Source organism: Candidatus Aeolococcus gillhamiae, from assembly GCF_016464765.1.
GTDB classification, from domain to species: domain Bacteria; phylum Chloroflexota; class Dormibacteria; order Aeolococcales; family Aeolococcaceae; genus Aeolococcus; species Aeolococcus gillhamiae.
The window spans coordinates 1-57,671 of record NZ_JAEKNS010000075.1; the positions used below are offsets into that span (position 1 = coordinate 1).

Annotated in this window: 49 protein-coding genes, 2 tRNA genes and 2 pseudogenes (1 of these 53 running past the window's edge); 20 read left to right on the forward strand and 33 right to left on the reverse strand. The window is 69.1% G+C overall.

Annotated features, from left to right (window positions below; genetic code table 11):
- Nucleotides 1-345: 345 nt before the first annotated feature.
- The 8 genes from JF886_RS07115 to JF886_RS07145 all read right to left on the reverse strand — a co-directional run bounded on the left by JF886_RS07115 (nt 346) and on the right by JF886_RS07145 (nt 6,830).
- Complete coding sequence (locus tag JF886_RS07115; protein ID WP_502711407.1) at nt 346-1,401, reverse strand: glucose-6-phosphate dehydrogenase; 1,056 nt, start codon at nt 1,399-1,401, stop codon at nt 346-348.
- Nucleotides 1,326-1,814, reverse strand: coding sequence for a hypothetical protein (locus JF886_RS16920; protein WP_502711408.1), 489 nt, complete (start codon nt 1,812-1,814; stop codon nt 1,326-1,328). The genes JF886_RS07115 and JF886_RS16920 overlap by 76 nt, the downstream gene beginning before the upstream one ends.
- A 1-nt stretch (nt 1,815) precedes the next feature.
- Complete coding sequence (gene gnd / locus JF886_RS07120) at nt 1,816-2,829, reverse strand: phosphogluconate dehydrogenase (NAD(+)-dependent, decarboxylating) (protein WP_337310973.1); 1,014 nt, start codon at nt 2,827-2,829, stop codon at nt 1,816-1,818.
- 66 nt (nt 2,830-2,895) lie between these two features.
- Nucleotides 2,896-3,747 (reverse strand): ROK family protein, encoded by an 852-nt coding sequence (locus tag JF886_RS07125; protein ID WP_337310975.1) that lies wholly within the window; start codon nt 3,745-3,747, stop codon nt 2,896-2,898.
- A gap of 2 nt (nt 3,748-3,749) precedes the next feature.
- Entirely contained in the window at nt 3,750-3,950 is a 201-nt protein-coding gene (locus JF886_RS07130) for a hypothetical protein (RefSeq protein ID WP_337310977.1), read from the reverse strand.
- Between the two features lie 289 nt (nt 3,951-4,239).
- Entirely contained in the window at nt 4,240-4,593 is a 354-nt protein-coding gene (locus JF886_RS07135) for a metal-sensitive transcriptional regulator (RefSeq protein ID WP_337310979.1), read from the reverse strand.
- Nucleotides 4,574-6,067: a permease gene (locus tag JF886_RS07140; RefSeq protein ID WP_337310981.1), complete on the reverse strand. Its 1,494-nt coding sequence runs from the start codon at nt 6,065-6,067 to the stop codon at nt 4,574-4,576. Before JF886_RS07140 ends, JF886_RS07135 begins: the two co-directional genes overlap by 20 nt.
- A gap of 145 nt (nt 6,068-6,212) precedes the next feature.
- The gene (locus JF886_RS07145; RefSeq protein ID WP_337310983.1) at nt 6,213-6,830 is read right to left on the reverse strand and encodes a GGDEF domain-containing protein; all 618 of its coding nucleotides are present in this window, start codon (nt 6,828-6,830) and stop codon (nt 6,213-6,215) included.
- A gap of 81 nt (nt 6,831-6,911) precedes the next feature.
- Between JF886_RS07145 and JF886_RS07150 the strand changes: the two genes are divergently transcribed.
- Nucleotides 6,912-7,832, forward strand: coding sequence for a sialidase family protein (locus JF886_RS07150; RefSeq protein ID WP_337310985.1), 921 nt, complete (start codon nt 6,912-6,914; stop codon nt 7,830-7,832).
- Nucleotides 7,833-7,909: 77 nt separating this feature from the next.
- Here the strand turns inward: JF886_RS07150 and JF886_RS07155 are convergent, their stop codons facing one another.
- A complete protein-coding gene (locus JF886_RS07155) occupies nt 7,910-8,374 on the reverse strand; it encodes a GreA/GreB family elongation factor (RefSeq protein WP_337310987.1) in 465 nt (154 codons plus the stop codon).
- A 55-nt stretch (nt 8,375-8,429) separates the two neighbouring features.
- Nucleotides 8,430-10,727, reverse strand: coding sequence for a putative bifunctional diguanylate cyclase/phosphodiesterase (locus JF886_RS07160; RefSeq protein WP_337310989.1), 2,298 nt, complete (start codon nt 10,725-10,727; stop codon nt 8,430-8,432).
- A gap of 275 nt (nt 10,728-11,002) precedes the next feature.
- On the opposite strand from JF886_RS07160, the gene JF886_RS07165 reads away from it, so the two are divergent.
- A complete protein-coding gene (locus tag JF886_RS07165) occupies nt 11,003-11,539 on the forward strand; it encodes a DinB family protein (protein ID WP_337310991.1) in 537 nt (178 codons plus the stop codon).
- A gap of 7 nt (nt 11,540-11,546) precedes the next feature.
- Here the strand turns inward: JF886_RS07165 and JF886_RS07170 are convergent, their stop codons facing one another.
- Nucleotides 11,547-12,035 carry a GNAT family N-acetyltransferase gene (locus JF886_RS07170; RefSeq protein ID WP_337310993.1) on the reverse strand — a complete coding sequence of 163 codons (489 nt, stop codon included), beginning with the start codon at nt 12,033-12,035 and terminating at the stop codon, nt 11,547-11,549.
- Nucleotides 12,036-12,099: 64 nt separating this feature from the next.
- On the opposite strand from JF886_RS07170, the gene JF886_RS07175 reads away from it, so the two are divergent.
- Nucleotides 12,100-12,711 (forward strand): class I SAM-dependent methyltransferase, encoded by a 612-nt coding sequence (locus tag JF886_RS07175; protein ID WP_337310995.1) that lies wholly within the window; start codon nt 12,100-12,102, stop codon nt 12,709-12,711.
- An 11-nt stretch (nt 12,712-12,722) separates the two neighbouring features.
- Here JF886_RS07175 and JF886_RS07180 read toward each other — a convergent pair whose 3' ends face one another.
- The 5 genes from JF886_RS07180 to JF886_RS07200 form a co-directional block, all read right to left on the reverse strand.
- Nucleotides 12,723-13,586, reverse strand: a complete 864-nt coding sequence (locus JF886_RS07180; protein ID WP_337310997.1) for a 5'-3' exonuclease — start codon at nt 13,584-13,586, stop codon at nt 12,723-12,725.
- A 156-nt stretch (nt 13,587-13,742) separates the two neighbouring features.
- Nucleotides 13,743-14,180, reverse strand: coding sequence for a tRNA adenosine(34) deaminase TadA (gene tadA, locus JF886_RS07185; protein WP_337310999.1), 438 nt, complete (start codon nt 14,178-14,180; stop codon nt 13,743-13,745).
- Nucleotides 14,181-14,233: 53 nt separating this feature from the next.
- Entirely contained in the window at nt 14,234-16,462 is a 2,229-nt protein-coding gene (locus tag JF886_RS07190) for an FAD-dependent oxidoreductase (protein WP_337311001.1), read from the reverse strand.
- A complete protein-coding gene (locus JF886_RS07195; RefSeq protein WP_337311003.1) occupies nt 16,455-16,946 on the reverse strand; it encodes a CBS domain-containing protein in 492 nt (163 codons plus the stop codon). The genes JF886_RS07190 and JF886_RS07195 overlap by 8 nt, the downstream gene beginning before the upstream one ends.
- A 65-nt stretch (nt 16,947-17,011) precedes the next feature.
- Nucleotides 17,012-17,785, reverse strand: coding sequence for a hypothetical protein (locus tag JF886_RS07200; RefSeq protein WP_337311005.1), 774 nt, complete (start codon nt 17,783-17,785; stop codon nt 17,012-17,014).
- A gap of 107 nt (nt 17,786-17,892) precedes the next feature.
- On the opposite strand from JF886_RS07200, the gene JF886_RS07205 reads away from it, so the two are divergent.
- The 4 genes from JF886_RS07205 to JF886_RS07220 all read left to right on the forward strand — a co-directional run bounded on the left by JF886_RS07205 (nt 17,893) and on the right by JF886_RS07220 (nt 22,750).
- Nucleotides 17,893-20,076: an APC family permease gene (locus JF886_RS07205; RefSeq protein WP_337311006.1), complete on the forward strand. Its 2,184-nt coding sequence runs from the start codon at nt 17,893-17,895 to the stop codon at nt 20,074-20,076.
- Nucleotides 20,076-21,374 (forward strand): class-III pyridoxal-phosphate-dependent aminotransferase, encoded by a 1,299-nt coding sequence (locus tag JF886_RS07210; protein WP_337311008.1) that lies wholly within the window; start codon nt 20,076-20,078, stop codon nt 21,372-21,374. The genes JF886_RS07205 and JF886_RS07210 overlap by 1 nt, the downstream gene beginning before the upstream one ends.
- Nucleotides 21,364-22,371: a Gfo/Idh/MocA family protein gene (locus JF886_RS07215; protein ID WP_337311010.1), complete on the forward strand. Its 1,008-nt coding sequence runs from the start codon at nt 21,364-21,366 to the stop codon at nt 22,369-22,371. The genes JF886_RS07210 and JF886_RS07215 overlap by 11 nt, the downstream gene beginning before the upstream one ends.
- 67 nt (nt 22,372-22,438) lie before the next feature.
- Entirely contained in the window at nt 22,439-22,750 is a 312-nt protein-coding gene (locus tag JF886_RS07220) for a hypothetical protein (RefSeq protein WP_337311012.1), read from the forward strand.
- A 14-nt stretch (nt 22,751-22,764) separates the two neighbouring features.
- Here JF886_RS07220 and JF886_RS07225 read toward each other — a convergent pair whose 3' ends face one another.
- Nucleotides 22,765-24,321 carry a WS/DGAT/MGAT family O-acyltransferase gene (locus tag JF886_RS07225; RefSeq protein WP_337311015.1) on the reverse strand — a complete coding sequence of 519 codons (1,557 nt, stop codon included), beginning with the start codon at nt 24,319-24,321 and terminating at the stop codon, nt 22,765-22,767.
- 90 nt (nt 24,322-24,411) lie between these two features.
- Here JF886_RS07225 and JF886_RS07230 point away from each other — a divergent pair, with 90 nt between their 5' ends.
- The gene (locus JF886_RS07230; protein ID WP_337311017.1) at nt 24,412-24,897 is read left to right on the forward strand and encodes a hypothetical protein; all 486 of its coding nucleotides are present in this window, start codon (nt 24,412-24,414) and stop codon (nt 24,895-24,897) included.
- Here the strand turns inward: JF886_RS07230 and nth are convergent.
- A complete protein-coding gene (gene nth, locus JF886_RS07235) occupies nt 24,849-25,580 on the reverse strand; it encodes an endonuclease III (protein WP_337311019.1) in 732 nt (243 codons plus the stop codon). The genes JF886_RS07230 and nth overlap by 49 nt on opposite strands.
- Nucleotides 25,580-26,029 carry a putative ABC transporter permease gene (locus JF886_RS07240; protein WP_337311021.1) on the reverse strand — a complete coding sequence of 150 codons (450 nt, stop codon included), beginning with the start codon at nt 26,027-26,029 and terminating at the stop codon, nt 25,580-25,582. Before JF886_RS07240 ends, nth begins: the two co-directional genes overlap by 1 nt.
- A gap of 22 nt (nt 26,030-26,051) precedes the next feature.
- Here JF886_RS07240 and mdh point away from each other — a divergent pair, with 22 nt between their 5' ends.
- Nucleotides 26,052-27,035, forward strand: a complete 984-nt coding sequence (mdh, locus tag JF886_RS07245; protein WP_337311023.1) for a malate dehydrogenase — start codon at nt 26,052-26,054, stop codon at nt 27,033-27,035.
- Nucleotides 27,036-27,054: 19 nt separating this feature from the next.
- The gene (locus JF886_RS07250) at nt 27,055-28,293 is read left to right on the forward strand and encodes a glycosyltransferase 87 family protein (protein WP_337311025.1); all 1,239 of its coding nucleotides are present in this window, start codon (nt 27,055-27,057) and stop codon (nt 28,291-28,293) included.
- Here JF886_RS07250 and JF886_RS07255 read toward each other — a convergent pair.
- From JF886_RS07255 to sdhC, 4 genes are read right to left on the reverse strand one after another with little or no spacing between them, the layout of a single operon-like run.
- The gene (locus JF886_RS07255; protein WP_337311027.1) at nt 28,252-28,446 is read right to left on the reverse strand and encodes a hypothetical protein; all 195 of its coding nucleotides are present in this window, start codon (nt 28,444-28,446) and stop codon (nt 28,252-28,254) included. The genes JF886_RS07250 and JF886_RS07255 overlap by 42 nt on opposite strands.
- Complete coding sequence (locus JF886_RS07260) at nt 28,443-29,282, reverse strand: succinate dehydrogenase/fumarate reductase iron-sulfur subunit (protein WP_337311029.1); 840 nt, start codon at nt 29,280-29,282, stop codon at nt 28,443-28,445. Before JF886_RS07260 ends, JF886_RS07255 begins: the two co-directional genes overlap by 4 nt.
- A complete protein-coding gene (locus tag JF886_RS07265) occupies nt 29,279-31,102 on the reverse strand; it encodes an FAD-binding protein (protein ID WP_337311031.1) in 1,824 nt (607 codons plus the stop codon). Before JF886_RS07265 ends, JF886_RS07260 begins: the two co-directional genes overlap by 4 nt.
- Before the next feature lie 2 nt (nt 31,103-31,104).
- On the reverse strand, nt 31,105-31,899 hold the full coding sequence (gene sdhC, locus JF886_RS07270; protein WP_337311033.1) for a succinate dehydrogenase subunit SdhC: 795 nt from the start codon (nt 31,897-31,899) through the stop codon (nt 31,105-31,107).
- Nucleotides 31,900-32,071: 172 nt separating this feature from the next.
- On the opposite strand from sdhC, the gene gltB reads away from it, so the two are divergent.
- The 4 genes from gltB to JF886_RS07290 are packed head-to-tail and all read left to right on the forward strand — an operon-like array spanning nt 32,072 to nt 40,603.
- Nucleotides 32,072-36,547, forward strand: coding sequence for a glutamate synthase large subunit (gene gltB / locus JF886_RS07275; RefSeq protein ID WP_337311034.1), 4,476 nt, complete (start codon nt 32,072-32,074; stop codon nt 36,545-36,547).
- On the forward strand, nt 36,544-37,977 hold the full coding sequence (locus JF886_RS07280; protein WP_337311036.1) for a glutamate synthase subunit beta: 1,434 nt from the start codon (nt 36,544-36,546) through the stop codon (nt 37,975-37,977). Before gltB ends, JF886_RS07280 begins: the two co-directional genes overlap by 4 nt.
- A gap of 1 nt (nt 37,978) precedes the next feature.
- Nucleotides 37,979-38,791: a glycerophosphodiester phosphodiesterase family protein gene (locus tag JF886_RS07285; protein ID WP_337311038.1), complete on the forward strand. Its 813-nt coding sequence runs from the start codon at nt 37,979-37,981 to the stop codon at nt 38,789-38,791.
- 9 nt (nt 38,792-38,800) lie between these two features.
- Complete coding sequence (locus JF886_RS07290; RefSeq protein ID WP_337311040.1) at nt 38,801-40,603, forward strand: acyl-CoA dehydrogenase family protein; 1,803 nt, start codon at nt 38,801-38,803, stop codon at nt 40,601-40,603.
- 33 nt (nt 40,604-40,636) lie between these two features.
- Here the strand turns inward: JF886_RS07290 and JF886_RS07295 are convergent.
- Nucleotides 40,637-40,713 (reverse strand) — tRNA-His (locus JF886_RS07295).
- A gap of 37 nt (nt 40,714-40,750) precedes the next feature.
- Here JF886_RS07295 and JF886_RS07300 point away from each other — a divergent pair.
- Nucleotides 40,751-40,823 (forward strand) — tRNA-Arg (locus JF886_RS07300).
- Between the two features lie 120 nt (nt 40,824-40,943).
- Nucleotides 40,944-41,030: pseudogene (locus JF886_RS07305) on the forward strand (hypothetical protein); the annotation flags it as partial.
- Between the two features lie 104 nt (nt 41,031-41,134).
- On the opposite strand, the gene JF886_RS07310 reads toward JF886_RS07305, so the two are convergent.
- Nucleotides 41,135-42,850: a C39 family peptidase gene (locus tag JF886_RS07310; RefSeq protein ID WP_337311042.1), complete on the reverse strand. Its 1,716-nt coding sequence runs from the start codon at nt 42,848-42,850 to the stop codon at nt 41,135-41,137.
- Nucleotides 42,851-43,334: 484 nt separating this feature from the next.
- On the opposite strand from JF886_RS07310, the gene JF886_RS07315 reads away from it, so the two are divergent.
- On the forward strand, nt 43,335-44,864 hold the full coding sequence (locus JF886_RS07315) for a GGDEF domain-containing protein (RefSeq protein ID WP_337311044.1): 1,530 nt from the start codon (nt 43,335-43,337) through the stop codon (nt 44,862-44,864).
- A gap of 367 nt (nt 44,865-45,231) precedes the next feature.
- A pseudogene (locus JF886_RS07320) lies at nt 45,232-46,649 on the forward strand (FAD-dependent monooxygenase).
- A 68-nt stretch (nt 46,650-46,717) separates the two neighbouring features.
- On the opposite strand, the gene JF886_RS07325 reads toward JF886_RS07320, so the two are convergent.
- The 7 genes from JF886_RS07325 to JF886_RS07355 form a co-directional block, all read right to left on the reverse strand.
- Nucleotides 46,718-48,856 (reverse strand): sensor histidine kinase, encoded by a 2,139-nt coding sequence (locus tag JF886_RS07325; protein WP_337311046.1) that lies wholly within the window; start codon nt 48,854-48,856, stop codon nt 46,718-46,720.
- A gap of 122 nt (nt 48,857-48,978) precedes the next feature.
- On the reverse strand, nt 48,979-49,746 hold the full coding sequence (locus tag JF886_RS07330) for a glucose 1-dehydrogenase (RefSeq protein ID WP_337311048.1): 768 nt from the start codon (nt 49,744-49,746) through the stop codon (nt 48,979-48,981).
- Nucleotides 49,746-51,098, reverse strand: coding sequence for an aldehyde dehydrogenase family protein (locus JF886_RS07335; protein WP_337311050.1), 1,353 nt, complete (start codon nt 51,096-51,098; stop codon nt 49,746-49,748). The genes JF886_RS07330 and JF886_RS07335 overlap by 1 nt, the downstream gene beginning before the upstream one ends.
- Nucleotides 51,095-52,429 (reverse strand): glutamine synthetase family protein, encoded by a 1,335-nt coding sequence (locus JF886_RS07340; protein WP_337311052.1) that lies wholly within the window; start codon nt 52,427-52,429, stop codon nt 51,095-51,097. The genes JF886_RS07335 and JF886_RS07340 overlap by 4 nt, the downstream gene beginning before the upstream one ends.
- A 4-nt stretch (nt 52,430-52,433) precedes the next feature.
- Nucleotides 52,434-53,153 (reverse strand): gamma-glutamyl-gamma-aminobutyrate hydrolase family protein, encoded by a 720-nt coding sequence (locus JF886_RS07345; RefSeq protein ID WP_337311054.1) that lies wholly within the window; start codon nt 53,151-53,153, stop codon nt 52,434-52,436.
- Nucleotides 53,154-54,707, reverse strand: coding sequence for an amino acid permease (locus tag JF886_RS07350; RefSeq protein WP_337311056.1), 1,554 nt, complete (start codon nt 54,705-54,707; stop codon nt 53,154-53,156). It lies immediately after the preceding gene.
- Nucleotides 54,708-54,867: 160 nt separating this feature from the next.
- Nucleotides 54,868-55,635 carry a methyltransferase domain-containing protein gene (locus JF886_RS07355; RefSeq protein WP_337311058.1) on the reverse strand — a complete coding sequence of 256 codons (768 nt, stop codon included), beginning with the start codon at nt 55,633-55,635 and terminating at the stop codon, nt 54,868-54,870.
- Between the two features lie 49 nt (nt 55,636-55,684).
- On the opposite strand from JF886_RS07355, the gene JF886_RS07360 reads away from it, so the two are divergent.
- Nucleotides 55,685-56,347 carry a histidine phosphatase family protein gene (locus tag JF886_RS07360; protein WP_337311060.1) on the forward strand — a complete coding sequence of 221 codons (663 nt, stop codon included), beginning with the start codon at nt 55,685-55,687 and terminating at the stop codon, nt 56,345-56,347.
- A 9-nt stretch (nt 56,348-56,356) separates the two neighbouring features.
- Here JF886_RS07360 and JF886_RS07365 read toward each other — a convergent pair whose 3' ends face one another.
- Nucleotides 56,357-56,977 carry a hypothetical protein gene (locus JF886_RS07365; protein WP_337311061.1) on the reverse strand — a complete coding sequence of 207 codons (621 nt, stop codon included), beginning with the start codon at nt 56,975-56,977 and terminating at the stop codon, nt 56,357-56,359.
- 36 nt (nt 56,978-57,013) lie between these two features.
- On the opposite strand from JF886_RS07365, the gene JF886_RS07370 reads away from it, so the two are divergent.
- A protein-coding gene (locus JF886_RS07370) for a DUF885 domain-containing protein (RefSeq protein WP_337311063.1) crosses the window boundary here: on the forward strand, nt 57,014-57,671 show its beginning. 962 nt of this gene lie beyond the right edge of the window; the window shows 658 of its 1,620 coding nt (coding positions 1-658); the start codon lies at nt 57,014-57,016; its stop codon lies off the right edge, out of view.

A 57,671-nucleotide genomic window follows, 5' to 3' on the forward strand; every position in this document is an offset into this window, starting at 1 on the left:
CTGCGGCAAGGAGACGTCCTCGGGGTCTTCGGCCTCGAGACGGTCCACCAGCGCGTCCAGAATGGCGTCGCTGACGACCCCGGCCTGACGCTCTCTGAGTGCGGTTGCGGCTGCCATGGCACGACCATGCCATAGAAGGCATGCTCATGTCAAGGTGAGCGGGGACCCATGGGCAGTCGCTGTACTCTCGCCCCGTGGCCGACCCCGGCGCAGGGGCGGTACCCCGGGATATGTGACCAGTTATTGCCAACAATGGCTACTACGGTGGCCAGTGTGCTCCTGTCCGTGGCTCGGATGTTGCGCACCTCGAGATCCCTGCGAGACCGATGCCGACGCCGATTCCAATCATCGTCGGTCTTGCGCCGCCGATCTTCGCAGTCCTTCGCGTGGGTGAGCAGCGCCCGCGGGGTTGTGCCATCCTGCACCGTCGGCGACGATCGCGTCGGCTCGCTTTGGGCCCCAGCTCCCGCCCGGGTACAACAGCGCACGGCCGTGCCGCTTCAGCACGGGATCCACGACCGCCCAGGCGGCCTCAACGGCTGCCTCCCCCGTAAACAGCGCCCCATCCCCGGCCATCGCATCGCCGAGCAGACGGTCGTACGGAGACTCAGCGCCGGCCTGCCCCTCCATCAGGCAGAACTCTCGCTGCTCTCCCACCGATTCGTGTCCAGCCCGCCTGACCCGAGCACCGAACGCAATCGCCGGGGCGGGCTCCAGCCGGAACCGCACGAAGTTCGCCCCACTCGCTGTCGCTGGAGTGTCGGCGAAGAGCGTCTGGGGCGGCGCTTTGAGCTGAACGAACACCTCCGTCGCGGTGGTCGGGAGCCGCTTGCCGCCTCGCACGTACCAGGGGACCCCTTCCCAGCGCCAGGAGTCGATGTGGATCCGGGCCGCGCAGAACGTCTCGACATCAGATCCCATTGCGACCCCCGGCTCGCCACGATACCCTCTGTACTGGCCGCGCACCAGGTCGTCGGGCACGAGCGGCCGCATCGCCTGAAACACCCTCACCTTCTCACTGCGCTGGGCGTCGGTGCCCAGGCTCGCCGGTGGATCGATGGCGAGCAGTGCGATGACCTGGAACAGGTGGTTCTCCACGACATCGCGCAGGCAGCCGGTCGCATCGTAGAAGGCACCTCGGTCGCGCACCCCAAACCGCTCCGACATGGTGATCTGCACGCTGGCAACGTGGTCGCGATTCCAGATCGGCTCGAGAAACGAGTTGGCAAATCGGAAGTACTCGATACCTTCAACCGACTCCTTGCCAAGGAAGTGGTCGATGCGGAAGATCGATCCCTCGGGAAACACAGAATGGGCGACGCGATTCAGGCGCCGAGCGGACGTGAGGTCGCTGCCGAAAGGCTTCTCCACGATGACACGCGCACCGTGGGCCAGTCCCACCGCGCCGAGCTGCCGAATGACGTCACCGAAGAGCGACGGTGGGATGGCGAGGTAGTGAGCGGGATGGCGAGGTAGTGAGCGGGATGGCGAGCCGCGCCGAGTTCGGATTTCAGCCTCGTGAAGGTGTCGCGGTCGGCGTAGTCGCCGTCGACATACCGTAGCCTGGACAGCAGGGCATCGAGCGCGCGGCGATCATCGATCCCGCCGGTCACCCGCTTGATGCTGTCCCTCGCCCGCTTGCGGAGGTCGGCCACAGTCCAGTTGGAATGCGCGACCCCGATGACCGGCACGTTCAGCACCCCGCGCTTGGTCATCGCATACAACGCCGGAAAGATCTGCTGGCGTGCCAGATCACCGCTGGCGCCGAAGAACACGAGCGCGTCCGATGCGCCGCCCGTGGTGTTGTCCGGCACGTCAGCCGGGCTTCTCGTGGTGACCGCCAAACTCCTTGCGCATCGCGGAGAGCAGCCTGTCGGCGTAGTCCGCGTCGCCACGCGACTCGAAGCGGGAGAAGAGCGCCGCGCTGATCACCGGCGCCGGCACGCCCTCGTCAACCGCCGCAAGCGTCGTCCACCTGCCCTCGCCTGAGTCCGATACCCGCCCACTGAACTCGGTGAGCTCCGCGTCTCCGCTCAGTGCCGCCGCCGTGAGGTCGAGCAGCCAGGACGCGATCACGCTCCCGCGCCGCCACACCTCCGCAATATCGCCGAGGTCCAGCTGGTATTGATAGGCATCCGGTCCGCGCAGCGGCGCGGTCTCCGCATCGTCCTCCTGCTGGCGCAGCCCGATGTCGGCGTTCTTGAGGATGTTGAGCCCCTCAGCGTAGGCGGCCATCAGGCCGTACTCGATGCCGTTGTGCACCATCTTCACGAAATGACCGGCACCATTGGGACCGCAATGCAGGTACCCGTGCTCTGCGCGGCTTGGTGGGCCCATCCGTCCCGGCGTCCGTGCTGTTTCCCCCACCCCGGGCGCGATCGTCCCGAAGATGGGATCGAGGTGCTCCACCACCGCGTTCTCGCCGCCGATCATGAGGCAGAATCCGCGTTCCAGCCCGAAGACTCCACCGCTGGTGCCGCAGTCGACATAGTGGATACCGTTCTCAGCGAGGGCCTTGGCACGCTGGATGTCATCGCGGTAGTAACTGTTGCCGCCATCGATGATGATGTCGCCAGGCTCCAGATGGGTGGCGAGCTCTTGAACGGTCGCACCGGTCACAGCGGCCGGCACCATCACCCACACGGCGCGTGGCTTATTGAGCTTGGCGGCAAAGTCAGCGATCGATGTCGACGCCTGCGCGTGTTTGCCCGCTACTCTAGCTACGGCAGCCGCGTTGATGTCAAAGACCACGCACTCGTGGCCGCCCCGTGTCAGACGCTCGACCAGGTTGGCGCCCATCCTCCCGAGCCCGATCATGCCAAGTTGCATGTGAGTGTCCCCTTCAGCCGGATATTTCGTACGCGTCGCGCCAGTACGGGTGACGACTAAACCCGCTCACGTCACGTCAGCCGGCATGTCCCACAGCTTGATCCCACCGAGGATGCCAGCGATGTTGCCGACGATGGTGACCGACTGGTCGAGGTGGCCGTTGAGCTCCGACGCGTTTCCGCCACCAACGTACAACCGGTCGTAATTGATCAGCTCGTGGAAGTTGGCAACCGCCTTGTTGACGCGCTTTCGCCACTTCTTGGCGCCGATCCTCTGCAAGGCCTCGTTGCCGAGCTGCTCGTCATACGTCTCCCCTTTGCGGAAGGGATGGTGCGCCAGCTCAAGGTGCGACGCGAGCTTGCCATCGACGAGAAGCGCCGTCCCGACTCCTGTGCCGAGTGTCACGACGAACTCGACCCCGGTGCCACTCACCACTTCGAGCCCCTGGATGTCAGCATCGTTGGCAACGCGAACGGGGTGTCCGAGACGGGTCTCCATCGCATCTGCAAGGGCGAAGCCCGTCCACGCCACGAGCAACTTCTGGTCCACCGGCGATCCAGGCCCCGAACGGGTGACGAAATGCGGCGCCGTGAGCACGACCCCTTTTCGTACGACGCCGGGAAACCCAACCGACACGCGGTCGAAGCCCCGAAGCGGTGCCACCAGACTGGCTAGCGTGTCGGCGAGCTGGTCGGGTGGACACGGGTAGGTGGTCTTGACGCGCACCCGTCTCGCCATCAGCTTGCCAGCGCTATCCAGCACCGACGCCTTGAGACCGGTGCCCCCGATATCGATCGCCAGCGTCGTCGGCGTTTTGGTCCTGGCACTCAGATCGAGACGGCGCGCGTCGTCCCCCATCTCCTCCACGCTCGACTTGGTGCGCGGCCCGGATCCGCGCCCCGGGACGCGGTGGGTCACGCTCACAAGCGCACTCCCCGGTCGTCCTCCTTGTCCATCTCGCAGCCGTCGCTCATCTGCCCTTCGGCACGAGCAAGCTCGGCAAGTACCTGCCCCTCGACACCGGTCCTTCCGACCAGGGTGCTTTCATCCGGGATGGGATTCGTACCGCTGTTGGCATCCGGCTCTTGCCCGGACGCGTCGTTGCCAACCGGCTCAGGCATTCCGCTCTACCCCATGCACATGGTCGCTGCTCCCCATCCGCGCCGACGGGAGTTGGTGGGCATCTACCGGAGTCGCACGGTGCCACAGATCGGAACCCGAGGCCATAGTGAGGAGTCCGGCTTGCGGGGTCTGTCTGCCACCGTACTCACCCTTGGAAACTCACTGAGCGCATCACTGCCATCCACGCCTGCAGCCGGCAGACCTACGGCCGAGGCCCTCTCTCATTTCGATTGGGCGCAACGATCTCTGACTCGTCGGAACGCCAATGGCGCCGCAGCGGTCATCCGATCATCGTCCCGAAAAACGCTGGATGGTGGCGATGAGCTCGTCCATGTAGGCCTCCCCCTCCCCCGCCGCGATCCCGTCGGCAACGCAGTGCTGCACGTGCTCGCGGAGCAGGATGAAGCCGATCTTCTCGAGGCCGGCGATGGCGGCGCTGAGTTGGGTCAGCACCTCCGGGCAATACCGCTCCTCCTCCACCATCTGGGCGATGCCCTTGACCTGACCGGCGAGCCGTCGGAAGCGCTTCAGCAGATCCTGCTTGCTCGCCTGGTACGCGCCACGATCTCGCAGCGGCGCGGTCTGGCGGGGTCGGCTCCGACGTGCTCCCGCCGGAGCGCGTCTAGCTGGCGATGTGGCCATAGGTGCCTCCGGCTGGTTCGCGGTCAAAGTGCTCGGCGCATGCGGCGCTGCAGAAGTAGAAATCGTGACCGTCGCGGATTCTTCGTGCCGCGGCGCCGGCGATGTTGACGGACATGCCGCACACTGGGTCGAGCGCCACCGCCGTCGCACCGCCGACTGCCGCAGGCATACCTTCTGGTCCTCCGGATTGAGGTCCGGCATAGCGCTCCGGCTGCCTGCCGAACCGGTCGTGGCAGCCGTCGGAGCAGAAGTAGTACGCGGTCCCGTCGTGGACGGCGCGGGCGGGAGCGCTGCTGGTCTCCACCTGCATGCCGCACACAGGGTCGATCGCGTAGCCCGTGCCGCCGCCGAACCGGGCACGGTTGCGATGCAGGTAGTACAGCCCGGCGAACGCGATCAGGAAAATCACGTTGAGGACGCTCGTGTAGTCCAGCGCAAATCGCTCTGGCGCAATCTGCGTCGGGCGGGTTGTCGGCACGACGCCCACGGCCTGGAAGAGGAGTTCAACCAGCAGGCCGCCCGCCGACATGACCAGCCAGAAGGACCCGAGGATCCGCAGCATCATCCTGGTTCCGTAGTACTTGCGATAGATGACCAGCAGGGGCAGTGTGATCAGGTCGGCAAAGATGAAGGCCACGACGCCGCCGAAGCTGATGCCGCCCTTCCACAAGGCGGCGGCCAGAGGGACGTTGCCGATCGAGCAGACAAAGCTGATGATTGCGATGAAGGGGCCGACAATTGCGTTCTCCAGCGCCGTCCAGAATCCGTGGCCGGTGATGAAGACGTGACCCCACACAGCGTCGGGGACCAGCACGGCGAGGAACCCGGCCACGCCGAAGCCGATCACCATCTCGCGACGCAGCATGGTGATGTCGGCCATGGTGTAGCTGGCCGCGTCCGACCATCCCGCCAGGGTCCGCACCCGCACCGCAAATGGCACCCGATCCGCCGCGTGATCGTCCGGCGCGCTGACATCTCTGAGGTGCTCGATGTGAGCGCTCCGCGCCGAATCGCCCGACCGCAGTCGCTCTCGCGCTGCCGCAACAAGCGCCGTGGGGAAGAAGAACCGTGAGACCAGTGCGAAGAGGCCGATCATCAGCACGCCGCCGACGAACTCGCTGGCGGTGAACTGCCAGCCGATCAGCAGCGCGAGGATGATTCCGAGCTCGATGACCAGGTTGGTCGAGGCGATCATGAAGACCATGGCCGCAGTGAAGTTGGCGCCCTTCTGGAACAGCGACTTGGCCATCGCCGTTGCCGCATACGAGCAGGACGACGAGACCATGCCCAAGAAGGTGGCCTTGCCGAGAGTGCCAAGGCCCGGCCTTCCCAGAACGCGCTCCATCTGGCCTCGGGAGACAAAGGCCTGCACGACGCCGGACAGACCGAATCCCAGGATGAGGGCCCAGAGCGTCTCCCAGAACATGAAGAAAGCTTCCTCGAGACTGCCACCAATGGCACCCAACACGCTCATGGTCGACGTCGCCGCCTTCCTGCCATTTCTATACCCACTGGGGGTATCGTAGCAGCTGAGATGCCAGCGGCGGGGTCGGCCACGGGGCGAGCGTACAGCGACCGCCGTGGGTCGCCGCGTCGCTCGAGTGAGAGGGAGCCGAGCTTCAGGCGGCCACCCGATTGCGTCCTGCGCTCTTCGCTCGGTACATCGCTGCGTCAGCCCGTGCGACGAGGGTTCCAAGCACGTCGTGGCTGTCGGCGACCGCGAGCCCCACGCTCACCGTCATCGGCAACCGCCTGCCGTCGTCACTTGCGACCGGTGTGGCGGCAACGTGGGAGCGCAGACGCTCGCCGATGAGCTGCGCGACCTCCGCGGCCGTCCCCGGAAGCAGCACCAGGAACGCCTCCCCTCCCCAGCGGCCGAACACGTCGCCGGGGCGAAGCGCGATACGGATGGCAGTGGCCATGCACCGAAGGGCCCGGTCGCCGACCTCATGGCCTTCGATGTCGTTGACCGCCTTGAAGTGGTCGACATCGAGCATCAGAACACTCAATGGCGCCCTGTCGCGCACTGCGGCGTGAAGAAGAATATCGATCTGCTCCTCGATGTGTCGCCGGTTGTACACACCGGTCAGCTTGTCGATACGGGCCAGGAGCGCCAGGTCCTTGTTGGCCTCAGCCAGGTCGGCGTTGGTCACCGCCAGTTCCCGGCGACCATGCTGCAGGCGGATCAACAACCGCCCAAGGACGACGCCGGCGACAGCAAGACAGAGGAATATCACCCAGGGCGCCCATTGTGAGCTACCGCTCAGCGCCGCATAGAGCGTGGGATCAGCAAGCCGGTCACCGACTCGAGCGGCGGCTTGTACGTCCTCATCAACTGCTCCACCTTTCCGAACAACGTCTCGCCAACTGGAGGGCCGCTCGACCAGCTGTACATCGCCATCAGCCGCGACGGTGGAGCGAGCTTCCATACCACCCTGGTCAGTGACATCAGCAACGGCGGCACCAATCCCGGCACCTGGGGCCACGTGTTCAATCAGCTCGCGATCGACGCCGCCGGCAACCTCTACGTCGGCGCCTCGGGCAACCTCAAGGGCACTGACCCCGTGCAGACCTTCCTGATCCGCTCACTCGACAACGGCACCACATGGCAGCCGCCCATCAACCTCAATGCCGACACCCCGGCCTACGCGTCCGTCTTCCCGGCGATTGCAACGGGACAGTCCGGGCAGGTGGCGGTCGGCTACTACCGCGTGGTGAACTGCCGGACGTCGGTCAACGCCAACTGCAAGACGAGCGACTACCGCAACGACGGCGTCACCTTCCAGTACTTCATCTGGCAGACGCCGAACGCTCTCCTGGTCAATCCAGAGTTTGCCGTCACCCAGGTGACCTCCTCCGTTCCTCACTACAACGGCATCTGCACCGATGGCCTGTTCTGCGGTACCCCGCTGAGCTCGGGTGGCAATCGCAACCTCGCCGACTTCGAGTCGATGACCGTGGATCCCACGGGCAACATCGAGCTGATCATCCCGGCAGATCCCCTCAACGTCCTGCCGACCGACTCGCACCCAACGGTCAACTGGTACTTCAAGGAAACCAGCGGGCCGCTGATGCCGCCAGGGGCGACCAACGGCAACGGCACCGGTAACCAGACCTACGTGGCCGCCAGCCTGGCTTTGCCCGAGGTGCGGTGGGCCGCTCTTCTGCTCGTTCCGGGCGGCCTCGCCGCGGCCGTGTTCATCTCCCGGCGGCGGCGCCGCGGGGCACTCCTCGCCTGACGTCTCGCGGTGGCGACACCGCCGTGGCAGTCCACGATTCGATTCTGCAAACCGTATCCGGAGGCAGCGGCTGCAACTCAGCGAACCGCGGCGATGATGGCGCTACGGGTGCCCCCTGGTGAGGCGAAGCTGACCTCGTCGCCAACGGTGCGGCCCATGAGCGCGGCGCCAAGCGGCGACACCATCGAAATGCGTCCACCGGCGACGTCGGCCTCGACCGGACCGACGATCACGTACGTCGACTCGCCGAACTCGTCGCGAATGGTCACGGTGGACCCCAGGCCCACCACCTCACCGACCGTCGTCTCCAGGACCTGCGCGTTGCGCAGTGTTGCCTGGATGGTCTGGACGCGCCCATCAAGCAGGCCCAGCTCCTGGCGGGCGTCGTGGTACGCGAAGTTCTCGCTCAGGTCTCCTTCGGCACGGGCGGTGGCGACGCGCTGCACGATGACCGGGCGCCGGTTTTCCACGAGGTCGCGCAGCTCCTCCTCGAGCCGGTCGCGGCCTTCGGGGGTGAGGTGCACGACGTTGTCGCCCGCCATCGGCGCAGCCTAGCACCGCGCTCGCTCGACGCCGGTGGCACAGCCGGCACAGCCCTCAGCCGGTGGCGGCGACCTCGCGCGACTCGCCGGCGCCGTGCAGCAGCATCACCTGGTCCATCGGCATCGGTCGAGCGTGCAGGTATCCCTGCGCCATGGTGCACCCGAGGCGAACGAGCGCAGCGTGCTGCTCCTCCTCCTCCACGCCCTCGCCCACCGTCTGTAGTCCGAGGCTGTTGCCCAGCCCGATCATCCCCTCGACCAAGGCCGCGCCGGGACCCCCCGCGAGGAGGCCGTCAACGAACGTCTTGTCGATCTTGAGGATGTCGACCCGCAGCCGGCGCAGGTAGGTGAACGACGAGTAGCCGCTGCCGAAGTCGTCGATGGCAACCCGGACACCCATGGCGCGCAGCTGGCGGAGGCGGAGCCCCACCACCTCGCTCTCGCCGATGCTGCCGCTCTCGGTGAGCTCGACGACCAGCGCGCTCGGCGGGAGTCCGGTGGCGGCCAGCCTGTCGGCGACCACAGCCACGAAGCCGGCGTCGAGCATCTGCGAGCTGCTCACGTTGACGCTGACCGAGAGGTTCTGCCGGCTCTCGGCACGCAACCGCATCGTCTGCCTGCAGGCCTCCTCCAGAACCCAGGCGCCGACCGTGACCATGAGCCCCGCCTTCTCGAGGTCGTCGATGAACTCCACGGGGCCGAGGAGGCCGAGGCGCGGATGCTCCCAGCGCATCAGCGCCTCCACCCCCACCATGGTCCGCGTGCTCACGTCGACGACGGGTTGGAAGTACAGGATGAACTCCTGCTCGGCGGCGGCGCGCTCGAGGTCTGCGCGCCGCTCCAGCGGCGCGTACATGGCCACGTGCATGCTGGGCTCGAAGATCCCGAACAGTCCCTTGCCTCGGGCCTTGGCGGCGTACATGGCGATGTCCGCACGGCGCAACAGCTCGCCGGCGTCGTCGCCCGCCTCGGCGATGGCGACGCCGATCGTCCCGCACACCGAGGCGTGCATGTCGGAGCTCTGGAAGGGCTCGTTGAGGGTTTCGATGAGCCGCTCGGCGATGGTCACCATCTGCCCGACGTTGTTCAGCCTGGTGAGGAAGACGGCGAACTCATCGCCGCCGAGGCGCGCCACCAGGTCGTGGTCGCGCATGCACGACTTCAGGCGCTGCCCGACGGCGACGATGGCCTGGTCGCCCATGGCGTGGCCCATGCTGTCGTTGATGTGCTTGAAGTCGTCGAGGTCGACGAACATCACCGCGCACAGGCGGTCGGGTGTCAGGTTGTCGAGGAGCTCGTCGACGGAGCGGATGAAGCTGCTGCGGTTGCTGAGGTTGGTGAGAGGGTCGTGCTCGGCGCGGTGGTGCAGCTCGTGCTCGTTGGCCGCCAGGCGGCGCAGCAGGATCACGTTCTCGCGCACTGAGAGACCCTGCCGGAGCAGGACGAGGACGAAGAGCGCCAGCGCCATGGAGAGGGTGAAAGCGCTGATGTAGCCGTTGGTGAGCCGCTCCTGGATGGCCAACCCGATCGCCACCGGCAGCGGCACGTACGGCAGCACTGCCGTGCGCCATCTCGGAAGGGTGCCGCGCTTGCTATTCATCGGCCGGCCGATCGCTAACAGTGCGCCGAGGCCCACCATCAGGTACCCGGCCACCCAGCCGATGTCGACGACGTTGCCGGAGCCGAAAAGCGCCTGCGCTTGGAGATACGCGAAGGTGCTGTCGGCGACCGCGATCGAACCCAGACCGGCGATGATCAGCATGATTGGCCCGCGCGACTGCGTCGAGGCGCGCGACCACATGATCGCGAGCACCGTCACCACGATCACGTCGCCGACGGGGTAGGCGAGGCTGAGCCCCTGCCCGAGCGCCGTGTCCGCAGGGCTGGCGACGATCGCCGAAAGGATGGTGTACCAGCTGATCAGCAGCAGGCCGCCGGCGATGATCAGTCCGTCGGTGACGGCTCGCAGCTTGGCCACCGTGCCCGACGGCCACACCGGCATCGTGAACAGGCCGGCGAACAGAAGCGGCACCGAGCCGATGTAGCCGACGTCGGCGAGCGACGGGAACGGGTTGTCCTGGTGTACCACCAGCTCGAGCCAGCTCCAAGCCGCCTGGCCACTGCCCCATGTGAGCGCGCTCGCGCCGACCAGGTACCAGCCCACGCGGGAGCGGCCGTGGTGGCGCCGGGCTGCGAGCAGGCATGCGGCGGCGCCGAGCACCGGGGCCACCACCTCGGCGATGTCGTCGACCGGCAGGGTCGCCGACGGAGGGGCAATCAGCATCACGGCCACCAGGACGGCACAGCACACCGCCACAGCGGCTGCCAGGGCACACCACAGCCGATTGCTCACCCGGGGCCTCCACGCAACACTGAATCAACGCCGATCCTCGCCGACCCCGGCGGCGCCCGCGCGCTGCCGGGCGGGCTCGTAACAAGCTGACGACATCGTGTTCACCGCTGTGACGGCGCATGCTCGCCTCCATGCCCCGGGACACCAGCGCCGCCCCGGACAGCCGGCGAGCTCAGCTTCACGTGGGATCCGAACAGCCGCCGCTACGACGCCGGGATCGCGCCCCACCGCTGTGCCGTGTCGGACCTCGCCAGGAGGCTGGCATCATCGCTCGAGTGATCCCCGAGGACAGCTACTCGCCGGTCTGGACGAACGACACGCGCAGCCCGCTGCCTCTGGTGGGAGAGGAGCGCGAGATGCTCACCGCCTTCCTCGAGTGGCACCGCGCCACTTTCGAGCTCAAGTGCTCCGGGGTGCCGGCTGAACGCCTGTCGGAGCAGCCCGTCCCGCCGTCCACGATGAGCCTGCACGGGCTGGTGCGCCATCTCGCCGCGGTGGAACGCTGGTGGTTCCGCATCCAGTTCGCCGGCGAGGACGTGCCTCTCCTCTACTACTCCGACGACGATCCCGACCAGGACTTCGATTCACTCGACGGCGACGTCGCTCAGGCGTTCGAGGTCTGGCGCACCGAATGCGACCGGGCTCGGGAGATCGTCCGCAACGCCGGCCTCGACGACACAGCCATCCAGCGCCGTACCAGCGAGCCGATCTCCCTGCGCCGGATCCTGGTAACGATGATCGCCGAGTACGCGCGCCATGACGGACACGCCGACTTGCTGCGCGAGCGGATCGACGGAGCCACCGGGTACTGACCGCCGGTCACGCGCGCCGTCGCTCCATGAACACGACGTCGCGCCACCGGCGGCGGTGCTGCCCGATCCGCTCCCGGACGCCGACGACGCGAAAGCCACAGGCCTCATGGAGGCGAAGACTGGCCACGTTCTCGGGGAAGACCCCCGTCTGCAGGGTCCAGATGTCCCCGGCGTCGGTGCTCGCGGTGAGAGCGTCCAGCAGGCGGCGACCCACCCCGCTGCCGCGCGCCTGCTCCGCGACGTAGACGCTGCTCTCCGCAACGCCGGCGTAGACGCAACGCTCCGACACTGGGACGACCGCCGCCCAGCCCACCACGGTCCCGCCGCGCCGGGCGACCAGGCGATGCTCCTTGAGATGCTCCACGTCCCACGCCTCCCACTGCGGTGTGGTCTCTTCGAATGTGGCGTTCCCGGTCGCGATGCCGGCCTCATACATCGCGCGGACCGCCGGCCAGTCCGTCGCGGACATCGCCTCGATGGCCAGGTCATCGCTCACAGCAACTCGCTCCTGCATCCTCCCAGTGTCGCAAGGCCTCCGTCCGGCGCGCCAGACTTGGAACATGGCTGACGACGCCGCACCACCGCCCACGTTCGCCAGCTTCGACAGCGCCTACCTGGGCACACCACCGTGGGAGATCGGCAAGCCGCAACCGGCGCTCGCCGCACTGTTCGCGGCGGGCGAGGTGAGCGGGCGAGTCCTCGACGTGGGCTGCGGCACGGGCGAACTGGCGCTGCTGGCCGCCTCGCGCGGCCTTGACGCCACCGGCGTCGACTCCGCTCCACGGGCAATTGACATCGCCCGAGCGCGTGCCGCCGAGCGCGGCCTCACCGGCGTGCGCTTCGAGGTCGGCGACGCTCTCGACCTGAACTTCCTCAACGCCAGATTCGACACCGTGCTCGATAGCGGCGTCTTCCACGGCTTCTCCGACGAGGACCGCGCGCGCTACGTCGAATCCATCCGCCGCGTGCTTGTACCCGGAGGCAAGTACCACCTTGCCGTGTTCAGCGACGCCCAGCCCGGCGACTGGGGACCGCGCCGGGTCAGGCGCGAGGAGCTCAACGCCGCCTTCGCGCACGGCTGGGAGCTGCGCAGGGTCGAACCGGTGACGTTCGAGGTCAACCTCGACGACGGCGTCGTCCAGGCCTGGCGTGCCACCGCCCTCCGGATCTGATTCGGTCGAGGCTACCCCGTGTGCTGGTTCACCCTCAACGCCTCCACCAGGCGATCGGCCGCAGAGGACAGTCCGTGCCTCTCCGCAAGCGAGGCCAAGGCCGCCGGATGGGCCGGGTAGGAGTCCCGCCTCCCCTCCGGCAACACCACCGGCAAACCCTGCACGGGCGGCACCACCTTCATCGCCCGCGCGAGGTACTCGCGCTGCTGCTCGGACACCGCACCGTCGCGGAGCAGCCCGGCGACGCCCCCGTGCCTGCGGATGATGTCTGCGGCGGCGACCGCCCCCACTCCGCGCAGCCCCGGCAGGCCGTCGGACGGGTCGCCCCGCAGGATCGCGTAGTCGGCGTAGCTACGACCGGCGATGCCGTAGCGGCGGGTCACCTCCGCCTCGGTCACCACGGCCATACCTCCCTTCTCGGGATACAGCACGCACACACGAGGGTCCTCGATGAGAGCGAAGAGGTCGCGGTCGCCGCTGACGATCTCCACGGGGTCCGGGGTCGCCGCCGTCCAGGTGGCGATCACGTCCTCGGCCTCGTAGTCGCGCAGCCCGATGAAGTCGATGCCGACGGCGTCGAGCACCTCGTGGATGATCGGCATCTGCGGCGCCAGTTCGGGCGGGATCGGTTCGGCTGTGCGGTGCGCCTTGTAGGCGGGGATGAGCTCGACCCGCCAGGCCGGCCGCCAGTCCTCGTCGCTGGCCACGGCAAGGCGGCGCGGCTGCCGGGTACCGATGAGGCGAGCCAGCGCATCCATGAAACCACGCACAGCATTGACCGGCCGCCCGTCCGGTGAGCGAACGCTGCGCGGCACCCCGTGGAACGACCGGAAAATGAGACTGGAACCGTCGACGAACAGCCACTCCGTGGACATCAACGCCTATTCGAGCAGGTGCTAGGGCGGCTCGGCCATCCAAGGCCCGTCAAAAGAGTGACTGAGGCGCCAGCCCTCCTCGCGCACAAAGCGGTGGTGCCGGCGGCACAGGAGCACCGAGTTGGGCTGGAAGGTCCGAAACCTGCTTCCGGCGGACTAGGCTCGGCGCCGGCGCGCCTGGAAGAACTCGCTGAGCAAGCGGCCGCACTCCTCGCCCAGCACGCCCTCGCGCACGGCAACGCGGTGATTGTTGGCCGCGTGGCGCAGCACGTCGTACACGCTGCCGTCGGCGCCCTTCTTGGGGTCGCGCGCGCCATAGACGCAGCGGTCGATGCGCGCCTGCACCATCGCCCCCGCGCACATCGGGCACGGCTCCAGGGTCACCGCGACGGTCACCCCGCTGAGCCGCCATCCCCCCACCACCACCGCCGCCCGGCGCAGCACCAGCATCTCCGCGTGCGCGGTGGCATCGCCGGCGTGCTCCATGCGGTTCGACGCCGCCGCGATCACCGCCCCGTCAAGCACGGCCACCGCACCGACAGGCACCTCGCCGCGCACCCCGGCCGCGCGAGCCAACCGCAGGGCGCGCCGCATGACCGCCGCATCCCCGTCCGCGCCGACCCCCGCGCCGGCAGGCGTCCGCGCGGTCAGTGCACCGCGACCAGCGGGAGCTCCACGCTGATGCGCGGCTTCTCCACCACCCGCATGGTGTCGTCGATGAAGCGCACCCGCTCGAAGGTGATGCAGTTCACCGGGCAGTGGTCCTCACAGATGCGGCAGTTGGTGCAGCGGTCGTAGTTGATGTAGATCTCGCCCTCGTAGCCCCCCGCGCCGGGATCGCCGCCCGACGTGTGGCACACCATGGTCTCGCCACCAGACGAGCGCTCACGATCCTCGCCGAACACCACCACGTCGATCGCCTTCTCCGGGCACACGTCGTCGCAAGCGCCGCAGAGCACGCAGACGGCGGTGTCGTAGTGATGCACCGAGTCGCACTGGAAGCAGCGGATCGACTGCACGATTGCCTCGCGATCGCTCCAGGGCAGCTCGCATTCGCTCATGTCGTAGCGCTTGGAAGCCTCGAGGATGGGCGGGTCGGTGCGCGCGAATACCTCGGATTGGCGGTGATCGTCGGTCCGCTCCACCGTGGTCTGGTAGATGCGCTCGTCCGACGGCAGGTCATCGCCGAGGTACTCGCGGATGGAACGCGCCACTCGGTGACCCCAGGCGACGGCGTCGACGATGAATGACGGACCCTGCACGCAGTCGCCGCCGCAGAACAGCCTGTCAACGCCGGTGTGCCCGCCGCGGTCGGCGGCGACGAGCCCGCGCTGGGTCAGCGGCACCGTGTCGCCCGGCGCCTCCATGATCTGGCCCGACGCGAAGATGACCAGGTCGGCGGGCACCGTCCAGCGCTCCGCTCCCTCGGCCTCCTTCACCGACGCGAAGATGAGCTTGCCGCTGAGCGGGTCGAACTCCATCGGCTGCAGCGGCGCGAAGCTCACCTCGGTGACGTTGCCGCGCTCGTCCGCGTGGATCTCCTTGACGATGACCCCGCACTTGATGTGCAGACCGATCTCCTTGGCCTCGTGGAGCTCGTTGCCGAACGCCGGCAGCCGGTCCTCGGGCTCGATGGCCACCATCCACACCTCCTTGGCGCCGAGCTTGATCGAGCTCTGGCACGCGTCGGTGGCGATGGCGCCGCCGCCCACCACCACCACGCGGCCGGCCACGGGGAAGTGCGGTGGGATGCGGTCGTACGAGATCTGGCGCAGGAAGGTCATCGCGTCGGTGACCTGGGGAAAGTCGCTGCCGGGGATGGGCAGGATGCGCCCCTTCATCATCCCGATCGACACGAAGACGGCGTCGTATTCGGCGAGCAGGTCGTCGATCTTGACGTCGTTCTCGCCGGTGCCGATGTTGCTGTCGGTATGCACCTCGATGCCGGTGGCCAGGATCATGTCGAGCTCCCACTGGAGCTGGCGATGGTCGAAGCGGAACGGCGGAATCGACGTGCTGAGCAGGCCGCCCACCTTCGATTCGCGCTCGTACACGGCAACGTCGTAGCCCTGGACGCGCAGGTCGAGGGCGCAGGTCAGCCCCGCGGGACCAGCGCCGACCACGGCCACGCGCCGGCCGTTGGGCGGGGCGATCTTGTAGTCGATCCAGAGGTTCTGCGCGAACGCGAAGTCGGTGCTGAAGCGCTTGATCGAGCGGATCGTGACCGGTTCCTCGCCCGGGTCCCAGCCGCGCTTGCAGTCGGTCTCGCAGGGGTGGTTGCAGAGCCTGCCCAGCATGCTCGGGAAGGGGTTGGTCTCGTGGATCACCGTCCAGGAGTCGACGTAGCGCCCCTGGCTCACGTAATCGACGTAGGTGGCGATGTCCTGCTTGATCGGGCAGTTGCGCTGGCAGGGCGACACCGGGACGTTGAAGCCGAGGTCGCGGTGGCCGGACAGGATCTTCATTGGCGCCTTGTCGGTGACGTTCTTGCCGATGGTGGCCAGGACCAGCGCGTCGGTGACCATCCCCACCGGGCGCTGGTCACGCTGGCGCGAGAACAACCCGCCCTGGCTCTCGGTGACGATCACTGTCGCTGCGCCGCCGGCGCGCATCGCGGCGACGCCGTGTTCGGTCGCCTCACCGATGTCCAGCTGCGGCGCCGGGCGCATCACCTCGCCGACGCGGACCGCGGCCAGGTCATGGCCAAAGGCGTCGACGACGACCTCGAGGCCGACGGTCCCCTCGATGACGTCGTCGCGGATCACCACCAGGGGCACGGGGTATTGCGCGCGCAGCGGCGAGAGGATGTCGAGCAGGCTGTCGTCGGGGTCGCACTCCGCGCCCAGCGTGATCGCCAGCCTGTCCAGCTCAGGCACCTGTGATCTCCGGGTGAGCCAGGAGGTGGTCGGCCAGCTCGCGCGGGGTGAGCATCCCCACCGGGGTCTCGTCCTCGTGCATCACCAGCGCCACCTGACGCCCCTGCTGGGCCATCACCGCAGCTACCTCGCGCACCTGCTGCGCCTCGTCGACGAGCAGCAGCGGGGTGCGGAGGATGTCCCGGGCCTGCACCACGGTTGTGGGTGGACGCATGGCCACGTCGCTGCCGGCGATCACCACCTCTCCGGCGACGAGGCGGTCGAGGATGTCGTCCTGGTGGACGTAGCCCACCGGGCGGCGGTCGAGCAGAACGGGGATCTCGGTCAGCTCGTTGTCCGCCATGAGCTTGGCCACGGCGTCCACCCCGGTGCTGGGAAGGCAGAACACCACCTCGTCGCGCATCACGGCGGCCACAGCGGGGTTGCCGGCGTCAGGCGCGAGGCGATCTGGGTCGAGCGACGCGGCGACGGGGGTTGTGGTCACGAACTCCTCGCGCTGGCTGCGAACTCGCAGCGAGTATACCGGCGCCCCAAGTCCCCGCCGCCGGGCTAATCCGCGGCCTGGGTCTCAGCAAAGCGGCGGAGCACGTCCTGCCACGTCTCGGCGGGCTCTGCAGACGCCGCCGTCCGGGGCAGCGTCTTGCGGATCCGGGAACGTGTGCGGTCGATCTCGCGATCGCGGCGTCGCTCCTCGTTGTTGCGCGCCGCGGTCACGGCCTGCCCCACCTCGGTCGCCACCGCATCGATCTCCTCGGCTGTGGTGGCGCTGCGCAGGCTGCGGTTGAGCCGGGCCAGCGCCTCGGCGGCCAGCCGACCGCCGGCCTCGCGCAGGCCGTCGCCAGCCTTCTTGCGACGCTGTTCGAGGGCGCGCTGGGCCTGGAACTGCGCGGCGTTCTCGCGCCGGTGGTTCTCGAAGAGCTCCATGCCGTCGCCGATCACCTTGGGGTACTGCCAGGCCAGGCTGAACTTGCCGGCGCTCATGCCACCGATGAGGGTGTCGACGCTCTTCTGGAAGCGATCCCGGGACTCGCCGGAGAGGTTGCCGAGCAGGTCGGCGAGGATGGGGCGGGCCTGGCCGTGGACGCGTCGCACCCATCCGGGGAGGTGGTGATGGTCAGGGGCGGGGGGCTCGATCGGCGCGGCCGCGTGGGGCAATCCCTGGGGCCGCACGATGCGGGGCATTTGCGACGGCGCCGGGCCGGCGGCGGGCGCGCGGCGGCGCACGGTCTGTGCGACAGCGCGGCCGCCACCGTTGACAGGTGTGCTGCGGCTGTCCGTCTCCTCGCCGGCGGCGGGGGACGATGCCTCGGTTGTGTCGATCACTCGGCCAGGTCGCAATCCATCGGAACGCGCGAATCGTACCCGACACCCCGTGATCCGCGTTCGCCGAACCGCTGACTACACTCTGCGACGGAGTTTGTGACCAAGAAGTGAGTGAACCGACGCCGGACGTGTCCGGCCCCGCCACCGTCGAACTCGCCGACGACGAGGTGGCCGCGCTTCGGGAGGCAGGGCAGGCGTGGTCGCGCGTGCCGCGGGCGCGCTCGCACGTCGACGCGGCCATCGACCCCGACCTCGACCTCCTCGAGAAGCGCGGCCGTCCCGGCCAGCAGTACGTGCGCGTCATGCGCTCGAAGAGCCAGGGCTTCGAGCACAAGGCCCCGGGTTGGCTCGAGGTAACCAAGCGCGCCACCGCGCCCACCGGCGACTTCGCGCGCTTCCGCGGTCGCCTCCGCAACGCCCTCCTGGGCACGCCGCTGGCGACGCAACAGCAAGCCCACGAACGGCTCACCAAGATCAAGGCGCTGGCGGTGCTCTCGTCCGACGCGCTCTCGTCCGTGGCGTACGCCACCGAGCAGATCCTCTTCTACCTAGTCCTCGCCGGCGCCACCGCCTATGGATTCATCCTCCCGATCACCGGGGCCATCGCCCTCCTACTAGCCATCGTCGTGCTCAGCTACAGGCAGACGATCAAGGCGTATCCCAAAGGCGGCGGCTCGTACATCGTGGCCAGCGACAACCTCGGCCACCTCGCCGGGCTGACCGCCGGCTGTGCCCTGATGACCTCCTACACCTTGACCGTCGCGGTGTCGGTCGCGGCGGGGACCGACAACATCATCAGCGCCGCGCCCGCCGCCATCCCCTACCGCGTCCCGTTGTGCCTCGTCTTCATCGCGCTGCTCCTCTTCGGCAATCTGCGCGGAATCCGTGAGTCCGGCTCCATCTTCGCGGCCCCGACCTACCTGTTCATCGCGTCGATGTTCCTCATGGTCATCGTGGCGGGGTTCCAGATCATCACCAACCACGTGCCGCGCACCGTCCCCGTCATCGATCCCCACCGGGTGACCCAGACGCTCGGGATTTTTCTTCTGCTGCGGGCGTTCGCGTCCGGTGCCACCGCCCTCACGGGTGTCGAGGCGATCAGCGACGGCGTGCCGGCGTTCAAACCCAAGGAGTGGGTCAACGCCCGCATCACCATCACCACGCTGGGGATCATCCTCGGCGCCATGTTCGTCGGCATCAGCCTGGTGACGTACTGGTTGGGGCTGGTGCCGGACGACCCAGCGTCGCCGCATTACCAGACGGTCATCTCCAAGGTTGCAACCTACGCCTTCCACAACGGGCCGCTCTACTTCTTCGTGATCGTCTCGACCACGGCGATCCTTGTCCTCGCCGGCAACACCGCCTTCTCCGATTTTCCAAGGCTGCTGTTCTTCATGGCCCGGGACGACTTCGCACCGCACCAGTTCAAGAGGCTCGGTGACCGTCTCTCGTACAGCAACGGAATCATCGTGCTGGCCGTGCTGTCCGCCCTGCTGGTGTGGGGATTCAACGGCAACGTCAACAGCCTCCTGCCGCTGTACGCCGTCGGGGTCTTCACCGCCTTCACGATGTCGCAGGCGGGCATGGTGTCGCGATGGTTACGGCTGCGCGAGAAGGGCTGGAGGCTCGGCCTGGTCATCAATGCCACGGGCACCGTCATCACCGCCCTGGTTCTGCTCATCAACGGCGTGACGCGGTTCAAGGACGGCGCCGGGGTGATCGTCATCATCGTCCCCATCCTGGTCGCGGCCTGCTTCGCGGTGCATCGTCACTACCTCGAGGTGAGCAACACGCTGACCACCGAGATCGCCACCTCCCCCGACGAGCTCAAGCTGGTCGCCCTGGTGCCGATCGCCGACCTCAACAGCCTGGCACTGCAGTCGCTCGCCTTTGCCCGGAGCATGACCGACAACGTCATCGCGGTCCACATCTGCGACGACGAGGAGCACATCGCCAGGATGCGAGCACGCTGGGAAGTCTGGGGCAACCACGTGCCCCTGGAGATCGTCGAGTCGCCGTACCGCACCTTCGTCCGCCCGCTGCTCCGCTACATCGACGCCATCGATAGCCAGCGCAACGACGACACGCTGATCATCGTCCTGCCGGAGCTCGTGGCTACCCGCTGGTGGCACCAGCTGCTCCACAACCAGACAGCCCTGCGCCTCAAGGCGCAGCTACTGTTCCGTCCCGGGACCGTGGTCGTCAACATCCCCTACCACCTGCAGCACGCACCCCACGTCCGCCGCATCCGGCGGCGCGCTGGTGGCGACAACGACATCGAGGCAATCTAGTGAGCACAACTGTCGGAACCTCGCCCACCAGCGCCGTCGCGCAGACGGTGCGCCGTCTCGGCGGCGGAGGTCCGCGCCGCATCGCCGAATCGGCGGGCCTAGTGGTGACCCACGGCGAAGGGCCCTACCTGGTCACCGACGACGGCAGGCGGCTGCTGGACTTCGCCACCGCCATGGGCGTGGCGGCCATCGGTCACGGCAACCCGGTGTGGTCCGAGGCGGTGGCGGCGCAAGCCAAGAAGCTCGCTGCGTGTGTGCTCCACACACCCGAGCACGCCGCCTACCTCGACCGCCTCGCCGGCGTTCTCCCGGTGGGTGTGGACCGGGTGGCGCTCTACTCCGGCGGCGCCGAGGCCGTCGAGGTGGCGGTCCGGCTGGCCCAGTCTGTGAGCGGGCGCCGTGACCTCATCTCCTTCTCGAGCGGCTTCCACGGCAAGACCACCGGGGTGCGCTTCAGCGGCGGTCGCTTCCCCGACGAACAGGTCAGCCTCGGAGTCGACTGGGTGCACTCCCTCCCCTACCCCCGGTGTGAGGAGCACGACGCGCTCACCTACCCGGAGTGCGCCGAGGACGGCGCCGGCGCGCTCGCCGAGCTCGATCGGAGCGCGGCCGAGCTCGAGGGGGTGGCCGCGATCATCGTTGAGCCCGTCCTGGGCACGGCCGGCAACCGGCCGCCCGAGCGCGGCTTCCTCGCCGGCCTGCGCGCGCTCTGCGACCGGCGCGGCTGGCTGCTCATCGTCGACGAGTCGATCACCGGCTTCGGCCGGCTCGGGCGCAACTTCGCGGTGGACTGGTTCGGCGTACGCCCCGACATCCTGGTCCTCGGCAAGGCGATCGGGGGCGGCTACCCACTCAGCGGCGTGGCCGCATCGGGAGAGCTGTGGGACGCCAGCCTGTTTGCCCAGCCGTCGGCAACCTCGAGCAGCTATGGGGCCAACCCGCTGGCCTGCGCGGCGGGCAGCGCCGTGCTCGAGGTGATCGCGGCTCCCGGTTTCCTCGACCACGTCAACGGCACGGCGCTGCGCCTCGCCGAGGGCGTCGTCGCGCTGGACAGGGAGTCGCCGTACGTGGCCCACAACCGCGGCGTCGGGATGATGCTCGGCTTCGACCTCCTCGACCCCGCGACCGGGAGCCTCGCCGGTCCCGAGCTCTGCCTGCGGCTCTTCCGTCGCTGCCTCGACGAGGGCATCCTCATCGTCGGTGACGTGCCCGAGGTCCGCCTCAACCCTCCGCTGGTGCTCACCGAGGACGGCGCGGACGAGGCCATCGCAGCGCTGCGGCGTGCCCTTGCCGGCTGACGACCGCCGCGGCGAGGCCCTGCGCATCGCCCTGGTCGGCATCGGTTCAGCGGCCACCCGCGCTCACCTCCCCGCCCTGCGCGACGCCGAGGCGAGCGGGGCCGTGCAACTCGTGGGCGTCTGCGACCCCGACGGCGCCCGCCGTGAGGCGGTCATCGCCGCCCATCCAAACACCGCCGGCTTCGCTGACAACGACGCCATGCTCGAGGCCACCGCTCCGCACCTGCTGGTCATCGCCACGCCGCCCAGCGCGCATCTCGGCGAGATGGCCGCTGCGGCGGAGCGCGGCGTCCACGTGCTCTGCGAAAAGCCGCTCGGGCTCAGCGACGCCGACGTCGCCGCTCTCCGAGCACTGGCGCGGGAGCACCCCGAGCTGGCGCTGGCCACAGTGCATCAGTACCGCTTCGCCACGCCGTGGCGGTGGATGGCCCGCGCCGCCGCCGGCGCCGTGGACGGCGGCGAGCCGTTCAGCCTGCACGCGGACGTGGAGCGCCCTGGCACCGACCCGTTGAGCGCGGGAGGATGGCGCGCCGATCCCGAGCACGAGGGCGGCATCCTCGGTGACCACGCGGTGCACTACCTGGCCCTGTTCGCGCTTCTCGATCCCGGCTGCGCGGTAGTGGCGTGTCATCGCGAGGGCCCCGGCGGTCGGGAGGTCGCGTCCGTCGAGGTGCGCATCGGCAGCGCCGGCACCGGTCGCATCGAGGTCTCCTACGCGGGTAGCCGCCGCGCCAATGTCATCCGCCTCGAACGCCGCGCGCAGTGTCTGCAGATGGACTGGGCGGACGCGACGCTCACTGTTGTGCACGACGGCATGCCCAGCCGGCCGCGCACGGCCGTCTCGCTGAGCGACCGCGCCGTCGTCAACGCCCTCTATGCACCGATGTACGACGAGCTCATCGCGCATCTGCGCGACAGGTCGTGGCGCATGCAAACGACCGCCCACACACTCGGCGTGGCCGCGCTCCTGGCCGACGCCATCCGGTTGGCGCGGTAGCGTACCGAAAGCGATTCGTCGCCGCTTTCGAGCGTTGTCTTCACTCCGGTTGCGTACCATCCACCTCGTGGACGATCTCCGCGACCTCGCTCGCGCTGTGCTCCTGGCGTTCGCCGACCTCGGCGTCTACCTCCCCAGCAACCGCGAGCGGTTGATTCGCAAGATGCGCTTCCTCGACCCGCTCGACCCCGACCAGCTCGCCCCATTCCTCAACCTCTGCATCGACGCCGGCCTCATCGACAACGCCGAGGCGGGACGTTTGCGGCTCGACCCCGCGGAGGCTCGGCGCCTGGCCGTCTCGATGGACGGGCACAGCCCGGTGCCCGACGACCAGGCGCACGCCTGGGCGCGCCGCCTGAGCGGACCGAGCCCGGCCTGACCTGCGCGCCGCCGTCAGGCGGCGCCGCGATGCCTGGTCGTGGTCTTGCGCGTCGCCGCCGCCTTCCGCGTCGCCGTTCCCTTGCGGGCGCCCTTCGCCGCAGTCGCCCTCTTCGGTGCCGGGCGCGCGCTGCGCGTGCGCGTGGTAGCGAGGCCGTCACTGGTCGCCGCGCCGGCCGCCTCCACCAGCTCGCGCAAGCCCTCCTCGACGCACTCAGCGAAGACGTCGACGTCGGGGATGCCCTGGGCGTCGACGAGGTAGCCGAAGTTGAGCATTCCGTCGTAGCTGAAGATGGCGACGGCCAGCTCCTGGCCGTCATACAGGAAGGCGATCGGGAACACCTCGACCAGCCTGGCGCCCTGGCAGTACAGCGGGAATTGCGGTCCGGGAACGTTGGTGACGATCAGGTTGAAGGCGATCTGGCGCAGTGAGGCGCGCGCCACCATGGCGTGCAGCGTCGCGGGCGCGAAGCCCGCGAGGTTGAGGAGGAAGTCGGCGCCGACCGCCTGCTTGCGCGCCTTCAGGGCGTCGACGGTGGTGCGCACCTTGGCGACGCGGCGCGCCGGGTCCGCCTCGGCGATGGGCAGCTTCACCAGCAGCATGGCCAGGCGGTTGCCCAGCGCGGTGCGCTCACTGGTGTCGCGGATGCTCACCGGGCAGAGCGCCTGCAGCGCCGAGCTCTCGTCGTCGGGATCGATCCCCCGCGCCACCAGGAAGTGACGGAGGCCGCCGGCCACGGCGGCGAGCACGATGTCGTTGATGGTGCCCCCGAATGCCGTCTTGACGTCGCGGAAGTCCCGCAGTGGGAAGCGGCTGTAGGCAAAGGCGCGCGCGGGGCCGGTCTTGCCGTTGATGGGCGACTTGGGCGCGCCCATGTGCTCGGCCATCGACGCCAGGCCGCTGGCCGTGTCGCGCAGCGCGTTGGCTAGCCGCGCGGGCTGACCGGCGACCGCGCGTGCTGCGCTCAAGACCCGGGCGGGACGGGTGAGGCGGTCACGCAGCGAGTTGATGAACAGGCCCATCCCGGTCGGCGACTCGCGCGCCTCCCAGCGGGAAACGCCGAAGGGCTGCTTGGCCGGCTCCGGCTCGACGTCGAGCAGGATGGTGGCCAGCTCCAGGTTGGAGATGCCGTCGACCATGGCGTGGTGTGACTTGGTCAGCAGTGCCCAGCGGCCGTTCCGCAGTCCCTCGACGATGTAGATCTCCCAGAGCGGGCGGCGGCGGTCGAGCTGGCGGGAGAAGACGCGACCGATGAGCTCCCGCAGCTCCTCGTCGCCACCCGGCTTCGGCAGGGCGGCGCGCACCAGGTGGTTGCTCATGTCGAAGTCGGGGTCGTCGACCCACACCGGCGTGTCGAGGCTGAGCGGGACGAACGAGAGCTTCTGCCGATATCGGGGCATGAGGTCCAGCCGCGGCGCGATCGCCTTGGCGAGCCCGTCGTAGAGGGCACGCCCTGTCCCCAGCGGCGACCGCTCGAAGATGGCCACGCCGCCGATGTGCATGTGCGTCCGCGGCGTTTCGAGGTGGAGGAACGAGGCGTCGAGGGGGGTCAACTTCTGGGCGCCCTGCATGGACGCGAACTGTACGACGCGCGGGGGCCGTCGGTCCCGCGTACGACGTCCGCCCCATGTCCGGGCGCAGCTCGTAGCCTGCGTGTCGCGATGGACGTCTCTGCCCCGCTCGCCACCCTCCCGGTCAGCTTCTTCGACGCGAGGACAGGCCTCAGCGCGCTCGCCGTGCAACACCTCCGCGCCGACGGCCGCACCGCTCTCGTGTACCACGACGCCCCGGGCGTCATCGCCGCGCGCACCCTGCTCGGTGGCGTGGCCGAGACGCTGATGGCAGAGCTACCTGCCGGGCACACGCTCAGCGTTGTCGAGACGAGCATCCCCGAGCACGGCGCTGAGCTCTTCGTCTACGCGCAGGTCAGCCTGTCGTTCACGGCCTGGACGGGGCACGTCAGCGCGGATGCGGAACGGGTCATCGCGGCCGCCGCGGTGGCCGGTGCCTGCGGGATCGACGTGCGCGAGCTGGAGCGCACCGAGGTGCTGGTGCTTTCCATCCACCGGCCCCGCGCCTGCGCGTTCCCCGGGTTCCGTCAGCTCAGTCTCGGGGACCGCACCCGTCGCGTCCTCGCGGTGGCCTGACCGGCGCGCTGCGCCGGCCCCACCACCAGGGGCCCGAGCTGAGCCGAGGGGCAGATGTCGTTGAGGACGCACTGCGCACAGCGCGGCGTGCGGGCGACGCACACCCCGCGCCCGTGCAGGATGAGGCGCAGGCTGAGCAGGGTCCACTCCTCCTTCGGCACCATCGACGTGACGTCGGTCTCGATGTCCACCGGGTCAGTGGCGCTGGTGAGGCCGAGCCGCCGCGTGAGCCGGGTGACGTGCGTGTCGACGGGGAAACCGGGCACGCCGAACGCCACGCCCAGCACCACGTTGGCGGTCTTGCGGCCCACGCCGCGGAGCGTGACCAGGTCCTCCATGCGGGGCGGCACCTCGCCACCGAACCGCCCCATCACGTCCTGGCACATCTCGCGAATCGCCCGCGCCTTCATGCGGAAGAAGCCGGTGGAGCGGATCAGCTCCTCGACGTCCTCCTGGCACGCCTGCGCGAGCGCGTGCGCCGTCGGGTAGCGCGCGAAGAGCATCGGGGTAACCATGTTGACCCGCTCGTCGGTGGTCTGGGCGCTGAGGATGGTCGCGACGAGCAGTTGGAGCGGGGATTCGTGCACGAGCGCGGTGGTGGCATGCGGGTACTCAGGCCGCAGGCGCTCCACCGTGGTGAGCGCGCGCGCCCGTGCGCCCGCCGGGAGGCGCCGCCGGGCCATCAGCCCGCCCGGCTCAGCCGCAGCGACCGCAGCGCGTCGTCGACCGGTTCGAGCGCCATCCCCGCCGCCGCCCAGAGCGGCGCGTAGTCGAACCGGGTGGCGCCGTGCAGCTGGAATCGGCTGCGTCCCCTGTAGTCCCAGGGGATCACCCCGGCGGCGCGCTCGATGAGCCGTCCGGTGACGTACTCGACGCCGATGAATCCCGCCGCGTAGACGGCGGCACGCTGCGCAACCGGCACGTCGCGAAGTCGGTCGTGCAGCGGCTCGTACATAACTGCGCACAGCGCGTAGATGGGCGGCATCCAGAGGTACGTGTGCCCCTCGAGCTTTGCGCTCCGCGTCGACCGGTGCAGGCTCTGCTCCACCGCGGTGAACGCCACCTCGGTGACGATTCCCAGGACGCCGTACGCGGCGGCGCGCTCGCGGCGACGGAGGCGGCGAGAGGGCATCACGCCATGCTAGCGTGCCACCGTGCGCTTCAAGATCACCGTCGTCGGCGCCGGCAATGTCGGCGCCACGCTGACGCAGCGCCTCGCTGAGCGCAACTACGCGGACATCGTGCTCGTCGACATCGTGGAGGGCCTTCCCCAGGGCAAGGCGCTCGACATGCTCGAAGCCGGTCCCATCGTCGGCTACGACTCGCTGGTCACCGGCACCAACGGCTACGAGGAGACAGCCGGGTCGGACGTCGTGCTCATCACCAGCGGCGTGGCCCGCAAGCCGGGCATGTCGCGCGACGACCTGGTGATGACCAACGCCACAATCGTGGCCTCGGTGGCGCGCCAGGTGGCCGAGCAGTCGCCCGATTCCGTGATCGTGGTGGTCAGCAACCCGCTCGACGCCATGGCCCAGGTGGCGAAGGCGGTCAGCGGCTTCCCCCGCGAGCGGGTCATCGGCATGGCCGGCGTTCTCGACACCGCCCGCTTCCGCACCTTCATCGCGCGGGAGCTCGACGCCTCGGTTCTCGACGTCGCCGCGTACGTCCTCGGCGGCCACGGCGACACCATGGTGCCGCTCACCTCGCTGACCACCGTCGCCGGCGTGCCCGTGTCCGAGCTGATCCCGGCGGAGCGCCTGGAGAGCATCGTGCAGCGCGCCCGCGATGGTGGCGCGGAGATCGTCGCCCTGCTCAAGACGGGCAGCGCCTACTACGCCCCCTCAGCCGCGGCCGCGCAGATGACCGACGCCATCCTGCTCGACACCCGCCAAGTGCTCCCGTGTGCCGTGCACCTCGACGGCGAGTACGGCATCCGCGGGCTGTACACCGGCGTCCCGGCACGGCTGGGTGCGGGAGGGCTGGTCGACGTGGTCGAGGTGGCCCTGTCCGACGGCGACCGGGCCGCGCTGCACCGCTCGGCCGCGTCGGTCCAGCAGCTCGTCGACCTCATGGACTCGCGGCGCGCCGACATCGACCCGTCCATGCCCGCGCTGGGCGAGGCGGTGGCAGTCGGCTGACGTGCCGGCCAATCCGGGCGTGCGCCGCGATCCCTCCTCGCGCCGTCTGCTCCTGCTTCTCGCCACCGCGGGCCTCCTCGTCGTCGTGTTCGTGGTGCGCTGGATCGCCGAGAAACCCACCGAGATCGCCCAGAGCGATTTCGTGCCGCTCCAAGTCGCCGGGGTGATCCTTCGCGAGGGCCACGCGGCACAGCTCTACGATCCCGTGCTCCAGTCGCGTGTCTACGCGGCGGTTGTACAGGGCAGCCACCCCGGCACCCTCTTCTACATTCACGCGCCCATCGCCGCCGTTCTGATGGTGCCGTTCACCCTGGCCGGGCTGGACGCCGCCTTCCGGCTGTGGGGACTGATGCAGCTCGCCTGCCTGGTGGCGGCGGTGGTGATCGCGGCACAGGCAGCGCACGTGCCTCGGCACCGCGGCCGCGTCGGCGCCCTGGCCGCCGGAGTCGGGCTGGCCCTGCCGGCGACCTTGGCGATGCTGCTCGAGGGCCAGGATGTCGGCATGCCCGCGCTCCTGCTCGCCTGCGCCTACGCGGCCATGAGACGCCGCAGCCCTCTGCTCGCCGGCGCGCTGCTCGGCCTCGCCGCACTCGCCGGCAAGCCCCATCTCTTTCTTGGAGTGGCCGTGTGGATCCTCGTGTGGGGAGATCGCCGGCTGATCGCGGGGGCGATCGCGGGCGTGGCCGGCGCCATGCTGGCCAGCCTCGTCGCCGTCGGACCGGGCGGGATCGCGGGCTTCGTCAGCGCGCTGGAGAGCGGCAGGTCCGACTTTCCCAACGCCCAGGAGAGCGTGGCGGGACTCTTCAGTGCCTGGACCGGTGGGGGCAGGATCTCGACGGGGCTGACCGTCGTGGTGACGTTGGCCGCGCTGGCCGCCGTCGCGCTCGCCGCTCGCCGGGGGGCAGCCGGCCGCATCAGCCTGGAGTCGTCGCTGGCCGTCGCGATCGTCCTGTCGCTGCTCTGCGCACCCCACCTCTACCCGCACGACCTGGCGCTGCTGGCACCGGTCTTCGCATGGATGACCGTGGCCGCGACCGGGCGCGACCGGGATCGCGGCCGCGCGCTTCCCGGGGCGGCACTGTTTGCCCTGCTCGGCGTCTGGGTGGTGCTCGCCGTCTGCCTGTCCGTGGATGGTTCGGGAACGCTGCCGGCGGGGGCCGGATCGCTGGCCCCGTACGCGCTCGTGGCCACCGCGTTGCTGGTGGCGCGCCCTCCGTCAGTCCTCGGGAAGGGGCCGGGCCGAGGTCAGCCCGTCTGAGGAGAGGTCCTCCTCGGTCTCCGTGGCAGGAGTCGTGACTACCGGGATCTCCACTCGGGGCGGGCGGTAGCGCACCCCGAAGAACGGGCCCACCGTCATGAGGATCCCGACGAACGCGTCGCGAAGCGCCGAGTCCCGCGGCTTCTCCGTCATCGCGTGTCGTTGTCGCGACTACCGAACACCTTGCGACCGACCCAGCGCACCGGGTCCCAGTCCTTGTCGGCGACACGCTCCTTGAGCGGGATGATCGCGTTGTCGGTGATGTGGATGTGCTCCGGGCACACCTCGGTGCAGCACTTGGTGATGTTGCAGTAGCCAAGTCCGCCCTCGTCGCGAGTCTGCTCGGTGCGATCGAGCACGTCCTTGGGATGCATCTCCAGGCCGGCGACGCGTACGAAGAAGCGCGGCCCGTAAAACTGATCGGAGAGGCCGTGGGTACGGTTGACATGGCAGACGTCCTGGCACAGGAAGCACTCGATGCACTTACGGAACTCGAAGAGCCTGTCGATGTCCTTCTGCTGGATGCGCCACGGTGTCCCGTCGTCCGGGGCTGCCGTGAACGGAGGGATCTCCTTGTTGATCTCGTAGTTGCGCGAGACGTCGCACACCAGGTCCTTGATGAGCGGGAAGGCCTTCATGGGTCGCACCGTGATCGGTCCTTCCGCAAGGTCATCGACGCGTGTCTTGCACATCAATGTCGGCCGCCCGTTGATCTCCGCGCTGCAGGACCCGCACTTGGCGGCCTTGCAGTTCCAGCGCGCCGCCAGGTCCGTGTCGAGGTTGTGCTGGATGTAGTGGATGGCGTCGAGCACCACCATGCCGGTGATCGCCGGCACGTCGTAGGACACGTCTCCCTGCTCGCCGCCGGGAGTCCCCCGGAAGACGTTGAGCGTGATCGTCTCGCCGGTGAGGCCGGGATCGGGAACGTCGTGCTCGGCCGGCGCGGCATCGACTCCCGGCGCGGGCTGCTTCTGGTACAGCGAGGTCATGACGTGCTCCCCAGCGCGGCCGCCGCGGCCGGCATGTTCTCGGGCTTGATGTGTCCCTTGGGAAGCTTCGCAGGGTCGTAGAAGCGGCTGCGGGGCAGCAGCTTGACCAGCTCCTCGGGCATCGCCTGCAGCGGCGCGGCATCGATGGCCATGCCGTCGCCGGCGCGACGCGACACATAGTTGACCTTGCCCTGCTCAGTGTCCTGCTCGAGGAAGTCGAACCGCCACTGCGAACCACGGCTCTCCTCGCGGCGTATGGCGCTGCGCACGATCGCCTCGCTGATGGTGAGCATGAAGGCGACGTCGCGGCAGGTGTGCCATCCGGGGTTGAGGTCGCGGTGCCCGACCACGCGCATGCGTGAGCTCCGTTCGCGCAGCTCGAGGATTGCCGCCAGGGCCCGTTGCAGCGACTCCGCGGTGCGGCCGATGCCGGCGTCATCCTGCATCGCCGCCTGCAGCTCCTCGTGGAGGTGGTACGGGTTCTCGCGGTCGGTCCAGCCGTGGCGGCTGTCGAGCGGATCGTAGAGGCGATCCTGCTCCTCCGCCACCTCGCCCTCGTCGATGGCACGGTCGACGCCCCTGGTGCGGGCGAACTCCGCCGCGGCGACGCCGGCGCGGCGCCCGAACACGAGGATGTCGCCCAGCGAGTTGCCGCCGAGGCGGTTGGCGCCGTGCAGCCCGCCCGCCGCCTCGCCCGCCGCGAACAGTCCGGGCACGGTGGTCGCCGCCGTCTCGGCCTCGACGCGCACACCGCCCATGGTGTAGTGGATGGTCGGCCCCACCTCCATCGCCTCGCGGGTGATGTCGACCGACGCCAGGGCGTGGAACTGCTCGTACATCGAGGGCAGCTTCTTGAGGATGTAGTCGGCCCCGCGGTGGGTGATGTCGAGGAAGGCGCCACCGTGTGGCGAGCCGCGCCCCGCCTTCACCTCCTTGTAGATGGAGCGGGCCACGACGTCGCGTGAGCTCAACTCCTTCTTCACCGGGTCGTACTCGAGCATGAAGCGCTGGTGCTCGCTGTTGAAGAGCAGGCCGCCCTCGCCGCGCACCGCCTCAGTGACCAGGATGCCGCGCGCCCCGGGCGGCCACACCATGCCCGTCGGGTGAAACTGAACGAACTCCATGTCGATGAGGTCGGCGCCGGCGTCGTAGGCCATCGCCGCGCCGTCGCCGGTTCCCTCCCAGCTGTTGCTGGTGTAGCGGTACATGCGGCCCCAGCCACCACTGGCGAGCACAGTGGCGCCCGCCTTGATGACCACGAACTTGCCGTCGTTGCGCCGGTACCCCATGGCGCCGACGACGCGGTCACCATTCTTGAGCAGCCGTGTCAGCGTGTATTCCATGAAGGTCTCGGTGCGCTCGGTGTGCACCAGCTTGTCCTGGCAGGTGCGGATCAGCTCGAGGCCGGTGCGGTCGCCGACATGGGCGAGGCGCTTCCAGCTGTGCGCTCCGAAGGCGCGCTGCATGATGCGCCCGTCTTCGGTGCGGTCGAAGAGGCCGCCCCACCGCTCCAGCTCGTAGACGCGGTCGATCACCTCGTGCGCGTAGATCTCGACCATCCGCCAGTTGTTGAGCAGCTGGCCGCCGAGCATGGTGTCGGCGAAGTGCACCTCCCAGCCGTCATCGCTGTCCACGTTGCCCAGTCCGGCAGCGATGCCGCCCTCGGCCATCACCGTGTGCGCCTTGCCGAGCAGTGACTTGGTGACCACGATGGTTCTGCAGCCCGCCTCGGCCGCGGCAATCGCCGCGCGCATGCCGGCGCCGCCGGCGCCGATGACGAGCACGTCGCACTCGTGGGTGATGTAGCTCTCGAGCGGCATGGTCAGAAGCCGATGTGGGGGTCGGCGAACCAGCCGGCTTGGAGCATGCGGATGTAGACGTCGGCGAGGAGCACCGAGAAGAGGCTCACCCACGCCCACATCGGGTGCCGTCCGTTGAGCACGGTGAGGCCGCGCCACGCCCGGTTGCGCAGGGTGCCGAGCCGCGCGGTCGAGTAGCAGTCCAACCCGCCCCCGGCGAGGTGGCGGAGAGAGTGGCAGCTGAAGGTGTAGCCACTGAGCAACACCACGTTGACGACCAGGATCGCGCTGCCCAGCCCGAAGCCCCACTTGCCGGTGGCGGGGTTGTTGAAGGCAGTCAGCGCGTCGTACCAGAGGAAGCCGAGGATCACAACGGCGACGTACAGGGTGAAGCGATGGAGGTTGTTGAGCGCCATTGGCAACTTCGATTCGCCGCGGTATTTGCGGTGGCGCAACTCACCGAGCGCGCACGCCGGCGGGTCCCAGAAGAAGGACCGGTAGTACGCCTTGCGGTAGTAGTAGCAGGTGCCCCGGAAGGCGAGCGGGCTGAGCAGGATGAATGCAGCCCCGGGGAAAGGCCCGAAGAGCTTGCCGTTGTCGCCGATCTTCGGAGACCAGAAGGGCGAGAGGTACGGACCGATCTCACCGGGCCGGAAGATGAACACCGACACCAGCGCGTAGAGCCCGAAGCCGCCGAGCACGGCCACGACGCTGATCGGCAGCAGCCACCAGGGCTGGTTGCGGCGGAATCGCTCCAGCAGCGTCGGTCCCGGGTGACCGGCGTCGCGCGCCACCGACCTGGCGGTGATCTCGGCCATCTCTCCCCTGACGGCGCCTGCGGCGGCGCATCCGTGCAGAACAAGCGTGAACTCGCTTTGATCGTAGCGAATGCGACATCGATGAAGGTGGAGCCCGGCCAAATTCGCCACCCCCTACTATTGCGTCTTGATCGGCTGACCAAGTCGTGTCAGGCTCCATGGCATCGAACGGATGAGCGCTCCCATGCCGACCGACCGCGACCTTCGCGATCCTGGCTTCGAGCACGATGGCTGCGGCGTCGCCTTTGTGGCCACCACATCAGGCACCGCCACTCACCACATCGTGGCCGCGGCGATGCGCGCGCTCGTCAACCTCGGCCATCGCGGAGCCACCGGCTCCGACCCCGACACCGGCGACGGGGCCGGCATCCTGCTCCAGGTTCCCGACGACTTCCTCCGCGCCAGGGCCGGGGTCGAGCTCCCCCCTGCCGGCGGCTATGGCGTCGGCATGGTGTTCCTCCCGGCGGCGGCTGCGGCGCGCCGCACCGCGCAGGCGCTCATCGCGGAGTGCTGCGCCGACGAGGGCGTGCACCTGCTCGGCTGGCGGGACGTGCCGATCGACGCCACGGTGCCCGGGATCACCGCTCGCAAGGCGATGCCGCGCATCCGCCAGTTCTTCGTCGCCGCAGTCGGGCTCGACGGCGACGCTCTGGAGCGCCGCCTCTACGTGTTGCGCCGAGTCATCGAGTCGCGGGCCTGCGCCGCGGAAATGGACCGCCGCGTCCTCCACATCGCCAGCCTGAGCAGCCGCACACTCGTCTACAAGGGGATGCTCACCGCCGAGCAGCTCGGTCGCTTCTACACGGACCTGCATGACGAGACGACGCGCTCCGCGCTGGCGCTGGTGCACGCCCGCTTCTCGACTAACGTGCTGCCCCGCTGGGACCTCGCCCAGCCGCTGCGCATGTCGGCGCACAACGGCGAGATCAATACCATCCGCGGCAACGCCGCCTGGATGTCGGCGCGGCAGTCGAAGTTCCGCAGCGCACTCTTCGGCGGCGACATCGACAAGATCCGTGACGTCCTCGACGCCGCCGGCTCGGACTCCACGCAGTTCGACAACGCGCTCGAGCTGCTCACCATGTCGGGGCGCTCGATCGAGCACGCCATGATGATGATGATCCCCGAGGCGTGGCAGAGCAACGATCTTCTCGACGATGAGCGCCGTGCCTTCTACGAGTTCCACGCGTCGCTGCTCGAACCGTGGGACGGTCCCGCCGCCATCGCCTTCACCGACGGCCGGCTGGTCGGCGCCTGCCTCGACCGCAACGGCCTCCGCCCGGCGCGCTACCTAGTGACCGACGACGGCCTCGTGGTGATGGCCTCCGAGGCAGGCGTGCTCGACATCCCCGAGGAGCGGATCGTCAAGAAGTGGCGGCTCGACCCCGGCCGGCTGCTCCTCGTCGACACGGAGGCGGGGGCGATCCTCGACGACGGCGCCATCAAGCGCCAGCTCGCCGGCCGCCATCCCTACGGGGAGTGGATCCGCGGCGGCACCGTCCGTCTCGACGAGCTCACCCGGGGCGCCGAGCTGCAGGAGCCGGATTCCGGGACGTTGCGGATCCGCCAGCACCTCTTCGGGTGGACGGATGAAGACCTCCGTCTGGTGGTGGCACCGATGGCGTCCAAGGGCGAGGAGCCGGTCGGGTCGATGGGCAACGACGCGCCGCTGGCGGTGCTGAGCGATCGTCCCCAGCCGCTGTTCGCGTACTTCAAGCAGCTCTTCGCCCAGGTGACCAACCCGCCGATCGACCCCATCAGGGAGGTGTCGGTGATGTCGCTGGCCACCTCTCTGGGCGCCGGCGGGAACATGCTCGAGCAGGGACCTGGCCAGGCGGCGCGGCTGGAGATGGCCCACCCCATCCTCACCAGCTCGGACCTGGCGACGATCCGCCACGTCACCCAGCGGCAATTTCCCGCGGAGACGATCAACGCCGTCTTCCACCGCGCCGGCGGCGCCGACGGGCTGCGCGACGGGCTCGACCGCATCTGCCGTCTGGCCTCCGAGGCGGTGTCCTCGGGGCGCTCCGTTCTCATCGTCAGCGACCGCGGAGCCGACGCGGGCCACGTGCCCATCCCCTCACTGCTGGCCACCGCCGCGATCCACCATCACCTGCTCCGCGAACGCACCCGCACCGGGGTGGGGCTGGTCGTGGAGAGCGGCGAGCCGCGCGAGGTCGCCCATCTCGCACTGCTCATCGGCTACGGCGCCGAGGCGGTCAATCCTTACCTGCTCCTCGACACCGCCGCGGAGATGGCCGCCACCGGCGTGCTCGAGAACCTCGACGCCGCGGCGGCGCAGCGCAACATGATCCATGCACTGCGCAACGGACTGCTCAAGACCATCGCCAAGATGGGCATCTCGACGGCGCTGTCGTACTGCGGCGCCCAGCTGTTCGAGGCCATCGGCCTCGCTGAGGACGTCGTCGACCGCTACTTCACGGGGACCCCGACGCGCATCGGCGGCTCCGGCCTGGACCGTGTCGCCGCGGACGCGCTGAGCCGCCACGGCCGCGCCTTCCCCGCGCGGGGTGCGCCACCGGCCGCGCTCGACCCGGGGGGCAGCTACCAATGGCGCCGCAACGGTGAGAAGCGCGCCTGGAACCCCGAGGTGATCGGCGCCCTTCAGCACGCTGTCCGCTCCGAGTCGAGCGCGGACTTCGCGCGCTACGTAGCGCTCGCCGACCGCGAATCGGCCGAGCGCCGCACCCTGCGCGGCCTGCTCGAGCTGCGCGAGGCGGACACCGCCGTGCCGCTCGACGAGGTGGAGAGCGCCGATACGCTGGTGCACCGCTTCGCCACGGGTGCCATGTCGCTTGGCTCGATCTCCCCGGAGATGCACGAGACGCTGGCGATCGCCATGAATCGCATCGGCGGCCGCTCCAACACCGGCGAGGGAGGCGAGGACGCGGCACGGTTCGAGAGCGACGGCCCGGACTCCCGCCGCAGCGCCATCAAGCAGGTGGCGTCGGCCCGTTTCGGGGTCACCGCCCATTTCCTCATCAACGCCGACGAGATCCAGATCAAGGTCGCCCAGGGTGCCAAGCCCGGCGAGGGAGGTCAGCTGCCCGGCCACAAGGTGGACGTCACCATCGCCCACCTCCGCCACGCCACCCCCGGCGTCGGGCTCATCTCTCCCCCACCCCACCACGACGTGTATTCGGTCGAGGACCTCGCCCAGCTTATCCACGACCTGCGCTCGCTCAATCCCACCGCGCGGATCAGCGTCAAGCTGGTCGCGGAGATGGGTGTCGGACCGATCGCCGCCGCGGTCGCCAAGGCCCGCGCGGACCACATCGTCGTCTCCGGCTACGAGGGCGGCACCGGCGCCGCGCCGCTGTCGTCGCTCACCCACGCGGGGGCGCCATGGGAGCTCGGGCTCGCCGAGGCCCAGCAGACTCTGGTCGCCAACGGCCTGCGCGACCGCGTCGTGCTGCAGAGCGACGGACTGATGCGCACCGGCCGTGACGTCGTCGTGGCTGCGCTGCTCGGGGCTGAGGAGTTCGCCTTCGCCACCGCGCCGCTGGTCGCAGCCGGCTGCGTGATGATGCGCGTCTGTCACCTCAACACCTGCCCAGTCGGCATCGCCACCCAGGATCCCGACCTGCGGGCGCGCTACACGGGTCGCGCTGAGCACGTGGTCACTTTCATGCGCTTTCTCGCCGAGGACGTTCGTCGCTGGATGTCGCGGCTCGGGGTTCGCCGCTTCGAGGACCTGGTGGGACGCGTCGAGCTGCTCCGCCAGGTGGACAGCAGCGGCGACGTCGACCTTGCCCGATTGCTTGTCGCACCCGGCGAACCGCGCCATTTCCAGCCACGTGCCGCTCACGCCTGGCAGGGCGACGTCGATGAGCGGGTCATCGCGTTCGCCGGCGAGGCGCTGGAGAGCGGCAACCCGCTGCAGCTGCGCATGCGGGTGAGCAACCGCGACCGCAGTGTCGGAGCGCGTCTCAGCGGCGAGGTGGCCATGCGCCACGGCGCGGCGGGGCTGCCCCCGGACACCATCCGCGTCAACCTCCAGGGAAGCGCCGGGCAGTCGTTCGGGGCCTGGCTGGCGGGCGGCATCACGCTGACCGTGCAGGGCGAGGTCAACGACGGCTGCGGCAAAGGCCTCAGCGGCGGTCGCATCGTGGTGGTCCCCCCCGCCAACGCCAATCGGCCTGCCGATGACAACGTCATCGCCGGCAACGTGCTGCTCTACGGAGCGACGTCGGGGGAGCTCTACGCCCGCGGCGTCGCCGGCGAGCGGTTCGCGGTGCGCAACAGCGGCGCTCACGCCGTCGTCGAGGGGACCGGCGACCACGCTCTCGAGTACATGACCGGCGGCGTGGTGATCATCCTCGGGCGCACCGGGCGCAACGTCGCCGCCGGGATGAGCGGCGGCCTCGGCTACGTGCTCGACGTCGACGGCCGCTTCACGCAGCGCTGCAACACCGACATGGTGCGGCTGGTCGACGTCGACGAGGACACCGATGGCGAGACGGTGCGCAAGCTTCTCGAGCATCACCTCTCCTACACCGGCAGCCCGGTCGCCGAGGAGCTGCTCGAGGGCTGGCCGCAGTCGTTGCAGCGATTCGTCAAGGTGCTCCCGATCGACTACGAGCGAGCGATGGCCGCGCGCCCGGTGAAACTCGAGGTGGCGGTGTGAGCGTGCGCCGCGACTTCCTCGAGGTGCCACGGCGCACCTCGCCGTACCGCGCCGTCGCCGACCGCGTCCGCGACCATCGCGAGCTGATCCACCCGCTGCCACTGGCGACTGTGGAGGCGCAGGCGGGACGCTGCATGGACTGCGGGGTGCCCTTCTGCCACAACGCCTGTCCCCTCAACAACCTGATCCCCGAGTGGAACGGTCTGGCCCGCACCGGCGACTGGCGCGGCGCCTCCGCCAACCTGGCCACCACCAACAACTTTCCCGAGTTCACCGGCTGGCTGTGTCCGGCGCCGTGCGAGCCCGCCTGCGTGCTCGCCATCGGTGGTGACGCGGTGAGCATCAAGGAGATCGAGCGCACCACCATCGAGACCGCGTTCGCCAACGGCTGGATCCACCCCGAGCCACCGGCCTTCCGCACCGGGCGCAGCGTCGCCGTGGTCGGCTCCGGACCGGCCGGGTTGGCGGCGGCGCAGCAGCTCAACCGCGCCGGCCATCGGGTGGTGGTCTACGAGCGCGCCGACCGGCCCGGCGGGTTGCTCCGCTATGGCATCCCCGACTTCAAGATGGGCAAAGGGCTGCTCGACCGCCGCCTCGACCTGCTCAGCGCCGAGGGCATCACCTTCGAGTGCAACTACGACTGCGGCGTCGACGTGAGCGGCGAGGAGCTCCTCGAGCGTCACGACGCGGTCGTGCTGGCGGTCGGTGCGGAGCGGGCGCGGGACGTCGAGCTCCCGGGACGCCACCTCGACGGCATCCACCTCGCCATGGACTACCTCACCGGCCAGAACCGTCGCGTCGCCGGTGCGCCGGACGAGGTGATCAGCGCCGCCGGCCGCAACGTGGTGATCATCGGCGGCGGCGACACCGCGGCGGACTGTCTCGGTGATTCCCATCGTGAGGCCTGCGCATCGGTGCAGCAGCTGGTCATCTACCCCGAGCCACCGCGCGTGCGACCGGCGTCGAACCCGTGGCCGCAATGGCCGTTGGTGCTGCGCAACCACGCCGCCCACGAGGAGGGTGGGGTGCGCGCCTTCGGCGTCGAGGTTATGGGTTTCGAGGGCGAGGCCGGCGGCCGGGTGCGCGGCATTACCGTCGTCGAGGTCGATCGCGGCCGGGACGGCTCTAGCAGCCGCGGCCTCCTCCGGCGTGCCGGCACGGAGCGCGTCATCGAGGCGGATCTGGTGCTCCTCGCCATCGGCTTCAGCGGGGTGCGCGAGTCCCCGCTGTTCGAGCAACTCGGCGTCGAGCTGGTCGACGGCACGCGCATCGCGGTCGACGGCGGCCTGCGCGCCGGCCGCGAGGTGACGGCGGGGGGTGATGCCGTCCTCGGTGCTGCGCTGGTGGTCGACGCCATCGCCCAGGGCCGGCGCGCTGCCGCCACGTGTGACCGCCTGCTCCAGGAGGAGTTCCAGGCGGCCGCGGTCTGAGATGCCCGCCTTCCTCGATCACCCCACCCCGATCGCGATCGCCCATCGCGGGGGCGCCGAGGAGCTTCCCGAGAACACCCTGCCGGCGTTCGACGCCGCCATCGAGCTCGGCTACCTCCATCTCGAGACCGACGCCCACGTCAGCAGTGACGGCGTCGTCTTCTCATTCCACGATCACGTGCTCGAGCGGGTCACCGATCGCCGCGGCAGGCTTGTCGACCTCACAGCTGCAGAGATCCTCACCGCCGACGCCGCCTACCACTTCAGCCCCGACGGCAACACGTTCCCACACCGCGGCACCGGCATCCGGGTCCCCACGATGGAGGAGGTGCTGACCCGCTGGCCGGGCGTTTTTGTCAATATCGACACCAAGTCGGACGCCGTCGTCGAGCCGCTTGTGGAGCTGTTGCGCCGCCTCGATGCCGTCGACCGCGTCTGCATCGGGTCGTTCTCCGACGACCGATTGCGCCGGGTGCGGCGGCTCTGCGGTGGGGCGATCTGCACCTCGATGGGACCGGCAGGGATCACCGCCGCCTGGCTGGCCTCGCGCAGCGGCAGGATGCCACGGTTGCGGGCCGACTGCGTGCAGGTGCCGGTGCGGGCGCGCCGGCTGGTGGTGGTCGATCGCCGTTTCCTCGACGCCGCCCACGCGGCCGGGCTGCAGGTCCACGTCTGGACGATCGACCACGCCGCCGAGATGACCGAGCTCCTCGAGCTCGGCGTCGACGCGATCATGACCGACCGTCCCCGGCTGCTCCGCGAGGTGCTCGTCGCCCGCGGTCAGTGGCATGGCGCTGCGCTGGCGCGGGCATAACCTACGCGCATGCTGCCCAGCGATCCCGGCGCCCGACACATCCCGCCCCCGCAGCGCGAGGACTGGTACAGCGGCGACGAGCATCTCCGCTGGCTGCTCCGCGACAGCGTCGGAGAGGCGGTCTGGCCGGTGGCGGACGCGGCGCTGGCCGAGCTCGGTGCGCTGGTGCCGCAGCGCGTCGAGCCGCTGGCGGTTGCCGCGGACCGCCACCCGCCGGTGCTGCAGCAGTACGACGCCCGCGGTGCACGCGTCGATGTCATCGACTTCCATCCCGCCTACGACGAGCTGATCAATACCGTGCTCGGCTTCGGAACTGTGCGCTCCGCGCACCTGCCAGGCTGGCGCGGCCTGCCGGGGGTGGCACCGCGCGCGCTGGTCAGCGCGGTCTCCTACATGTTCCTGCAGGCCGACCAGGCGATCACCGGCTGCCCAGTCGGGATGATGGACGCAATGGCGCGCTGCCTGGCGCGCAACGACCCAGCCCTGGCCGAGCGTTTCGTCTCACGCATCGCCGACGACACCGGGGCGCACATCACCTCGGCGATGTTCCTCACCGAGAAGGCGGGCGGCTCCGACGTCGGCGCCAACGAGACCGTGGCCGTGCGCGACGACGACGGAGGCTGGCGTCTGCATGGCGAAAAGTGGTTCGGCAGCTGCCCGCAGTCAGACCTCGTGCTGGTGATGGCCCGCCCCGAGGGCGCGCCGGCGGGGCCCGCCGGGCTCGGGCTCTTTCTCATGCCGCACGTGCTCGATGACGGCAGCCGCAACGCCATCCTCATCCACCGCCTCAAGAACAAGTTCGGCACTCGCGCGATGGCGTCAGGCGAGGTTGGCCTGCGCGGCGCCTTCGCCTGGCAGGTCGGCGCGCTGGATCGCGGCATGCGCCAGATGATGGACATGGTGTCGCTGACCCGCGTCGGCATCGTAGCCGCCACCGCCGGAGCGATGCGGCGGAACACCGTCGAGGCTCTCGACCACACCGCTCAGCGCCGGACCTTCGGGGGAATCCTGCAGACCCATCCGCTGATGCGCGACAGCCTTGCCGAGCTGGTCGTGGACTCCACCGCGGCGCTCACCGCGACCGTCGCGGTCAGCGAGCTCCTCGACAAGGCGGATGCCGGCGACTCAGAGGCCGGGGGCGCGCTGCGCCTGCTCACCCCGCTGTTCAAGGGCTACTTCACCGAGCGCGCCCGCATCTGCGGCGGCGACGCCATGGAGATCCGTGGCGGCAACGGCTTCATCGAGGACTGGCCGGACGCACGCATGCTGCGCGACGTGTCCGTGCACGCCATCTGGGAGGGCTCGGGCAACGTGATTGCGCTCGACGTGCTGCGCGCGCTGCGGCACGGTGCGGGGCCGCATTTCCTCAGTGACCTCGAGCGCCGCGCCGAGGGCGCTGGGGAGCGGGGCCCAGCGTCAGCGCTGGCCGCGCCGCTGCTCGGCGAGATCCACGCACTGGCGCACACGCTCGACCGGCTCGCCGCCGAGGATCCGATCGCACAACAGCTGCCCATCCGCCGCCTGGCCCGGCGCATGGCCATCCTCGCGGTGGGTACACGACTCGCTGAACAGGGGAACCGCTTCGCCGCCGAAACGAGCAGCGGCCGCCTCGCCTGGATCGCCGCGCGCTTCGTGGCACGGTTGGGCGGCGAACCACTGGTCGATGAAATCGCCTCCGACGCACGCTGGCTGGAGCATGCAGAGCACATCCTCAACGGGGGCCCTGTGCCAGTCGGCGTGGGAGTTTCGCTGTCAGCGGCAGTTGCCGCCGCCCTCGCCGCGCGCCTGGATGACGCCCGAGTCGTCATCTGAGCCGACGCGTCGGCGCCGCTGTCGGTGGCTGGATGGGGTGGCTAGAGGGATTTGAACCCTCGACCTCCAGGGCCACAACCTGGCACTCTAACCAGCTGAGCTATAGCCACCATGAAGCTCAGCGATTATATGGGGCACACTGGCCGCGCCCCCGTAGCTCAGCGGATAGAGCAGCCGCCTTCTAAGCGGTTGGTCGCAGGTTCGATTCCTGCCGGGGGCGCTCTTGCCGGGGGCGCTCTACCCTCATGCTGAATCCAGTTGCCGCGTCCGCCTCGCAGCCGAATGCCTTCCCAACCGCCTCCTAATCACGAAGCCCCGCGAGTTCTTCGAGCTCTTTGACCGCACCCTCGACAAGACCATCGGCCTCGAGACCATGTGCGTCGGCGGCGGCATGGGCATGGCCATGATCGTCGAGCGCCTCAACTGAGGCGCACACCGCGCCGGGCCGAGCGTAGCGCAGCCCTGTCGCGATCAGGGCCGCCGATCACTCACGGTGCTGACAGCAAACAGCACGCGACAGGAACACGCGCGCTACGGCAGAGCCGCGAACACTGACCCCACGGTGCCGATCTGTCCCGGGCCGTACCATCTGCTGCCGATGCGCCAGAACAGATACAGCGTGTTGGAAGGCCCCTCCACGGCGAGGTCGACGTTGCCGCCTGCTTCGACAACGACCGATGGCGCGGAGTACGAGCTTGCGTTGGAGCCCGGGATGGTCGCCCCGCCCCACCCGCCGTTGTCGATGTAGAAGTCGAGGCGGTGGCCGAATCCCTGTGAAGCAGCGTACGTGACTGTGCCAAAGGAGGCGACAGCGGGCGCGGAGAACGTTGTCCCCGGGGCACCGACCCGTGTCGTGCCCGATGCGCTGTGGGCATCGAGCGAGTTTCCCGGGCCCTGATACAGCGTGACCGCAGGCGTGCTCGCCGCTGCGGAGTATTGCTGGTCGACTTGCGACCACGCGTTCGGTCCGGACCACGAGCCGCCGCTGTGCTCGCTGTACTGCTGCAGCGCAGCGTCCCCGCTCTGCACCACCGCTTCGAGCGTCTGCGGCGCCGAGCCGACCAGCGCCAGCGCCGGAGCGCCGAAGGTGGAGTTCGCGGCTCCGAGCCCACCGGGCCCGTACCACTTGCTGGCAGCGTTCCAGAAGACGTACAGGCTGTGCGACGGCCCCTGCACGGCGATGGTGATGTGCCCGTTGGGGTCGATCGTCATCGACGGCGTTGAGTACGTCGATCCAGGTGGGCCCACTTGGCCCGGTCCATACCACCGGTCAGAGATGTACCAGTACAGGTCGAGCGTGTTGCTCGGACCCTCGACGGCGACGTCAAAGTTGCCGTTGCCCTCGGCGACCACGGCGGGCCCCGAGAACGCCGCGCCGGGCCCTTCCAGCCCGACCGGCCCGTACCACCCGCCGTCCGAGCTCCAGTAGAGGCGCAGCGAATTGTCCGGTCCCCTGACGGCGATGTTGATGCTGCCGGTGGTCGGGGAGACAGCCTGTGTCACCGCCGCACCGCCGGGGCTCACCACGATGGCCTGGGCGTGGAAGAGCGCGAAGGCGTTCTCGAATGCCGCCATTGCGTAGGTGTGCAGCTGCCCGTCGGCTGGGTCCGCGAGTGTCACGGTGCTCGAGCCGTAGTCGAAGCCCACGAGCGTCTGGGCGTGGTCACGGTGCGAGTACCAGACCTGCCGGCCGTCCCACGCCGTCCAGTACCCAACCGACGCGGGCGCGAGCAGGTGAGGCACGCGGACGACGACAGGATGCCCTGCGGCCACGGCCTTGTAGAGCTGCGCCGGTTGCCAACCCTCCCCACCCTCGGCGGAGGCCCCATTGTCACTCGCCGCCTTGACGATGGGCGGGTAGTAGACACCGTAGCCGGTGATCACGAAGTTGCCGTCGACGTTGCCGACGAAGGTCTGATAGGGGTCACCCCACTGCGCCGGCGCCCCGTTGCGCATCACCGGCGCGCGGAGATCCGTCCCGAACTGCGCCAGGAGCGTCGCCTGGCTGACGTTGATGCCGACAGCCGACAGCGCCATCTGGAGCGCCGCCGCCTCGCAGTCCAGCGCGTGCTGCTGGGTGACCGGGGTGACCGCGATGGTTGCCGAGTCGGTCGACGCGCGAGCCACCGTCGGCGCACTCAACACCAGTGGGACAGTCGCGATAGCGGCAAACAGTGCGACGGCGACGACGAGCGTCCGGTGCGAACGGACTGACCGCAGCACGGCATCACCGCTCCCGTTGGCCATGGTCGCAGTCTCTCGCTCTTCAGGGCGCCGCGACGTGCCTGACACCGGACTGCGACAAACCGCGTCCGTGAGCGTCCATGACACAGCGGACGTCGCTCCGTCCGTCAGTGCCAAACGACTCGCGCCCCGGTTCGACACCGGCGCTGGCAGATGGGCGCGCACCGGCGTAGGGACGCTTGAAGGTAGGTTGCCAACCATGCCTGACGGAGTGAATGCCACCAAAGGCGCCGCGGCTCGGCTCTGCAAGTGGGAGACAACTTGGTTGGGCGCGGACCTTCATTGGGCCGGAAGGACGGTCCTTCTCTCCGGAGCAGTCCCCACAGCATCTGGCGGCTGACGTTTCTCGGAGCCTCAGGAATCGGTGGCGCCGATTCCCTATCTCGCGCCTTCCTTTCGTCCGGATCGGCAGAGTGTCACCCTTGGTGCTCACAACTGTGCCTTCTTCGCCACAGTCCCGGCTGCGGGCGGCCTTGACCATGAGGTCATGGCCGCCCCTCGTCTCGTAACAAACCTCCGCGTCCGCTGGTGGTCAGTCGCCTGCGGGGTCGCAATGGCGGTCTCAGTTGCTTTCGTAGCTGGCCTGCTGACCGGAGGAGCCGGGGCCTATACCTATCTCGACAACATCATGGAGACAATTTCCGCATTCTTCGCCGCGTCGGCGTGCGTCGTTGCGGCGGTGCGCCACAGCGGGCGCGTGCGCCTGGCGTGGACGCTCATGGCCATGTCGGCGCTGTCCTGGGGGTTTGGCCAGTCAGTGTGGGATTGGTTCCAGATCGTCCGAGGCGTGCAGGTGCCATTCCCCTCGGCCGCGGACGCCGGCTACCTGCTGGCCGTGCCATTCGCCATCGGCAGCGTCCTCGCCTTTCCAGTCGCTTCGGAGCGAGCCCGCACCTTCATCCGCACTCTCCTCGATGGCCTACTCATCGCCGTTGGCCTGTTGGTCGTCAGTTGGGACACGACGCTGGGCGCGGTGTACCGGGCCGGGGCGACCTCCCCCATGGGAATGGTCCTCAGCCTCCTCTACCCGGTCAGCGACGTCGCGATCGTCACGATGATCCTGGTACGCCTGAGCCGGGTGCCGCGCACCGGTCGGACGCCGCTGCTCTTCATGGCTGCGGGCCTCATGGCAGCGGCCGTCGCGGACAGCCAGTTCGCCTACCTCACCGCGAGCAACACCTACGGCTTCGGCAATGTCCTCGACGCCGGTTGGGTTGTCGGATACATTCTCGTCGGGCTCGGCGCCTTGAGGACGGTGCAGCGGCCGCTGCACGGCAGAGCGCCATCGGTGCTGCCGTCGCGCTTCAGCGCCGTGCTTCCCTACGTTCCATCGGCGGCCGCGCTGGGCGTGACCATCGCTCAGAAGACGACGACCGGCAACATCGATGAGTTCACCTTCTGGACGGTCCTGAGCCTCATCGGCCTGGTCCTGGTGCGCCAGTACCTGCTGGGCCTCGACAACGCACGACTGTTGCGAAGCCTCAGTGCGCGTGAGCGCGACCTCGCTCATCAGGCCCATCACGATGCGCTGACTGGCATGCCCAACCGCAAGTTCTTCCACGACTCCGTCGCTTATGCGCTCGAGCGGGGCAAACCGAGCCGGACACCATGCGTGGTCATGTTCATCGACCTCGACGAGTTCAAGACCGTCAACGACACGCACGGGCACGGGGCCGGCGACCGCGTGCTCGTCGCCGTTGCCGAGCGCCTGCAGGGAGCCGTGCGCCCGCACGATGTCGCGGCGCGGTTAGGCGGTGACGAGTTTGCGATCCTGCTCAACCGCGCACCAGACGCGGCGCAACTCGAGGCAATCGGCCGGCGGATCCTGCACTCGCTGCGCGAACCGCTCGTGATAGACGGCTTCGTATGCTCGACCCGCGGCACCGTCGGGGTCGCGATTTCCGAGCGCAGCGCCGACACGTGCGACGAACTCCTGCGGCGCGCCGACATCGCGATGTACGCCGCCAAGCGCGAGGGTAAGGATCGAGTCGGGATGTACAGCGAGGTCGCCGCGTAGTTGGCTGGCACGGATTTCGACGCCCAGCGCTGGCCGCACCGTTCTCTTTGCCGGACCATCATCCACACTCCGCCGCGGGCAGCTGGGCTGGACGCGACGGGCCGCCGGCATGGTTGCATCGTGCAGGTCGTCGTCTGGCCAGAACGCGGGCTCGTCTGCCAGCAATGCGGTGCGCGCGACTTAGCGCTACCCGGTACCTCAGCCGACTCCGTGGCTGCTGTCCCTTAATCCGTGTATCGGGCCCTGTCGCCACCATCAGCATACCGCCAAGGTGGGGACTTGCCGCAAGCGGCCCCGACCTGCCTCACTTCCAATCGTGAGCACAGGACATGACGTGGTGATCGCCGGCGGTGGGCCAACCGGCCTGATGTTAGCGGCGGAGCTGACCTTGGCCGGCATCGATGTTGTCGTCGTCGAACGACGCGCAAGCCAAGCGCTGCACGGGTCGCGGGCCGGCGGACTGCACTCCCGCACCATCGAGGTGTTGGACCAGCGCGGCGTTGCCGACCGATTTGTCTCTGCGGGAAAGAGGTATCCGAGCGTTGGCTACGCGCAGACCCGGTTGGACATCAGCGACTTCCCCACGCGGCACAACTACCTCCTGGGCCTGTGGCAGCGCGACATCGAGCGCATTCTGGCCGGCTGGGTCGAGGAGCTCGGAGTTCGGGCGCTGCGCAGCCGCGAGGTTGCCGGCTTCACGCAGGACGACGCGGGCGTCGATGTCGCGCTCGCCGGCGGCAGCTCACTGCGTGCGGGGTTTCTCGTCGGCTGCGACGGGGGCGCAGTGTGGTCCGCGAGGCGGCGGAGATCGAGTTCGCTGGCTGGGACGCGACCACCAGCTGGATGATCGCGGAGGTCGAGATGACCGAGGAGCCCGAGGTGGGTGTGCGTCCTGAGGGCGGTGGCATCGGTCCGGTCAATCGGGAGATCGGGGGAAGTCCGTATGGCGTGGTACTCAGGGAGCAGCAAGCCGAGCACGCCACCGAGCCGACACTCGACGATCTTCGTGCGGCGCTCACCGCCATCTATGGGACGGATTACGGCGCGCACAGCCCGACCCGGATCTCGCGCTTCAGCGACCTGACCCGCCAGGCAGTGTCCTACCGGAAGGGCCGTGTGCTGCTGGCCGGGGACGCCGCGCATGTGCATCCGCCACAGGGGGGACAGGGGCTGAACGTTGGGGTGCAGGATGCGGTGAATCTCGGCTGGAAACTGGCCCAGGTGGTCAAGGGAACATCACCCGCAAGCCTGCACGACACGTATCACGCCGAGCGGCATCCGGCCGGTGCGCGGGTGTTGCACAACACCATGGCGCAGGTGGCACTGGCGACGCCCGATGATCGCCACCAGGCGTTGCGGGAGCAACTGGGTGAGCTGCTGAGCATGGACGAGGCGCGCCGGTACCTCGCCGGGATGCTGAGTGGGCTCGACGTTCACTACGACGTCGGCGGAGGACATCCACTGCTCGGTCGGCGTATGCCAGACCTCGACGTGCAGACCGCCGCTGGCCGCACGCGCGTCTTCGCCCAGCTGCACGACGCGCGCCCTGTGCTGCTGAACTTGGGTGAGCCCGGCGGGGTTGACATCGCGCCGTGGGCCGATCGAGTGCGATTGGTCGAGGCGTCCTATGCAGGCGAGTGGGTGCTGCCGGTCATCGGGGCAGTCGCTGCTCCGCTTGCGGTGCTGGTCCGGCCCGACGGCCATGTCGCCTGGACGGGCGGACGCAGCGACGCGGCGCTGCCTCGCGCCCTCGACAGGTGGTTCGGGGCTGGCGCGCCGGCGTAGGCGGCGGTGTACTACTGGCCGCCCCTCATGGGGCCGCGGTCACTCGCGTTGCCGACGCTACCTCTGGATCATGTTGTCGCGACCCGCAGCCGGCCTGCAATTGTGGTGCCGCTGCCCACTGCCGAGGTCACCGTGATCTCGCCACCGAGCGCATCGAAACGGTCTGCCATGTTGACCAGCCCAGCGCCCTTCTTGGTGGCGGTGACATCAAACCCCACGCCGTCGTCCGTGATCTCGAAGCGCAGCTCGCCGGACTCATCGCGCATCTGGATCACCGCCTCTGTTGCGCGAGCGTACTTCTGGATGTTCTGGAGCGCCTCGAGGCAGCAGAAGTACACCGCCGCCTCGGTCTCCTGCGAGTAGCGGCCGATCCCTGCCGCGTGGACCGTCACCGCCAGCGTGGCCTTGCGCGCCTGCGATTGCAGGGCAACTTCGAGTCCCTTGTCGGCGAGCAGCGGCGGGAAAATGCCGCGGGCCAGGTCACGGAGCGTCTCGAGAGCCTCGTCGGCATCGCGCTTGAGCTGACCAAGGGTCGTCATCGCCTTCTCGGGATCGCGAGCCATGAGCATCTCGGCGAGGCCGATCTTCACCTTCAGCGCCACCAGGTGCTGCTGGGCGCCGTCGTGGAGGTTACGCTCCAGCCGGCGCCGTTCCTCGTCCTGCGCGGTCACCAATCGCTGACGCGACGCGCGGAGATCCACAAGGCGGGCCTGGAGGTCGCCGGTCAGCCCGACGTTCTTGAGCACCAGGCCGGCCTGGGACGCCAGGTGCGAGAGCAGGTTCTCCTCGACCGGCGTCAGCGTTTCGCCGATCCGCTTGGCGACGCTGAGCGCCCCCAACAGATCGCCCTGGTGGCGGACCGGCACGATCACTCCTCCGTCAACGGATGGCAGCGTGCCGTTCTTCGCAGCCATGGCGTCGCGGCGCGGGGCATCGACCGGCCACACGGCGACCTCACGCCACGTGCCACTGCTGCGCAGCCAGACGTCGGCACGCTGAGCGCCGGTGCCCTCGGCCAGCACCCGTGCCATGCGTGGCATCACGTCCTCGGTGGTGTACGACTCTGCGACGCGCTCGGAGAACTGCGCCAACACCTCGTACGGCGTGGCGCGCTCACCGTACACAAGTCGATTGGCGACCCTCTGCATCCGCTCACGGACCGGTTGGAACCCCACTGCCACAATGGCCGTTGCCACGATCGACAGGGCCAGGTTGGGTTTGCCGCCTCCACCGGCGATCGCTCCGACACCGACGGCGATGCCGACGTACACGCCGGTGATGAAGAGCGCGAGCGCCGAATACACCAGCGCGCGGCTGATGACCACGTCGATGCCGTAGAGGCGGTATTTGAGGATCGCCACGGCCATTGCAGCGGGCAGGCCGACCAGGAAGATGGCGAGGTAGAGCGGCCCCGCCACGTCTGGGAAGGCGCCGTTGAACACGGCGAGGTCGATGAAGTGCACCGCGAAGGCGGGTGCGACCGGGGCCGCGACGAACCCCACCCATTTGAGCTGTTCTCTGCGCTCGCCGCTGGACTGGAAGAGGCGCAGCACCGCGGCCACCACGGCGAGGATGAGCGCGGCGCCGGACAGGAACCAGCCGGCTGTCTGTGCCATCGCGGCGATACCATTGTCGGGATCCACCAGCACTCCGGTGGGATTGTTGACCGGGAGAAAGAGATTGCCGACGACGCCGCGGTCGGCGGGAGCGATGTGGCCCTTGGTGAGCATGAAGGCGAGGGTCAGAACCGCGCTGCCCACGACCGCCAGCACCAGCACGGCCCGCCACGTGCGTCCCTGCTTGAGCCCGTCGGGAAAGAACAGGAACACCATGGACAGGCCCACCGGGAACGCGGTGAAAAACACCCACTGGCTGAGCCACGCGACCAGCTCTCGCAGTGGCAGGGCTGACCGCGTCGTCAGGTACGCGTAGATCGCGTACTCACTGGTGAGCTGCGTGATCAACGCCCCCACGGTGAGGTACAGGAAGATCCTGCCGACCTGGTTGCCGGGCTGCCTCGACAGGATCAGGACGCCGGCAAGGCCGTAGGTGAGCACGAACAGAGTGCCGAGCCCCACCCCCTGCGTGGGCGACTGCCAGGTTGCGTGGTTGGCGATCTGCAGCAGCTCGCCGGCTGCTCCTCCCGCCACAAGACAGACCCAGACCAGGAGCGGACGGCGTTGCAGCAGTGTCCTGCTCGCTTCCATGCCGTCAGTGTCAGTCAACGTCACCTGCGCGGCAAACCGGGTGGGGCCACCTTTTCGCGGGCGCCTGCACCTGCGCAAGGGGGATGCCTGCCCCACCGTCGCGGGCCGATGCCGCGTCTCACCTACTCCGGAGTCACGTAGGCCGCGCTCAGCCCACCGTCCACCAGGAAGGTGGCGCCGTTGACGTACGACGACTCATCGCTGGCCAGGAAGAGCGCCGCGCTGGCAATCTCTCGCGCGGTCGCCAGCCGGCCCATGGGCAGGTGAACGCGGCGGCGCTCGTACGCCGCAGGATCGTCGCTGAACAGGCGCATCAGCAATGGCGTCTCCACCGGGCCGGGGCAGAGCGCGTTGACGCGCACCCCCCGGCGTGCGAACTGCACCGCCAGCTCGCGGCTCATCGACAACACCGCCCCCTTGGACGCGGTGTACGCGATCTGCGACGTTGCCGCGCCCATGAGCGCGACGAACGAGGCGACGTTGATGACCGAGCCGCCGCCACGGTCCAGGAGCCGCGGGATGCCGAACTTGCAGCAGAGGAAGACGCCCCTGGCGTTGACAGCGTGCACGCGGTCCCAGGCATCTGGCTCGGTGGTCAAGATCGAGTCGTCGTCGGGGGGCATGATTCCGGCGTTGTTGTAGAGCACGTCGACGCCGCCGAAGCGACGCGTGGCGGCGTCGTACAGAGCCTCCACACTGCCGGCGTCGCTGACGTCAACCTTCTCGAACACGGCCTCACGACACTCCGCCGCGGTCTTCTCCCCACTCTCGGCGCTCACGTCTGCGACCACCACCGATGCGCCCTCCTCCGAGAAGAGCAGCGCCGCCTCGCGGCCGATGCCGCCGGCGGCACCGGTGATCACCGCCACCTTGCCGTCGAGTCGGCCCATCAGGAGTCCGTCGCCAGGAACACGTTCTTCACCTCCGAGTACCCGTCCATCGCCTGCATGCCCAGCTCCCGGCCGAAACCCGACTGCTTGAATCCGCCGAATGGGGTGGCCACGCGCACCGACGTGTTGGCGTTGACCGAGATGACGCCCGTGTCGATGGCGCGCACCACGCGCAGAGCCCGCGCCCCGTCCCTGGTCCACACGGACCCGGAGAGGCCGTATGGCGTGTCGTTGGCGATGCGCACCGCCTCTGCCTCATCCTCGAACGGGATCACCGCCAGGACGGGGCCGAAGACCTCCTCCTGGGCGACGCGATCCGTGTTGCTCGCCTCGATCACCGTACACGGGTACCAGAAGCCGGGGCCGTCAGGAGCGTTGCCCACGAACAGCGGTGTTCCCTCGACGAATGACGACACCGTTTCCCGATGCTGCTCGGAGATGAGCGGGCCCATCTCGGTGTCCTCCTTCTCCGGGTCACCCACCTTGACGCGCGCCACCGCTTCGACCAGCTGGGTCACGAAGGCGTCGTACGCGGAGCGTTGCACGAGCACGCGCGATCGCGCGCAGCAGTCCTGACCCGCGTTGCCGAACACGGCGCCAGGCGCCGCCGCCGCCGCCTTCTCGATGTCCGCGTCAGCGAACACCACACTTGCCGACTTCCCGCCCAGCTCCAGCGAGACACGCTTGACCGTGGCGGCCGCGCCGCGCATGACGCGCGCACCCACCTCCGTCGATCCCGTGAAACTGATCTTGGAGACGTCGGGGTGCTCGACGAGGCGCTCGCCGACCACGCGCCCTGGGCCGACAACCACGTTGAAGACCCCCTCGGGGATCCCCGCGTCCAGGGCGAGCTCGGCGAGGCGCAGCGCCGACATTGGGGTCAGCTCGGCAGGTTTGAGCACCACGGTGTTGCCGCACGCCAGCGACGGGCCGAGCTTCCAGCTCGAGATGTTGAGCGGAAAGTTCCAGGGAACGATCAGGCCGACGACGCCGAGCGGCTCGTGGAAGGTCATGTCGACGCCGCCCGCCACCGGGATGGTCTGGCCGTGGTGCTTGTCGATCGCCCCCGCGTAGAAGTGGAAGACGTCGGCCACCATGCCCACCTCGGCGCGCGAGTCCGAGATCGGCTTGCCCACATTGCGGGTCTCCAGCCGGGCCAGCTCCTCGCCGTGCTCCTCCACCAGGGAGGCGAGGCGGCGCAGCAGCCGGATGCGGTCGTTCGGCGCAAGGGCGCGCCAGCGTGGGAAGGCCGCGGCCGCACGCGCGACGGCGCGATCCGTCTCCTCGACGCCGGCCTGGTGGAGCTCCGCCAGCGACTGCGCGGTCGCCGGGTTGATGACCTGCAGTGTCATCCGCGCTCGAAGAGCCTCTTGCGCTCGTACTCAGTCACGACGGTGTCGAACAGTCGCTGCTCGGTCCGCGCGTAGTTCAGGTAATGGTCGACAACCTCGTCGCCGAGAGCAGCACGCGCGATGCGTCCCCCCTCGAGCGCGGTCACGGCGTCGCGCAGGGTGCTCGGAAAGCGATCCATGTCGGAGACGTAGGCGTTGCCGGCAAATGCGGGCGGCAGTTCCAGCTTCTGCTCGATCCCGTGCAGGCCGGCGGCGAGGATCGCGGCAAACGCAAGATAGGGATTGGCGTCCGCACCAGGGATGCGGTTCTCGATGCGCAGCGCCTGCCCGTGGCCGACCACTCGAAATGCGCAGGTGCGGTTGTCGTATCCCCAGGCCAGCGTGGTGGGCGCCCAGCTGCTGGCAGCGTAGCGCTTGTACGAGTTGATGTTGGGGGCGAAGAAGACGGCGAGCTCGGCGCTGGCCGCCAGCTGCCCGGCGAGGTAATGCTGGAAGAGCTCAGGCTCGCCGTCGAAGGCGTTGCGGCCGCCGACCCAGAGGCTCGAATGGATATGACAGGAGCTGCCGATCCAGGTGTGATCGGGCTTGGCCATGAAGGTAACGGAACGCTCGTGTTGGTTGGCCATCTCCTTGATGCCGTTCTTGTAGATGGTGTGGTTGTCGGCCATGCTGACGGCGTCGCTGAAGCGGAAGTTGATCTCCTGCTGGCCGGGCCACGCCTCACCCTTCGATGTCTCCACCTTGATGCCCGCCGCGTGCATGCCGTTGCGCACTGCGCGGATGAATGGCTCGTCGTAGCTGGTGGCGAGGATGTGGTAGTCGAGGATGTATGGGACCGAGGGGGTGAGGTCGCGGTAGCCCTGGGCGTGCGCCTGCGCGAAGGTCTCCTTGAGCAGGTAGAATTCCAGCTCACTGCCGAACATCGGCTCGAAGCCGAGCGCGCGGGCACGCTCCACCTGCGCTTTGAGGACCTGGCGCGGCGACGGTCGCACCGGGGTGCCGTCATTCCAGGCGACGTCGGTGAGCACCAGCGCGGTGCCTTCCAGCCAGGGGATCCGACGCATCGTCGCGAAATCCGGGACCATCGCGAAGTCACCATAGCCGCGCTCCCAGCTGGCGATCTCATAGCCCGGCACCGGGTCCCCCTCCATGTCGAGGGCGAGCAGGTAGTTGCATCCCTCGATCGGGTGTGCGGCCTGCGCCTCCTCGACGAAGAACTCGGCGTGCATGCGCTTGCCCATGAGCCGCCCCTGCATGTCCGTGAACGCCACCACCACAGTGTCGATCTCACCGTTGGCGACCAGGTCGGTCAGCTCGTCGAGGGTCAGCACCGCATCACCCGGTCGTCGTGGTCGAGCTGTTTCGCGCGCGCGCCGCGCTTCGCTGCACGAATCGTTCGAAGAGGTCGCGCGCCCAGGAGTGGTAGTCGATGAGCTCCTCCGGGTGCGCCTGGACGGCGACGATGGTCCCATCGGTTGACTCGACGGCCTCGATGATGTCGTCTGGGCTGTGCGCCGTGACGCGGAGCGCCGGGGCGAGATCCTTGATGGCCTGGTGGTGCAGGCTGTTCACCATCAAAGTGCGTGGAGCGACCCGACCCAGCTCGGAGTCCGCCTCGACTTCAACGGCGTGCGCCAGCGTGTGGCGGGGCTGACCGTGCGAGTCATGTCCCTCGATGTGCTGGAGCAGCGATCCGCCCAGGGCCACGTTGATGAGCTGCTGGCCCCGGCAGATCCCGAGCACCGGTGTGCCCGACGACGACGCGCCGCGCACCAGCGCCAGCTCGGTCTTGTCGAGGGCGTGGTCCACCTGGACAACGTCGCTCACGGTGTCGCCGCCGTACTCCTCGGGCGCAACGTCCCAGCCACCGGGCACGAGCAGGCCGTCGACGCTACCCAGGATCCGCTCAGCCTCCGTGGCATCCGGGCCGCCGGCGAGTGGCGCGATCACCACGGGCTCGGCCCCGGCCGCCGCGATCGCCTGCAGGTAGGCGTCGTAGTAGCCGGCCACCCGCAGCGGGCTGCAGGTGATGCCGATGCGCGGCTTGCCGTCCACTCAGCCCGATGCGGCCGCAACCGTGCCGACGCTGGTCAGCTCCGCCTCGATCGCGGCGAGCTCCTCGGCGCTCCCCTGCACCTTCGGTCCTTTGAACCAATGCCGGGCTGACACCATCCACCAGATGGCCGTGCCCAAGCCGACGATGGCCACGGCGACGAACGTGTAGTTGAGGTTGCCGAGGGTGACCGGGAACACGGTGGGCAGCACGAAGAGCACGACGATGATGCACACCCAGAGCACCGCCACGGTCCCGATGGGCCGGCTCCACCTGCCGAGATGCCAGGGGCCTCGCTGGAAGGAGTCACCCGCGCGAAGGCGCAGGAAGATCGGGATGGCGTAGGCGATGTAGAGCCCGATGACCGCGATGGAGATCACCGCCGCGTACGCGTTAGGGTTGTACAGGTAGGGAAGGAAGAGGATGAAGGCACCCACGGTGGCCAGCCAGATCGAGTTGGTGGGGGTACCGGTGCGCTTGTTCACCTTGTGCCAGAGGCGGTGTCCGGGGACGGCGCCGTCACGCGAGAATGCATAGATCATCCGCGAGTTGGCGGTGATCGACGACATCCCGCAGTAGAACTGGGCACCGATGGCGACGAGCAGCAGGAACTGCCCCAACGCCGGGCCGGCGGCGTCGATGAAGATCTGTGCCGCGGGCACCGTGGCAAGGGCTTCAGCGTCGTAGTTCTGAATCGCGGCGGTGACGCCGATCAGAAGGATCCAGCCGGCGATCAGCGACACCAGGATCGACATGACGATGCCACGAGGGCCGGCAACCGCCGCGTTTCGCGTCTCCTCGGTCATGTGCGCCGACGCGTCATAGCCGGTGAAGGTGTACTGGGCGAGCAGCAGTCCGATGGCCAGCACATAGATCGTCGCGCCGCCGAAGCCCGCGCCGGTGTTGTTCTGGAAGTGCCCGAAGATGAAGCCGGCCGACTGATGGTGCGGGGCCTTGATGAACAGGACCGCCACGATGACCACGACGCCGACGATGTGCCACCACACCGAGATGTTGTTGAGGATCGCCACCAGGCGCACCCCGAACGTGTTGAGCAGACCGTGGAGGAAGAGGGCGATCGCATACACCAGCAGGATGTGGGGCGCGTCCAGCGTGTAGCCGAACCAGTTGTTGAGGAAGGCCGACGCGAACAGGGCCAGCCCGCTGTCGATGCCGGCGGTGACCGCCACCTGACCGAGCAGGTTGAACCATCCCGTGAACCAACTCCAGGCTGGCCCGTTCTTGCCCCCGAGCTTGGCGGCCCAGTAGTACAGGCCGCCTGCTGTCGGGTAGCTGGAGCACACCTCAGCCATGGCCAGGCCGACCAAGAGAACCATGATCCCCACGACTGGCCAGCCGATGTTGATGTCCACCGGTCCGCCGTTGTTCATGGCCACGCCATAGGCCGTCAGGCAGCCGGAGAGGATCGAGATGATCGTGAAAGAGACCGCGAAGTTGGAGAACCCGCTCATGCGGCGGCGCAGCTCCTGGGCATAGCCGAGGCTGTGCAGTGTCTCGGTGTCCGAGTCGCGCACCGTCGCCGCTTGGTCGACCATCGCCGTCCTCCCACGAACCGGCGCGCAGCGGCGCGTTCCGGCGCCATTCTTTCCCCGCCGGGCCACGCTTCCTCTGCGGAGGCCGAGCAGAACTCGGCCGGACACTAGCAGCGCGCTGCTTGGACCGTCAATGTGCGTCGCGACCAACCCCGGCGCGGCGTCACAGTGCCCGCGTGGCAACCATGTTGAGGCGCACGTAGTCGATCACCGGTTCCGGCATGGCCGCGACCACCCTTAGCATCAGCGCGCGTCGTTCAGCCTCATCCATCGCAGCCACCGCGTCGCCGAAGCAGACGGTCTCGAGGAACTCCGCCAGGTCGGTCTCGTCGTCGAAGCGGGTCGGCTCCTGGTGCGTCCACGCGCGCACATTCTCGAACCCGGCGGCCTGGAGCCGCTCGCTGGTCGTCTCGGCAGACGCGTACTCCCACGCGCTCGACCTCTCCAGGCCGACGCTTCGCGCCACCTCCAGCAGCCGGTCGATGTTTCCCTGCGCTCCGCATTGCGCGGACAGCTGACCTCCGGGGCGCAGGACGCCGGCAAGGTTGGCGAACAGTCGGGGATGGTCGGTGATCCAGTGGAATGTCGCGCTCGAGAACACGGCATCCACCGGTGCGGAACCGTCGAGCGTCGCCGGGGACAGCAACAGGAGGTCTGCCCGGACGAAGCTGACCCGCTCGTCGCCGTGCGCCAGGCGCAGGCGCGACTGGTCGAGCATGCTGGCGGAGGCGTCAAGAGCGATCACCCGCCCGCGTGGCAGTGCAGCAAGGAGCTGCTCGGTGACCCGGCCACTGCCACAGCCGCAGTCCAGCACCGTCTCGTCGCCGCGCAGCGCCAGCCGCTCCAGCACCGCGGTCCCCCAGCGAGCCTGGGGGTTGGCGACGCGGTCGTAGGTGGCGCCGTCCCAGTGCCGCCGTGTCGTCTCGCTCACCCCGCCAAGCGTAGCGGTGCTGGGCCGTCGATCTCGTAGCATCGGGCGCGTGCCTCAACCGACGTCCACCCGCGTCGTCCTGGCCCGGCACTGCGACGTCCACAATCCCCGCGGGGTTCTGTACGGGCACCTCCCCAACTTCCCGCTCAGCGAGAAGGGTATTCGCCAGGCACATGCGCTCGGCCGCCGGCTGGCCGCCACCAGCGCGCGCCAGATCTACACCAGCCCGCTGGAACGCGCCGTGCAGACCGCGGAGATCATCAGCAGCCACATTCCCGGCTCCACGATCACTCTGTCCGACGACCTCGTCGAGGCCCGCTTCGGCCGCTACCTGCAGGGGATCCGCCCACCCCAGGTGCCGTGGCGGCGGCCGCTGTGGCTGATCCACATGATCTGGCCCGGGCTGCTGCCCAACGACGAGCGCGTCGGCGAGATGGCGGCGCGGGTCGAGCGGGCGATCCGGCAGCTCCTTGCCACCAACCCCGTCGACGGCGGCATCTGCGTCAGCCACGGTGACCCCATCCAGGCTTTCTGGGTGCGGGCCCAGGGGAGACCTGCCTGGGCACTCCATCGCCTGCAGTGTGCCAAGGGCGGCATGCTCGAGCTCGACTACGTGCAGGGAACGCTCACCAGCACGGTCTACCGCCCGCCGAGCGTGGGCCCCTCCGAGCCGGCCGAGAGCCCTCAGTCCGGGGCCGGCGACGTCGCCTGATCGCCCGGGTCAGCCTGCCTGCGCGAAGGCGGCACCGACGTCGATCACCTCGTCGCCCCGCCAGGGGCCGAGTCCCGGCTGCGCCGGGGTCCGCGACCCGGCCGGGTCGAGCCGCAGCGTCACCGCCACGATCACCCCGAGGCGCGAGCCGCTGCCCAGCGCCAGCCCGGCGAGGTCGTAGCCGACCACGTCCTTGAGGGTGCGGCCTCCCGCGCTGATCAGCTCGCCCGCATTGGTGAGCAGGTCGACGCCGGCGATGGTGCGGTGGGCGATCTCGCCGAGCGCCACCGATTCGCCCACCGTCTCGCTGCGCACGCTCGGCAGGGCGCTCACCTCCATCCGGCGCGCGGTGGCCGCCTCGCGCACCGCGATCCAGGTGGCGGCCGCGCCGGCGTGGAGCAGGAGCGCGGTGGCGTCGAGGAGGATCGAGTCGAGGTTGTCGGCAGCAATCACCACCGGTGCGGAGGCAGCCCGCGCCGAGCCGAACACGGCCGCCGCAACACTGGCCGCGACGCAGGCGGCGAGGACCTCGCGGAGCTGGGTGACGTTGGCGGGTCGCACAACGTTCTCGGCATCCATGCCGCTGCTGCCCACCGCCGCGGCGAGCTGACGGCGCAGGGCGTCCTCCACGCCGCCGAGTCTATGACGGCGACCTAGACTCGCGCGGTGTCCGGGCCGCCGCTCTCCACCATCGCAGCCCTCGGCGAGCGCTACGTCGCCGAGCTCTTCGATTTCAGCCCTGGCGACGCGCGCACCGAAGGTGACCACAGCTTTGACGGCCGGCTCGGTCCGATCGGGCCCGAGGCCACCCAGCAGCGGGTGCGCCGGCTGGACGAGACGGCCGCTGAGCTGGACATCGTCGTGCCCCGCGGCGTCGACGAACGTGCCGACGTGATCACCCTCCGGCACCGCATCGCCCTCGAGCGGTTCCAGCTCGTCGAGCTCGAGTCGGCACGGCGCAATCCGCTCTCCGGTCTCTTTCGCGGCGCCGACCCGCAGCCCTACTGCACGCACGATTACGCGCCAGTCCCCGAACGCGCGGAGGGGCTGGACCGCCATCTCGATCAACTCCCCGGCTGGCTCGACGCGGCGCTGGATGAGCTCGGCGACTCCGTTGACGAGGGTCCGCGCGGCATCGCCGTCGGGGTGGCCCGCGGGCTGGCCGGCTTCTTTGCCCACGACCTCGACACGGCCCTCCCCCTCCCCGACCATCCCCAGCTCCGCGACCGGCTGCACGCCCATGCCGGCGAGGCGGCGCAGGCGTGCACGCGCTTCGCGACCGCCGTCGCGGCGCGCGACGCACATCCCAGCCCGGCGCTGGGCG

What these genes read in the sequence shown, in the direction of transcription:
- gnd (WP_337310973.1), bottom strand. Translation starts at nt 2,829, where the DNA reads ATGCAACTTGGCATGATCGGGCTCGGGAGGATGGGCGCCAACCTGGTC.
- JF886_RS07130 (WP_337310977.1), bottom strand. Translation starts at nt 3,950, where the DNA reads ATGCCTGAGCCGGTTGGCAACGACGCGTCCGGGCAAGAGCCGGATGCC.
- JF886_RS07135 (WP_337310979.1), bottom strand. Translation starts at nt 4,593, where the DNA reads ATGGCCACATCGCCAGCTAGACGCGCTCCGGCGGGAGCACGTCGGAGC.
- JF886_RS07140 (WP_337310981.1), bottom strand. Translation starts at nt 6,067, where the DNA reads ATGAGCGTGTTGGGTGCCATTGGTGGCAGTCTCGAGGAAGCTTTCTTC.
- JF886_RS07155 (WP_337310987.1), bottom strand. Translation starts at nt 8,374, where the DNA reads ATGGCGGGCGACAACGTCGTGCACCTCACCCCCGAAGGCCGCGACCGG.
- JF886_RS07175 (WP_337310995.1), top strand. Translation starts at nt 12,100, where the DNA reads ATGGCTGACGACGCCGCACCACCGCCCACGTTCGCCAGCTTCGACAGC.
- JF886_RS07180 (WP_337310997.1), bottom strand. Translation starts at nt 13,586, where the DNA reads ATGTCCACGGAGTGGCTGTTCGTCGACGGTTCCAGTCTCATTTTCCGG.
- tadA (WP_337310999.1), bottom strand. Translation starts at nt 14,180, where the DNA reads ATGCGGCGCGCCCTGCGGTTGGCTCGCGCGGCCGGGGTGCGCGGCGAG.
- JF886_RS07225 (WP_337311015.1), bottom strand. Translation starts at nt 24,321, where the DNA reads ATGCAGGGCGCCCAGAAGTTGACCCCCCTCGACGCCTCGTTCCTCCAC.
- JF886_RS07230 (WP_337311017.1), top strand. Translation starts at nt 24,412, where the DNA reads ATGGACGTCTCTGCCCCGCTCGCCACCCTCCCGGTCAGCTTCTTCGAC.
- nth (WP_337311019.1), bottom strand. Translation starts at nt 25,580, where the DNA reads ATGGCCCGGCGGCGCCTCCCGGCGGGCGCACGGGCGCGCGCGCTCACC.
- JF886_RS07240 (WP_337311021.1), bottom strand. Translation starts at nt 26,029, where the DNA reads ATGCCCTCTCGCCGCCTCCGTCGCCGCGAGCGCGCCGCCGCGTACGGC.
- JF886_RS07255 (WP_337311027.1), bottom strand. Translation starts at nt 28,446, where the DNA reads ATGACGGAGAAGCCGCGGGACTCGGCGCTTCGCGACGCGTTCGTCGGG.
- JF886_RS07260 (WP_337311029.1), bottom strand. Translation starts at nt 29,282, where the DNA reads ATGACCTCGCTGTACCAGAAGCAGCCCGCGCCGGGAGTCGATGCCGCG.
- JF886_RS07265 (WP_337311031.1), bottom strand. Translation starts at nt 31,102, where the DNA reads ATGCCGCTCGAGAGCTACATCACCCACGAGTGCGACGTGCTCGTCATC.
- sdhC (WP_337311033.1), bottom strand. Translation starts at nt 31,899, where the DNA reads ATGGCCGAGATCACCGCCAGGTCGGTGGCGCGCGACGCCGGTCACCCG.
- gltB (WP_337311034.1), top strand. Translation starts at nt 32,072, where the DNA reads ATGAGCGCTCCCATGCCGACCGACCGCGACCTTCGCGATCCTGGCTTC.
- JF886_RS07285 (WP_337311038.1), top strand. Translation starts at nt 37,979, where the DNA reads ATGCCCGCCTTCCTCGATCACCCCACCCCGATCGCGATCGCCCATCGC.
- JF886_RS07290 (WP_337311040.1), top strand. Translation starts at nt 38,801, where the DNA reads ATGCTGCCCAGCGATCCCGGCGCCCGACACATCCCGCCCCCGCAGCGC.
- JF886_RS07310 (WP_337311042.1), bottom strand. Translation starts at nt 42,850, where the DNA reads ATGGCCAACGGGAGCGGTGATGCCGTGCTGCGGTCAGTCCGTTCGCAC.
- JF886_RS07315 (WP_337311044.1), top strand. Translation starts at nt 43,335, where the DNA reads ATGGCCGCCCCTCGTCTCGTAACAAACCTCCGCGTCCGCTGGTGGTCA.
- JF886_RS07325 (WP_337311046.1), bottom strand. Translation starts at nt 48,856, where the DNA reads ATGGAAGCGAGCAGGACACTGCTGCAACGCCGTCCGCTCCTGGTCTGG.
- JF886_RS07330 (WP_337311048.1), bottom strand. Translation starts at nt 49,746, where the DNA reads ATGGGCCGACTCGACGGCAAGGTGGCGGTGATCACCGGTGCCGCCGGC.
- JF886_RS07335 (WP_337311050.1), bottom strand. Translation starts at nt 51,098, where the DNA reads ATGACACTGCAGGTCATCAACCCGGCGACCGCGCAGTCGCTGGCGGAG.
- JF886_RS07350 (WP_337311056.1), bottom strand. Translation starts at nt 54,707, where the DNA reads ATGGTCGACCAAGCGGCGACGGTGCGCGACTCGGACACCGAGACACTG.